58 protein-coding genes (1 of these 58 running past the window's edge) are annotated in these 56710 nt (G+C 53.1%); 40 read left to right on the top strand and 18 right to left on the bottom strand.

Features of this window, described 5'->3' with window-relative positions; all coding sequences use genetic code 11:
• Positions 1 to 40 precede the first annotated feature (40 nt).
• The 9 genes from ruvB to A6R74_RS02070 all read left to right on the top strand — a co-directional run bounded on the left by ruvB (position 41) and on the right by A6R74_RS02070 (position 7446).
• On the top strand, positions 41 to 1078 hold the full coding sequence (ruvB, locus tag A6R74_RS02110) for a Holliday junction branch migration DNA helicase RuvB (protein ID WP_064232821.1): 1038 nt from the start codon (positions 41 to 43) through the stop codon (positions 1076 to 1078).
• The gene (gene ybgC / locus A6R74_RS02105) at positions 1075 to 1488 is read left to right on the top strand and encodes a tol-pal system-associated acyl-CoA thioesterase (protein WP_082906555.1); all 414 of its coding nucleotides are present in this window, start codon (positions 1075 to 1077) and stop codon (positions 1486 to 1488) included. The genes ruvB and ybgC overlap by 4 nt, the downstream gene beginning before the upstream one ends.
• A gap of 58 nt (positions 1489 to 1546) precedes the next feature.
• Positions 1547 to 2242, top strand: coding sequence for a protein TolQ (tolQ, locus tag A6R74_RS02100; RefSeq protein ID WP_007114222.1), 696 nt, complete (start codon positions 1547 to 1549; stop codon positions 2240 to 2242).
• 12 nt (positions 2243 to 2254) lie between these two features.
• On the top strand, positions 2255 to 2692 hold the full coding sequence (gene tolR / locus A6R74_RS02095) for a protein TolR (RefSeq protein ID WP_064232820.1): 438 nt from the start codon (positions 2255 to 2257) through the stop codon (positions 2690 to 2692).
• A gap of 13 nt (positions 2693 to 2705) precedes the next feature.
• Entirely contained in the window at positions 2706 to 3890 is a 1185-nt protein-coding gene (tolA, locus tag A6R74_RS02090) for a cell envelope integrity protein TolA (protein ID WP_121499344.1), read from the top strand.
• Complete coding sequence (tolB, locus tag A6R74_RS02085) at positions 3890 to 5176, top strand: Tol-Pal system beta propeller repeat protein TolB (RefSeq protein ID WP_064232819.1); 1287 nt, start codon at positions 3890 to 3892, stop codon at positions 5174 to 5176. Before tolA ends, tolB begins: the two co-directional genes overlap by 1 nt.
• Positions 5177 to 5229: 53 nt before the next feature.
• The gene (pal, locus tag A6R74_RS02080; protein WP_064232818.1) at positions 5230 to 5775 is read left to right on the top strand and encodes a peptidoglycan-associated lipoprotein Pal; all 546 of its coding nucleotides are present in this window, start codon (positions 5230 to 5232) and stop codon (positions 5773 to 5775) included.
• A 79-nt stretch (positions 5776 to 5854) separates the two neighbouring features.
• Complete coding sequence (ybgF, locus tag A6R74_RS02075) at positions 5855 to 6649, top strand: tol-pal system protein YbgF (protein WP_064232817.1); 795 nt, start codon at positions 5855 to 5857, stop codon at positions 6647 to 6649.
• A gap of 35 nt (positions 6650 to 6684) precedes the next feature.
• A complete protein-coding gene (locus A6R74_RS02070) occupies positions 6685 to 7446 on the top strand; it encodes a YciK family oxidoreductase (protein WP_064232816.1) in 762 nt (253 codons plus the stop codon).
• Positions 7447 to 7473: 27 nt separating this feature from the next.
• Here A6R74_RS02070 and A6R74_RS02065 read toward each other — a convergent pair whose 3' ends face one another.
• Both A6R74_RS02065 and ubiG read right to left on the bottom strand, forming a co-directional pair.
• A complete protein-coding gene (locus A6R74_RS02065; RefSeq protein WP_064232815.1) occupies positions 7474 to 8142 on the bottom strand; it encodes an HAD-IA family hydrolase in 669 nt (222 codons plus the stop codon).
• Entirely contained in the window at positions 8143 to 8886 is a 744-nt protein-coding gene (gene ubiG, locus A6R74_RS02060; protein WP_064232814.1) for a bifunctional 2-polyprenyl-6-hydroxyphenol methylase/3-demethylubiquinol 3-O-methyltransferase UbiG, read from the bottom strand. It abuts the gene before it with no gap.
• A 171-nt stretch (positions 8887 to 9057) separates the two neighbouring features.
• On the opposite strand from ubiG, the gene galU reads away from it, so the two are divergent.
• The 7 genes from galU (at position 9058) to A6R74_RS02025 (ending at position 19358) form a co-directional block, all read left to right on the top strand.
• The gene (gene galU / locus A6R74_RS02055; RefSeq protein WP_064232813.1) at positions 9058 to 9948 is read left to right on the top strand and encodes a UTP--glucose-1-phosphate uridylyltransferase GalU; all 891 of its coding nucleotides are present in this window, start codon (positions 9058 to 9060) and stop codon (positions 9946 to 9948) included.
• A gap of 3 nt (positions 9949 to 9951) precedes the next feature.
• A complete protein-coding gene (locus tag A6R74_RS02050) occupies positions 9952 to 11244 on the top strand; it encodes a nucleotide sugar dehydrogenase (RefSeq protein ID WP_064232812.1) in 1293 nt (430 codons plus the stop codon).
• A 9-nt stretch (positions 11245 to 11253) separates the two neighbouring features.
• On the top strand, positions 11254 to 12087 hold the full coding sequence (locus A6R74_RS02045; protein WP_064232811.1) for a hypothetical protein: 834 nt from the start codon (positions 11254 to 11256) through the stop codon (positions 12085 to 12087).
• 104 nt (positions 12088 to 12191) lie between these two features.
• Complete coding sequence (tamA, locus tag A6R74_RS02040; protein ID WP_064232810.1) at positions 12192 to 14045, top strand: autotransporter assembly complex protein TamA; 1854 nt, start codon at positions 12192 to 12194, stop codon at positions 14043 to 14045.
• 9 nt (positions 14046 to 14054) lie between these two features.
• Positions 14055 to 18128: an autotransporter assembly complex protein TamB gene (gene tamB, locus A6R74_RS02035; protein ID WP_082906554.1), complete on the top strand. Its 4074-nt coding sequence runs from the start codon at positions 14055 to 14057 to the stop codon at positions 18126 to 18128.
• A gap of 11 nt (positions 18129 to 18139) precedes the next feature.
• Positions 18140 to 18784: a peptide-methionine (S)-S-oxide reductase MsrA gene (gene msrA / locus A6R74_RS02030; protein ID WP_064232809.1), complete on the top strand. Its 645-nt coding sequence runs from the start codon at positions 18140 to 18142 to the stop codon at positions 18782 to 18784.
• A gap of 46 nt (positions 18785 to 18830) precedes the next feature.
• Positions 18831 to 19358: a c-type cytochrome gene (locus A6R74_RS02025; protein WP_064232808.1), complete on the top strand. Its 528-nt coding sequence runs from the start codon at positions 18831 to 18833 to the stop codon at positions 19356 to 19358.
• Between the two features lie 81 nt (positions 19359 to 19439).
• Here the strand turns inward: A6R74_RS02025 and can are convergent, their stop codons facing one another.
• Positions 19440 to 20087 carry a carbonate dehydratase gene (gene can, locus A6R74_RS02020; protein ID WP_064232807.1) on the bottom strand — a complete coding sequence of 216 codons (648 nt, stop codon included), beginning with the start codon at positions 20085 to 20087 and terminating at the stop codon, positions 19440 to 19442.
• Positions 20088 to 20377: 290 nt separating this feature from the next.
• Between can and gorA the strand changes: the two genes are divergently transcribed.
• The 4 genes from gorA (at position 20378) to A6R74_RS02000 (ending at position 24411) form a co-directional block, all read left to right on the top strand.
• Positions 20378 to 21760: a glutathione-disulfide reductase gene (gorA, locus tag A6R74_RS02015; protein WP_064232806.1), complete on the top strand. Its 1383-nt coding sequence runs from the start codon at positions 20378 to 20380 to the stop codon at positions 21758 to 21760.
• Between the two features lie 196 nt (positions 21761 to 21956).
• The gene (gene ectA, locus A6R74_RS02010; protein ID WP_064232805.1) at positions 21957 to 22535 is read left to right on the top strand and encodes a diaminobutyrate acetyltransferase; all 579 of its coding nucleotides are present in this window, start codon (positions 21957 to 21959) and stop codon (positions 22533 to 22535) included.
• Between the two features lie 111 nt (positions 22536 to 22646).
• The gene (gene ectB, locus A6R74_RS02005; protein ID WP_064232804.1) at positions 22647 to 23915 is read left to right on the top strand and encodes a diaminobutyrate--2-oxoglutarate transaminase; all 1269 of its coding nucleotides are present in this window, start codon (positions 22647 to 22649) and stop codon (positions 23913 to 23915) included.
• Between the two features lie 106 nt (positions 23916 to 24021).
• Positions 24022 to 24411 carry an ectoine synthase gene (locus A6R74_RS02000; protein WP_007114243.1) on the top strand — a complete coding sequence of 130 codons (390 nt, stop codon included), beginning with the start codon at positions 24022 to 24024 and terminating at the stop codon, positions 24409 to 24411.
• A gap of 128 nt (positions 24412 to 24539) precedes the next feature.
• On the opposite strand, the gene A6R74_RS01995 is transcribed toward A6R74_RS02000, so the two are convergent.
• Positions 24540 to 25070 carry a DUF3833 domain-containing protein gene (locus A6R74_RS01995; RefSeq protein ID WP_064232803.1) on the bottom strand — a complete coding sequence of 177 codons (531 nt, stop codon included), beginning with the start codon at positions 25068 to 25070 and terminating at the stop codon, positions 24540 to 24542.
• Between the two features lie 253 nt (positions 25071 to 25323).
• On the opposite strand from A6R74_RS01995, the gene A6R74_RS01990 reads away from it, so the two are divergent.
• The 6 genes from A6R74_RS01990 (at position 25324) to yidD (ending at position 30096) form a co-directional block, all read left to right on the top strand.
• Positions 25324 to 26160, top strand: coding sequence for an ATP-dependent zinc protease family protein (locus A6R74_RS01990; RefSeq protein ID WP_064232802.1), 837 nt, complete (start codon positions 25324 to 25326; stop codon positions 26158 to 26160).
• Between the two features lie 38 nt (positions 26161 to 26198).
• Entirely contained in the window at positions 26199 to 27722 is a 1524-nt protein-coding gene (locus A6R74_RS01985) for an inactive transglutaminase family protein (protein ID WP_064232800.1), read from the top strand.
• A complete protein-coding gene (locus A6R74_RS01980; protein ID WP_064232798.1) occupies positions 27719 to 28690 on the top strand; it encodes an alpha-L-glutamate ligase-like protein in 972 nt (323 codons plus the stop codon). The genes A6R74_RS01985 and A6R74_RS01980 overlap by 4 nt, the downstream gene beginning before the upstream one ends.
• A gap of 84 nt (positions 28691 to 28774) precedes the next feature.
• Positions 28775 to 29221: a transcriptional repressor gene (locus A6R74_RS01975; protein WP_064232796.1), complete on the top strand. Its 447-nt coding sequence runs from the start codon at positions 28775 to 28777 to the stop codon at positions 29219 to 29221.
• A gap of 48 nt (positions 29222 to 29269) precedes the next feature.
• Positions 29270 to 29740 carry a phosphoribosyl-AMP cyclohydrolase gene (hisI, locus tag A6R74_RS01970; protein ID WP_064232794.1) on the top strand — a complete coding sequence of 157 codons (471 nt, stop codon included), beginning with the start codon at positions 29270 to 29272 and terminating at the stop codon, positions 29738 to 29740.
• A 71-nt stretch (positions 29741 to 29811) separates the two neighbouring features.
• Entirely contained in the window at positions 29812 to 30096 is a 285-nt protein-coding gene (gene yidD / locus A6R74_RS22125; protein ID WP_121499342.1) for a membrane protein insertion efficiency factor YidD, read from the top strand.
• Positions 30097 to 30120: 24 nt separating this feature from the next.
• Here yidD and A6R74_RS01965 read toward each other — a convergent pair whose 3' ends face one another.
• Together A6R74_RS01965 and A6R74_RS01960 are read right to left on the bottom strand one after the other, a co-directional pair.
• Entirely contained in the window at positions 30121 to 30537 is a 417-nt protein-coding gene (locus A6R74_RS01965) for a SufE family protein (protein ID WP_064232792.1), read from the bottom strand.
• Positions 30538 to 30600: 63 nt separating this feature from the next.
• Positions 30601 to 31767: a tyrosine-type recombinase/integrase gene (locus tag A6R74_RS01960; RefSeq protein WP_064232789.1), complete on the bottom strand. Its 1167-nt coding sequence runs from the start codon at positions 31765 to 31767 to the stop codon at positions 30601 to 30603.
• Between the two features lie 211 nt (positions 31768 to 31978).
• Between A6R74_RS01960 and A6R74_RS01955 the strand changes: the two genes are divergently transcribed.
• Positions 31979 to 33028, top strand: a complete 1050-nt coding sequence (locus A6R74_RS01955; RefSeq protein WP_064232787.1) for a DNA-binding protein — start codon at positions 31979 to 31981, stop codon at positions 33026 to 33028.
• Between the two features lie 121 nt (positions 33029 to 33149).
• Here A6R74_RS01955 and nfuA read toward each other — a convergent pair whose 3' ends face one another.
• Positions 33150 to 33773: a Fe-S biogenesis protein NfuA gene (gene nfuA / locus A6R74_RS01950; RefSeq protein WP_064232785.1), complete on the bottom strand. Its 624-nt coding sequence runs from the start codon at positions 33771 to 33773 to the stop codon at positions 33150 to 33152.
• A 293-nt stretch (positions 33774 to 34066) separates the two neighbouring features.
• Here nfuA and metH point away from each other — a divergent pair, with 293 nt between their 5' ends.
• The 4 genes from metH to A6R74_RS01930 all read left to right on the top strand — a co-directional run bounded on the left by metH (position 34067) and on the right by A6R74_RS01930 (position 41451).
• Entirely contained in the window at positions 34067 to 37762 is a 3696-nt protein-coding gene (gene metH, locus A6R74_RS01945; RefSeq protein WP_064232783.1) for a methionine synthase, read from the top strand.
• Between the two features lie 3 nt (positions 37763 to 37765).
• On the top strand, positions 37766 to 39106 hold the full coding sequence (locus A6R74_RS01940; RefSeq protein WP_064232780.1) for an MATE family efflux transporter: 1341 nt from the start codon (positions 37766 to 37768) through the stop codon (positions 39104 to 39106).
• Positions 39107 to 39242: 136 nt separating this feature from the next.
• Positions 39243 to 40895, top strand: coding sequence for a nitrite/sulfite reductase (locus A6R74_RS01935; protein WP_064232778.1), 1653 nt, complete (start codon positions 39243 to 39245; stop codon positions 40893 to 40895).
• The gene (locus A6R74_RS01930) at positions 40888 to 41451 is read left to right on the top strand and encodes a DUF934 domain-containing protein (RefSeq protein WP_064232776.1); all 564 of its coding nucleotides are present in this window, start codon (positions 40888 to 40890) and stop codon (positions 41449 to 41451) included. The genes A6R74_RS01935 and A6R74_RS01930 overlap by 8 nt, the downstream gene beginning before the upstream one ends.
• A gap of 80 nt (positions 41452 to 41531) precedes the next feature.
• On the opposite strand, the gene smrA is transcribed toward A6R74_RS01930, so the two are convergent.
• Complete coding sequence (gene smrA, locus A6R74_RS01925) at positions 41532 to 42122, bottom strand: DNA endonuclease SmrA (protein WP_064232774.1); 591 nt, start codon at positions 42120 to 42122, stop codon at positions 41532 to 41534.
• A gap of 177 nt (positions 42123 to 42299) precedes the next feature.
• Between smrA and A6R74_RS01920 the strand changes: the two genes are divergently transcribed.
• From A6R74_RS01920 to A6R74_RS01910, 3 genes are all read left to right on the top strand, one after another.
• Positions 42300 to 42779, top strand: coding sequence for a gamma-glutamylcyclotransferase family protein (locus A6R74_RS01920; RefSeq protein ID WP_306460300.1), 480 nt, complete (start codon positions 42300 to 42302; stop codon positions 42777 to 42779).
• Between the two features lie 70 nt (positions 42780 to 42849).
• A complete protein-coding gene (wrbA, locus tag A6R74_RS01915) occupies positions 42850 to 43476 on the top strand; it encodes an NAD(P)H:quinone oxidoreductase (RefSeq protein ID WP_064232772.1) in 627 nt (208 codons plus the stop codon).
• Entirely contained in the window at positions 43473 to 43862 is a 390-nt protein-coding gene (locus A6R74_RS01910; RefSeq protein WP_064232770.1) for a DUF2069 domain-containing protein, read from the top strand. Before wrbA ends, A6R74_RS01910 begins: the two co-directional genes overlap by 4 nt.
• Before the next feature lie 5 nt (positions 43863 to 43867).
• Here A6R74_RS01910 and A6R74_RS01905 read toward each other — a convergent pair whose 3' ends face one another.
• Positions 43868 to 44554, bottom strand: a complete 687-nt coding sequence (locus A6R74_RS01905; RefSeq protein WP_064232767.1) for a cytochrome b/b6 domain-containing protein — start codon at positions 44552 to 44554, stop codon at positions 43868 to 43870.
• A gap of 237 nt (positions 44555 to 44791) precedes the next feature.
• Between A6R74_RS01905 and pdxH the strand changes: the two genes are divergently transcribed.
• A complete protein-coding gene (gene pdxH, locus A6R74_RS01900) occupies positions 44792 to 45436 on the top strand; it encodes a pyridoxamine 5'-phosphate oxidase (protein WP_064232765.1) in 645 nt (214 codons plus the stop codon).
• A 97-nt stretch (positions 45437 to 45533) separates the two neighbouring features.
• On the opposite strand, the gene A6R74_RS01895 is transcribed toward pdxH, so the two are convergent.
• Positions 45534 to 48281 (bottom strand): bifunctional acetate--CoA ligase family protein/GNAT family N-acetyltransferase, encoded by a 2748-nt coding sequence (locus A6R74_RS01895; RefSeq protein ID WP_064232763.1) that lies wholly within the window; start codon positions 48279 to 48281, stop codon positions 45534 to 45536.
• Between the two features lie 104 nt (positions 48282 to 48385).
• Here A6R74_RS01895 and A6R74_RS01890 point away from each other — a divergent pair, with 104 nt between their 5' ends.
• Together A6R74_RS01890 and A6R74_RS01885 are read left to right on the top strand one after the other, a co-directional pair.
• Positions 48386 to 49327 (top strand): histone deacetylase family protein, encoded by a 942-nt coding sequence (locus A6R74_RS01890; RefSeq protein ID WP_035579335.1) that lies wholly within the window; start codon positions 48386 to 48388, stop codon positions 49325 to 49327.
• 115 nt (positions 49328 to 49442) lie between these two features.
• Positions 49443 to 50075: a helix-turn-helix domain-containing protein gene (locus A6R74_RS01885; protein WP_064232760.1), complete on the top strand. Its 633-nt coding sequence runs from the start codon at positions 49443 to 49445 to the stop codon at positions 50073 to 50075.
• A 12-nt stretch (positions 50076 to 50087) separates the two neighbouring features.
• On the opposite strand, the gene A6R74_RS01880 is transcribed toward A6R74_RS01885, so the two are convergent.
• The 5 genes from A6R74_RS01880 to A6R74_RS01860 form a co-directional block, all read right to left on the bottom strand.
• A complete protein-coding gene (locus A6R74_RS01880; RefSeq protein ID WP_064232758.1) occupies positions 50088 to 50438 on the bottom strand; it encodes a TusE/DsrC/DsvC family sulfur relay protein in 351 nt (116 codons plus the stop codon).
• Positions 50439 to 50440: 2 nt separating this feature from the next.
• Positions 50441 to 50731 carry a sulfurtransferase complex subunit TusB gene (tusB, locus tag A6R74_RS01875; RefSeq protein ID WP_064232756.1) on the bottom strand — a complete coding sequence of 97 codons (291 nt, stop codon included), beginning with the start codon at positions 50729 to 50731 and terminating at the stop codon, positions 50441 to 50443.
• A 12-nt stretch (positions 50732 to 50743) separates the two neighbouring features.
• Positions 50744 to 51109, bottom strand: coding sequence for a sulfurtransferase complex subunit TusC (gene tusC / locus A6R74_RS01870; RefSeq protein WP_064232754.1), 366 nt, complete (start codon positions 51107 to 51109; stop codon positions 50744 to 50746).
• A 10-nt stretch (positions 51110 to 51119) separates the two neighbouring features.
• Positions 51120 to 51509 (bottom strand): sulfurtransferase complex subunit TusD, encoded by a 390-nt coding sequence (tusD, locus tag A6R74_RS01865; RefSeq protein ID WP_064233168.1) that lies wholly within the window; start codon positions 51507 to 51509, stop codon positions 51120 to 51122.
• An 83-nt stretch (positions 51510 to 51592) separates the two neighbouring features.
• Positions 51593 to 52273, bottom strand: a complete 681-nt coding sequence (locus A6R74_RS01860; RefSeq protein WP_064232752.1) for a Bax inhibitor-1/YccA family protein — start codon at positions 52271 to 52273, stop codon at positions 51593 to 51595.
• A gap of 175 nt (positions 52274 to 52448) precedes the next feature.
• On the opposite strand from A6R74_RS01860, the gene A6R74_RS01855 reads away from it, so the two are divergent.
• Positions 52449 to 53207, top strand: a complete 759-nt coding sequence (locus A6R74_RS01855) for a dienelactone hydrolase family protein (protein WP_064232750.1) — start codon at positions 52449 to 52451, stop codon at positions 53205 to 53207.
• 114 nt (positions 53208 to 53321) lie between these two features.
• Here the strand turns inward: A6R74_RS01855 and A6R74_RS22710 are convergent, their stop codons facing one another.
• On the bottom strand, positions 53322 to 53483 hold the full coding sequence (locus tag A6R74_RS22710; RefSeq protein WP_165603345.1) for a hypothetical protein: 162 nt from the start codon (positions 53481 to 53483) through the stop codon (positions 53322 to 53324).
• A 149-nt stretch (positions 53484 to 53632) separates the two neighbouring features.
• Positions 53633 to 53815, bottom strand: a complete 183-nt coding sequence (locus A6R74_RS01850) for a hypothetical protein (protein ID WP_064232748.1) — start codon at positions 53813 to 53815, stop codon at positions 53633 to 53635.
• A gap of 134 nt (positions 53816 to 53949) precedes the next feature.
• Between A6R74_RS01850 and A6R74_RS22705 the strand changes: the two genes are divergently transcribed.
• Positions 53950 to 54120 carry a hypothetical protein gene (locus tag A6R74_RS22705; RefSeq protein WP_165603344.1) on the top strand — a complete coding sequence of 57 codons (171 nt, stop codon included), beginning with the start codon at positions 53950 to 53952 and terminating at the stop codon, positions 54118 to 54120.
• Between the two features lie 268 nt (positions 54121 to 54388).
• Positions 54389 to 55450 (top strand): potassium channel family protein, encoded by a 1062-nt coding sequence (locus tag A6R74_RS01845; protein ID WP_064232746.1) that lies wholly within the window; start codon positions 54389 to 54391, stop codon positions 55448 to 55450.
• 69 nt (positions 55451 to 55519) lie between these two features.
• Here A6R74_RS01845 and A6R74_RS01840 read toward each other — a convergent pair whose 3' ends face one another.
• A protein-coding gene (locus A6R74_RS01840) for an HAD-IC family P-type ATPase (RefSeq protein WP_240488141.1) crosses the window boundary here: on the bottom strand, positions 55520 to 56710 show its end. Its footprint extends 1620 nt past the window's final position; only the last 1191 of its 2811 coding nucleotides appear in the window; its start codon lies beyond the right edge, outside the window; it ends in the stop codon at positions 55520 to 55522.

Raw genomic sequence — 56710 nt, 5'->3', positions numbered from 1 at the left:
AGTGAACAGACCTTTTGAATCGCCATAAAGAAGAGCATCTATGTTAGAACACGATCGGCTGATCGCCGCTGAGCCTGAACAGGGAGAGGGGCGCATTGATTACGCGATTCGCCCCAAGCGGCTGGATGATTATATTGGCCAGCCGCGCGTGCGTGAACAGCTGGAAATCTTTATCGGTGCCGCCCGGCTGCGGGAAGAGAGTCTGGATCACACCCTGGTATTTGGCCCCCCAGGGTTAGGTAAAACGACCCTTGCGCATATTATTGCCACCGAGATGGGGGTCGGTATGAAGTCGACTTCCGGCCCGGTACTTGAACGTGCGGGGGATTTAGCCGCCATGCTGACCAACCTAGAGCCTGGCGACGTTCTCTTTATCGATGAAATTCATCGCCTGTCGCCGGTGGTAGAGGAAGTGCTCTATCCGGCTATGGAAGATTTTCAGCTCGATATTATGATAGGCGAAGGGCCGGCAGCACGTTCGATTAAGCTGGATCTTCCCCGCTTTACACTGGTAGGGGCCACCACGCGGGCAGGGCTATTGACCTCTCCATTGCGAGATCGATTTGGTATCGTTCAACGGCTCGAATTTTATAATCTTGAAGAGCTGACGGAAATTGTCTCGCGCTCGGCGCGCCTGTTAGGCGTTGAAACCAGCCACGATGGCGCCATTGAAGTGGCCAGACGTTCAAGGGGCACGCCGCGAATTGCCAACCGATTGCTACGCCGGGTGCGGGATTACGCTGAAATGAAAGGTAATGGCGTCGTCGATGTAGCCATGGCGGATGCGGCGCTCAATATGCTCAACGTGGATCACCACGGTTTGGATCACATGGATCGGCGGCTACTGCTGGCCATGATAGATAAGTTTGACGGTGGGCCAGTGGGTATTGACTCGCTCGCTGCTGCGATCAGTGAAGAGCGTGACACTATCGAAGATGTCATTGAGCCTTATCTTATTCAGCAGGGCTTGATAATGCGTACCCCTCGTGGCCGAGTGGTTACCCGCCAAGCATGGCTGCATTTTGAGCGTGTGCCTCACGAACAGGCAACCGATATGGAAGGAGAGCGCCGTCCGTGAGTCGTTACATCAACGAAGGCTACCGCCTGCCGCTGCGCGTTTATATGGAAGATACTGACGCAGGCGGGATTGTCTACTACGTTAACTACTTGAAGTTTATGGAGCGCGCACGCAGTGAATGGCTTCGCCAGTTGGGCCTGAATCAGCAAACGCTGCTAGACGAAGGTACGCAGCTAGTGGTATACCGCTTGGCCTGTCACTACGCGAAACCGGCTTGCCTAGACGACGCGTTGGAAATTAGTGTTCACGTTACTGACGTTGGACGCTGTCGGATGACATTTGAACAGCAGGTTTGGCGTGGTGAGGAACTCCTTTGCTCTGCCACAGTCGAGATAGCCTGCTTGAGTACCGAGCGTCTACGGCCTAAAGCATGGCCAGCGTCGCTTAATATTCTGACCCAGGCCTCTTAACCAAGAGGTCATTCACTGCGTCGGCAATCCCGACCCTAATAGATTGATGAGGGCACCTGTGAACGATAACACCATGTCCATTCCCCATTTAATAATGAATGCCAGTACGGTAGTGCAACTGGTAATGCTGCTACTGCTGGTGGGGTCGATCCTCTCTTGGGTAGTGATTTTCCAGCGCAGCATTGCGTTGGGCCGTGCCAAGAAAGAGTACAACCAATTTGAGGAGTCTTTTTGGTCTGGTGTCGACCTGAACGAACTATACCGTGAAATCCCAGCCGATGACCCGCGCCACGGCGCTGAACATATTTTTCAAGCTGGTTTCCGCGAATTTAACCGTTTGATGCCTAAGACTCGTGACCCGGATACCGTACTAGAGGGTGTACAGCGCAGCATGCGCGTAGCATGGTCTCGTGAAGAGGATCGCTTAACTCAGCACCTCGTGTTTCTTGCCACCGTTGCCTCTGCTAGCCCCTATATCGGCCTGTTCGGTACCGTGTGGGGCATCATGGGGTCTTTTCAGGCTTTATCATTAACCCAGCAAGCAACCTTGGCTACGGTGGCACCTTGGATTGCCGAAGCCCTGATTGCGACAGCTATGGGTCTATTTGCAGCGATTCCTGCGGTGATTTTCTATAACCGTCTGTCCAACTCGTCTTCTCGCCTGCTCGGCAAATACGAAGACTTTGCCGAAGAGTTCCACGCTATCCTGCACCGCAATTTGCAGGGCCGTGACGGCAAACCGAGCGCCAGCTAAGGGGAGAGAGTCATGCAAGGACCGTTCAATCGTAGTAGTACAAGTAAGCCGATGGCAGAAATTAACGTTGTTCCTTTCATCGACATTATGCTGGTACTGCTGGTGGTCTTTATGATCACCGCGCCGATGCTGACCCAAGGCGTACAAGTTGAGTTGCCGCAAGTCACCTCTCAGCCCATTGAGACACAGGAAGATAATGATCCCATCATTATCTCGGTTAATAGCGACGGTGGTTACTTCATCACGCTGGGGGAAGACTCCACGTCGGTCACGCTGGATGAAATGTCCACGAGAGTGACAACGATTCTTGAGCGACGTCCGGGCACGCCTGTCATGGTACGCGGTGACCGCAATGTGGCTTATGGGCAGATTGTCGTTTTAATGAGTACCCTACAAGGCGCCGGCGTTGCTAATGTGGGGCTGCTTTCTGAGCCGCCGCAAGATGGGTAAGGGCAAGGCGCACATGGCATTGAAACCCTCGCGCGATCCTCAGGATGTCGGCTATAAGTGGCCGACCGTTCTGGCGATAGGCGTGCACGTCGCGATTGTAGTGTTTAGCTTGATCAGCCTACCTAGTCGAGATGCAGAGCCTGATAGCTCTTCGATTGTGCAGGCGACGCTGGTAAGCACCGAAACGTTTACTGATCAGGCACAGCAAGCATTGGAAGAGCAGGCGGCGATGAATGCGCCCGCCGAAGCCCCTACCGAGCCGGAGGCACCGGAAGAGCCCTCAGCTAGTGAAGAACCGTCAGCTAGTGAACAGCAGACTGCTGCAGAGCAACAAGCGGCAGAAGAGGCAGCCCAGCAGGCGGCGGAAGCCGAGGCACAGGCATTAGAAGAAGCACGTGCAGCCGCGGAGGCTGAGGCACAGCGTCGTGCTGAAGAAGCGGCTGCCCAGGCTGAGCAACAGGCGGCTGAAGCGGCTGAACGTGAAGCCGAAGCGGAAGCGGCGGCGCAGCGCCAACGTGAAGTGGAAGAGGCGCAACGCCAACAGGAAGCCGCAGAGCAACAGCAACGCGAAGAGGCCGAAGCACAGCGCCAACGTGAAGCCGAAGAGCAGCAGCGCCGGGAGGCGGAAGAAGCTGAACGCCAGCGTGCAGCGGCAGAACAACAGCAGCGCGAAGAAGCTGAAGCTGCACGTCAGCGTGAAGCCGAAGAACAGCGCCTTCGTGAGCAAGAAGCGGCTCAGCGAGAGCGAGAGGCAGAAGCACAGCGCCAACGTGAAGCCGAAGAGCAGCAGCGTCGCGAAGCAGAAGCTGAGCGCCAACGCGAAGCCGCGGAAGCTGCAGAGGCGGCCATGCAACGCCAGTTGGCCGGTGAAGCCGAAGCCGCTGCTAATGCCCAGCAAGCTGAGCAGGCGGCCAATAGCTTTATTAATATTGTTCGTCGTGCTGTTGAGCAGGCGTGGGTGATTCCGCCCGGTGCAAGTGATGCGATGAGTGCTACGCTACAGGTACGGTTAGGACCATCAGGAGAAGTATTGGCAACGTCGATTGTGACATCAAGTGGCGATAGTGCTTTTGACCGGTCTGTGATGCAGGCTGTGGAACATGCTGCACCGTTTGGTGAATTGCGAGATTTGCCAGCCGATCAGCAGCGTAATTTACGTCAGTTTAATCTGCGATTTACCCCGGGAGATGTTCGCTGATGCAAAGCTTGAGCAAAGTGTGGTTGTTCTGTGTACTGCTGCTTGTCAGCAGTGTGGCAAGTGCTAACTTAACCATTGAGATCACGCGAGGCAGCGATCAAGCGCTGCCTATAGGGGTAGTGCCGTTCGCCGGTTCAGACGGCCTGCCCGAAGATGTCGCACAAATTGTTCAAGATGACCTTGAACGCAGTGGCTATTTTGCTCCCTTAGCGCGTAGTGCTATGTTTGAGCAACCGAGTCAAGCTGACGATGTGCAGTTCGGTACTTGGCGTTCGCTGGATGTGCGCTATCTAGTGGTCGGCAGGGCAGCACAAACTGACGGCGGCTTTGAACTACAGTTCGAACTGATGGATATCAGCGGCCAGCGCCGGATGATCGGTGAAACCGTTACAGTAAGGGGTAATGACCTGCGGGGTGCTGCTCACTATATTAGTGATCAAATCTTTGAAGAGATTACTGATATTCGTGGTGCTTTCTCAACTAAGATTGCCTATGTCACTGCACAGGGTATTGGTGACAATATGCAGTTTGGTCTTTACGTTGCCGACGCCGATGGTCGCCGTAGTGAGCAGGTGTTGACCTCTGATGAACCAATCATGTCGCCAACGTGGTCACCTGATGGTACTAAGATCGCCTATGTCTCCTTTGAGACTGAGCGTCCAGCGATCTATATTCAGGATGTGGCGACGGGTCAGCGCGTGCAAGCAACCTCGTTTGATGGCATTAATGGCGCGCCAGCATGGTCGCCAGATGGACGGCGTATCGCTATGTCGCTGTCTAAAGATGGCCAGCCGGAAATTTATATTATGGATGTTGCCAACCGTTCAGTAGAACGCATTACCAATAACAACAGCATTGATACGGAACCCGCTTGGGCGCCGGATGGACGCAGCCTGTTGTTTACTTCCGATCGTAGCGGCGGCCCCCAGTTATACCAATACACATTGGGGGGCGGAGAGGCTAAGCGTCTAACATTTACCGGTAATTACAACGCGCGCGGGCGCTATTCGCCTGATGGCGAGCAGATTTTCTTGATTCACCGCTCTAGCCGTGGATACCAAGTGGCAAGGCAAGATGTAAGCGGTGATCGCTTAGTGGTATTGAGTGAATCAACAAGAGATGAATCTCCTAGTGTTGCGCCGAACGGGACCATGGTAATCTTCGCTACCCAGCAGGGTAACAGTGGGGTGCTAAGTGCTGTTTCTGCCGATGGCCGTTCTTCATTCAGGCTGCCGTCAGCACAAGGCGATGTCCGTGATCCAGCTTGGTCACCCTTCTTAAATTGATCAACTCAATTGATTAATATCGAAATTTTAGTTTTCAGGCAAGGAGTCTGATTATGCAACTCAAACCGTTGGCTCGCTCATTAGCAGCAGCGCTATCTATCGTAGTAATCGCTGGCTGTTCCAGCACCGGCGGAACCCAAGACGGTGACTCGTACGGCAGCCAGGATGGCAGCACTACTGGTTCCAGCACCTCGGGTACAGGCACGGGTAGTCAGTATGGTTCAACTTCTGGTTCAGGTTCAGGTGCGGGCCAGCAAGCTGATTCGCGCATTCCAGAAGTGCGCACAATCTATTTCGATTACGATCGCGATACGATTAAGAGCGAGTACGAATCCGTTGTAATGGCTCATGCGCGCTACTTGCGTGCCAATCCAAGTGCCCAAGTGGTTCTTCACGGACATACAGATGAGCGCGGCACTCGTGAATACAACATGGCGCTAGGTGAGCGTCGTGCCGGTGCAGTAGAGCGATTCCTGAATATTCAGGGTGTCTCTTCTTCACAAATGAGTGTAGTTAGTTATGGCGAAGAGCGTCCGGCCGTTAATGGTCAAGGCGAGAGCGCCTACGCTCAGAACCGTCGTGTTGTGTTTAACTACTGAGCATTCACTATTTAGTGTTTAACCACTGATGAATCCGGCGTGCGGCTAACCGCACGCCGTTTACGTCTCCGGAGTCATCATGAATCACAGTCTCAAGCGTTACGTTGAGAGGCTGTGCGGTGCGGGAGCCATAGCGCTCCCGCTATCCGTATTGTCGCTAACGGCCACCGCTCAACAGCCGCTCGTTCAAGACCTTTCCAACTCTTCCAACAGCAGCTTCTATCAGCAGACGCAGCGACAGGAAGCGTCCAGCGGTAACCTGGTACTGTTTAACCAGGTACAGGAGCACCAGCAGGAAATCCAGCAACTACGTGGTCAGATAGAAGAGCTGCGTCACCAGCTGGAGCAGCTGCGTCGCCAATCTCAGCAGCAGTACCTCGATATTGAAGATCGCCTGATGAGCAGCGGCCCAACCCAGATTGAGCAGTCAACGCCCGCGGTAGAGCCAGAAGCCGCCGAGGAAGTTGTCAATGCTCCCTCTAGCCGCAATGTCAGCGAGGACGCACAAGCCGATTACCAAGCGGCCTTCGCACATGTGCAGGCGCGCCGATTTGACGAAGCCATTGCGGCCTTTGAAGCCTTTGTTACCGATCACCCTGATACTAGCCTAACGGCTAATGGTCACTACTGGCTGGGTGAATTATACGCTGCAGAAGGCGAGCTGGATCCCGCTGATCAGGCGTTTAGCCGGGTGATAGAGGAGTATAGCGGCAGCAGCAAAGTGCCGGATGCGATTTATAAGTTAGGCTTAGTAAAAGCGCGCAAAGGAGAAGCTGAGCGTAGCCGAGAGTTACTTGAACAAGTGCGTGACGACTACCCGCAAAGCAGTGCCGCAGGCCTTGCCAATGACTTTTTACGTCAGTCAGCAAGTTAATATTTTTTGATCTATTTTTGCTTCAGGGAATCAGCATGAGCTGCAAGATCGACTATCAACCAGCGCCCAACCTATTGGAAAATCGCATCGTGTTGGTAACCGGCGCAGGGGATGGAATTGGCCGTGCGGCAGCGCTGAGCTACGCCCAGCACGGAGCAACGGTGATCCTATTGGGGCGCACCATTGCCAAGCTAGAGCGCGTTTATGATGAAATCGAAGCGGCCGGGGGCCCCCAACCAGCGATTTTTCCGCTCAACTTTGAAGGCGCCACGCTAAAAGATTTTCATGATATGGCGGAAACGTTGGATAAAGAGTTTGGTCGCTTGGATGGATTGCTGCATAACGCGGGGTTGTTAGGCCGCATCACTCCCTTTGAGCAATATAATCCCGAGCTTTGGCAGCAGGTCATGCAGGTCAATATTAATGGGCCTATCTGGATGACTCAGGCGTTATTGCCTTTGCTGCAAGCGTCTGACGATGCGTCGGTTATTTTCACCTCATCCAGCGTTGGTCGCAAAGGTCGCGCCTATTGGGGTGCTTACTCAGTCTCTAAGTTTGCTACCGAAGGCTTTGTTGAGGTGCTTGCCGACGAGTTGGACAATCAGTCCAATATCCGGGTTAACTCGCTTAACCCAGGGGCGACACGTACCCAAATGCGGCGTACCGCATTTCCCGGTGAAGACCCTTTCATGTTACGCACCCCGGAAGACATTATGCCTACCTACTTATGGCTTATGGGGCCAGACAGTGCAGGCACCAACGGTCAAAAGCTTGATGCCCAACCGCCCCGGGTATAAACGCTGAGATGTCGATGTGCTCGGTAGCTAACGTTTAAACGCGTCGAGGGCATCGACGAGTGCTTCGCACTCTCCAAACCATAAATCAGCAGGCCACCGCTGGTAGTCATCTTCTTCGCTAATATAACCATAGCCCACTGCTACAGCAGTCATGCCTGCGGCTACGGCGGCCTCGATATCACGCGCATGGTCGCCGATATACCAGCACTTTTCAGGTTCAACACCTAGGCGACGAGCCGCTTCCCAAAGCGGCTCTGGCGCCGGTTTTTTAACGCTCAAATCATCCGCACACAGCAGGGCGCCGGGCTGAAGGGCCAGTGCATCCAATAGCGGTAAGGTATAGCGGCGTGGTTTATTGGTCACAATACCCCAGGGCCGTTGGTCGCTGTCCCACTCTTTAAGCCAAACATCAAGAGGTGAGAAAACCCGGCTGTGTACAGCGACCGCCTGCTCATAGGCATCGAGTAAAAACTGACGCGCTTGGGTATGTCCCTCTGCTGTGGCTTCTAACCCTAGTGCTAGTGTAACCAGCGCACTACCGCCATTAGAGACCTGACGCCTAATCACTGAAAAGGGGAGCGGGTCTAAGCCATGATGAACACGCAGCGCATTGGTTGCCTGGGCTAAATCTGGAGCAGTATCGATCAGGGTGCCATCTAGATCGAAGAGGATCGCTTGAGGCGCTTGCATCGGCATTTAATCGCTCACCTTGCGGCAGTACATCATGTAGTTAACCGAAACGTCATGGCTAACCAAGCGGTAGTGGCGGGTTACCGGGTTGTAGGTTAGACCTGTTTGCTCACGTACTTCTAAGCCACTGTTACGGGCCCAGGCGGCCATTTCTGAAGGGCGAATAAATTTAGCGTAGTTATGAGTACCCCGAGGGAGCAGTCTCAGCACATACTCGGCGCCTAAGATGGCAAAAGCGTAGGACTTGGCGGTGCGATTTAGTGTTGAGAAAAACACATACCCACCTGGGCGAACCAAGGCACTGCAGGCACGAATGACGGATGCCGGGTCAGGTACATGCTCAAGCATTTCCATACAGGTCACCGCATCGTAAAAGCCGGGCTTTTGAGCTGCCATGGCTTCTACACTGATGTGCTGATAATCAACCTCAATGCCGCGCTCTTCCGCGTGGAGCCTGGCTACCGCTAACGGCGCTTCACCAAGGTCAATGCCGGTGACTTTAGCCCCGCGGTTGGCCATTGATTCGCTCAAAATGCCGCCACCACAGCCCACATCCAACACTTTTTTCCCCGCCAGGCCCGCGCGCGCATCAATAAAATCGAGGCGCAAAGGGTTAATTTCATGGAGCGGTTTAAATTCTCCCTGCGGATCCCACCAGCGGCTAGCGAGCGCTTCAAATTTAGCGACTTCGGCTGCATCGACATTGCCTTGATAGTGGCCAGCAGTGCTATCCTGTGGTGTCGCTTGCATGTTGTGACTCCCATTGTCATTGAGCATTAAGCGAAAAATTGACGCTTAATCACTGGTTATTATCCATTTGTGCTCGTTATCGTCCATTGGCGAGGTGGCATCCATCCACGCCTTCAGTATTATGGACATTCTAACCACTCCTGTGTCGGAACGCATGAAAAGGACCTCTATATGATTCGCAAGGCCGTACTTCCTGTTGCTGGGTTTGGCACCCGCTGCTTGCCGGCTTCGAAGGCTATTCCCAAGGAGATGATTACGATTGTCGATAGGCCAGTCATTCAATATGTCGTTGAAGAAGCCATTGCCGCGGGTATTCGCGAGATTGTGCTGGTCACTAGTAGCAATAAAAGTGCTATAGAAAACCACTTCGATACCCACGCAGAATTGGAAGCCAGCCTGGAAGCGAAAGGTAAACACGAACTTTTGCAGATGTTGCGCAACTTAGTGCCTGACGACGTCAGTATTATCAGCATACGTCAGGGGGTACCGCTGGGGTTGGGCCATGCGGTGCTATGCGCCCGACCGATCATTGGCGACGATGAGCCTTTTGCAGTGCTGCTTCCGGATGTATTGGTCGATAACAGTACCAATTCTGCAACAGATTTAGCTGGCATGTTAGCGGCCTATGAACAACAGCAAACGGCGCAGCTGATGGTGGAAGAAGTTGCTTGGGAGCAAGTTGAAAAATATGGCATCGTAGCGCCAGCCGGTGATGTGCCCGCACCTAATCAATCGGTAGATTTAGCGGGTATGGTGGAAAAACCTAAGCGAGATGCGGCGCCCTCAAATCTAGCGGTAATAGGTCGTTATGCGCTGCCAGGGCATATTTTTCCTATTTTAGCCGCTACACAGCCCGGTGCTGGTGGTGAAATTCAGCTTACTGACGCGCTAGAAACGCTGCGCGAGCAATCGGGTGTCCAGGCATATCGTATGCAGGGCTCTACCTACGATTGCGGTCAGCCGCTGGGCTACCTAGAAGCCACGCTCGCCTACGCGCGTCGCCATCCTGAGTTCGGCGAGGGTTTCAAAGCCTTGCTATCACGTTACCACCAAGGAGAGTAACCCATGCGGGTGTTACTTTACGGTAGCGAATTAAGCGCAGCGACGGCAGCGGCTGCGCTAGCCTGGGTGGGCCATCAGGTGCAGTGGTTGCCTCATTCCGATGCTCCCTGGTCAGCTCTTTCTCAGGTAGATTGGCTACGTAGCGAACCTCAACTGATGGCCCATTTGGAGCAGGGCTTGGCGGAGGGAACTCTCCAGGTCATTGAACAGCTTAAAGATGCAGCCATACCTGAAGTGATCTGGCTGGCGTTATCGCCCGCACAGCGCAGTTCGGCCAGCGCTCTGGTTGAAAATCCGCTATTAGCTGATCAGCAGGGCATCGTACTTATCAATAACTCAACCTTTCCGGTCGGCGAGACTGAGCGGCTACATGCGTTGATGGGGCCGCAGCACACCAGCGTGGCACTTCCTGATACGTTGGAAGAGGGCCGTGCGTGGGACTCGTTTACTCGTCCAACTAGGCGGCTGCTAGGTTGTGATAATACGACAGGTGAGCAGGTGACCAGAGAGCTGCTACGCGCCTTTAATCGGCGTAGCGAGGTATTTCAGTGTATGCCGCGCCGCGCCGCAGAGCTCACCAAGCTGGCGATTAACGGCATGCTTGCTACGCGCATCAGTTATATGAATGAAATTGCGGGCTTGGCTGATACCCTGGGTGTGGATGTCGAACATGTTAGACAGGGCATGGGTGCTGACTCGCGCATTGGTTTTGAATACCTGTACCCCGGGTGTGGATTTGGCGGGCCTAACTTCTCGCGTGACTTGATGCGCTTGGCCGATGTCCAACTACAAAGTGGCCGTTATTCAGCGCTGCTTGAACAGGTGATGGATATTAACGAGCAGAAGAAAGAGACCCTGTTCCGCAAGCTGTGGGCTCACTTTGCTGGTGAGATAGCAGGTAAAACCGTAGCAATTTGGGGCGCTGCGTTTAAACCTGGTACTGCGCGTATTGATCATGCCCCGGTATTAACATTGCTGGAGGCACTTTGGGCGCAAGGGGTTAAGGTTCAGCTCCACGACCCAGCGGCGGTGCCCGCTCTCCACGCCTTGGTTGGCGAGCGTGACGACCTGCGTACCTATACTCATGACCCCTACCAAGCTTGTGAGGGCGCCGATGTGCTAATGCTGGTTACCGAATGGAAAACGTATTGGAACCCTGACTGGCACCGACTCGGCTCGCTATTAAACGCTAAACTCGTATTAGATGGGCGCAATATTTACGACCCTGAGTTTGTTGCCAGCTGTGGATTAATGTACCGAGGTATTGGCCGTCGTGCCGACCCGAAGACTCTTTGAGGAATTGTCATGCCAGACGCCACCGGATCCTCTCGTATTGTGCCCGATGTGGATCAAAGCTTGACAGCGCAACATCTACGCCACCGAAAGGGGCCGACGCTATGGCCGTTATGGCTATGTTTGCTACTGATCATCGCGCTATTGGGCACGGCGGCAGTTGGACTTTGGTACGAACGTGAACGACTTTTAGATGAGCTTCACCGGGTGAGTGGTGAAGTTTCCAATGTGCATGCCCGCTTGGATTCGGATGACACGGATGTACAAGATGCGATAACCTTTGTACAAGCTCGGATGTCGACTCTTTTCCAAGAGCAGGAGCAGCTCTCTATGTCGTTGGCCGATACCCGAGAAGAGTTGTACGGTTTGCTCACCATGAATGAGGACATGGTCTCCACTGATTCGGTCAACTCGCTGTTGCAGCAGCTGGCCCAGCTTAGGGAGCAGGCTGAGTTACGTGACCAACAGCTGATGGCGGTAAGGGAATCGCTTGATGCGCTGGAACAAACGGGAACGTCAGGTCGTCAAAATCTGGTTGAAGAAGTTGCTCACTTAGAGCAATTGAGTGAACAGCGCCTTTCAGCGCTGGATAGCCAGATAAATAGAGTCAGCAGTGCATGGGAGGAGCAGTTGGCAGCGCAAAAAGCCGCGATTGAGGCCCGCTTTGATGAGCTGGAAACATCCTTTGCAGAGTCTGTCGCAGATAGAGAAGCGCCAGTGGGGCAGGAAGCCCTAGAAACATTGGAACAAGAGTGGTCTCAACGCCTGAATTCGCTGGAAAGCGATGTGCGCCAAGTGCGTCAGGCACAGCTTGCCTTCAGTGCCCAGCTAGAGATGTTGCGCTAACGAATTGTGTCGAGTGTATGTATGCGACTGCTTAATCTTTGACATGCTAATGCGTTGAAATGTTTAGGTGATGAAGCCGCTGATTTAGGTTGGGATAAAAATGTATGGGAAGACAACGGCGATGGACATCAGCCACAGGACGCACGTTTTTTGCCGTGCTACCTCTGTTATGCATATCACATGGCGCATGGGCGTTAGAGGCGACTATCAAGGGCGTTTCCGATGAGGTTGAAGGCAATATCCAAGCCTATTTACAGAATATCGATGCAGCGCAATATACTGAAGTGCGTTTAGAAGGTGAAATTCGCCGACGCACCCAGGAAGCCATGCGTGTATATGGCTATTACGAGCCTGAAATAACCCTTGAACGCGCCACTGATAAGCGCGTATGGCTTGAGATCGCACCTGGCCCCCAGATTAAAGTTGAAATTCTGTCAATCAATGTGGAAGGCGATGCGAGCGAGGATCCTCCTTTTCAACAGGCCGTAGAAGGCTTTCCCTTGAAAGAGGGAGATGTCTTGCGGCACGCCCCTTGGGATAGGCTGAGTAGTCAATTTTCTGGACTGGCCATCGAACGTGGTTACTTTGACTGGGGGTTTACCGATAGGCGCATGGAAGTACGCCCATATCTTCAGAGCGCGCGCCTGTATATGGATTTTGACAGTGGGCCTCGCTACCAATTTGGCGAAACATCAATAACCGGTAGCCATATTGAGCTAGACCGGTTGCGTCGCATGCAGCCTTTTGAGCAGGGTGACCCTTATTTGGCGCAAACCTTAGCAGAATATAACCAATCGCTTGCGGAAACCGGCTGGTTTAGTTCTGTATCGGTGCGTCCGCGTCTTGAAACAGCTCAAGAATTAACCATCGCTCCTTCTGGTGGAGGTGACCCCTGGTGGAGTGAAGCTACTGCATCGCAACCCGAACGCCCACGTTTGAGCAGCGCAGCACTTGCCAGCGCGCTGCGTGTTAATAAGCGCGATGATACCCAGCTACCTATCGACATTAGTGTTGAACCTGCTGACCGTCATCAGTTCGAAGTAGGTCTTGGCTATGCCACCGATGTGGGGCCGCGACTGCGCTTTGGTTGGGAGCAGCCGTGGATAAACCGCTATGGCCATAGCCTTGATCATGATCTCTATTTATCTGCCCCGGAGCAGCGTTTTACTGGGATGTATAACGTGCCCCTCGAGAACCCCCTTCGCGATAGCTACCGACTTCAATATGGAATCCGGAATGTCGACGATAGCGATACTCAGTCACTAGAAGGCACCGTCGAGCTGGCTCGGCGATGGCAGTTCGATAACGACTGGGTTCAAACGCTCTATTTCCGCACAACCTATGAGGATTTCGAACAGGGTGGTGAAGCAGATCAGGTGTGGCTATTCTACCCAGGCATTCAGTGGTCACGCACGCGAACACGCCCTCAACGCTTCCCTTTATGGGGTGATCGCCAGCAGCTCTCTTTAGAGTACTCGGATACCGTCTGGGGATCAGATGCGAAATTTGCTCGCATTACCGGCGATACGGAGTGGATCCGTATGATTGGTAATGATAACCGCTTCTTGGCACGCATCAGTTTAGGGGCCATTGAAACCGATGACTTTGCCAAAATACCGCCATCGCTGCGCTTTTTTGCGGGCGGTGACCGCAGTGTACGCGGCTACTCCTATGAGAGCTTATCCCCCCGCAACGACGAGGGCAGACTGCGCGGCGGTCAACAAATGCTCACCTCAACCCTTGAGTATCAGCGCCGCGTGACGGGGAGTTGGTGGGGGGCCACTTTCGTGGATAACGGCGACGCCTTTGATAACTGGGGCCCCAATGATTTGAAAACCGGTGCCGGGGTCGGGGTTCGCTGGGTCTCGCCGGTGGGGCCGATTCGTTTTGACATTGCCCATCCCTTAGACCACGAAGACGATTGGCGTTTGCACTTTTCCATCGGCCCGGAATTCTAGGAGAGAGACTTGTCGCAGGTTGAACCAGCTACATCTGATAAACGCCGTATGTTGTCTCCCAAATATCGCGCTTGGCTTCTACTCTGGAGCCTTATACGTCTTATTATTGTGCTGCCCATTTGGCTATTCGGCATTGCGGCGTTAGTGGTTGGGATAGTGTTATCTCCTTGGGGCACTGGGATACTGCTCTCGCAGGGTGAGCAGCGTGATGTATTCTCCTACGCCCATCATGAAGGCGGCTTACTAGACCATTTTCAGCTCGAGGGTTTTCAACTGCAGCTGGGAGAAACCCGCATAAGCGTGGATGAGTTTGAACTCCAGTGGGCGAATGACTGTGTGCTTTCTGGGCGCTTATGTATCGACACACTGCGTGTGGTGGGCGCCGATGTTCGACTAGGTTCACCCAGCGAGCAGGCGCCACCTCCCGAGGAGGGGGCGCCGCTGGCTATTCGCTTTCCTTTTCCCATCGAACTGCGTTCGCTACTACTGGACGATGTCAGCCTGCGGTTAGCCGATGGTACCGAGGTAGCGTGGCAATCTTTAAGCTCGGCGGCCATTGCTGAAGGCAATCAAGTGCGCTTTTCGCCAACGCACCTGGAGCAGCCCCGCGTCTATTTACCCCCATCGCCGGGGATCCGGCTAACGCAGGGTATACAAACGCCGCTTGATGCCGCCTCCATTGATGCCGCTATATTGCTCAACCAGCCGCAACAAGAGGCAGTAGCGGCAGTTGAGCCGCTTGAAGAGCAGTTCGAAACACGCGAGCGCCTGGAATTACCCGAAATTACGCTCCCGGTCGATATTCAGCTACCTGAATTTACCCTCAACGATTTTCGGCTGGAAGGGGCTGCCGAGTACCGCGTGGAGCGATTGCGGCTTGGGCTACTAACCGAGGGCAATAACGTTGAGTTAACCGAGCTTTCCGTGGTTACCCCGGATGCTGAGGCTGAGTTAACGGCTAACGCAACCTTAAGCGGTAACTATCCACTCGATGCCCGCTTAGACGTAGCGTTGTTTTTGCCTGAGATTTATCCTCAACTTAGTGGCGAGACGTTAACGTTAACGCTGTCTGGCACACTGGATGCACTTGAAGCGCAGTTGGAGGCATCTGGTGCAGTCAATGCGTCACTAAGCGGTCAAGTCGACGCGCTAGCACCAACGCTACCGTTTCAACTACAGTTGCAAAGCGATCAAGTCCAGTGGCCGCTGCCTGCAAGCGAAACTGACAGCAGCGTTGAGCGTATAGATGACAGCAGCGAAGAAGAGACTACCCAAGGCGATGGCGATGTTGCCCCTGCCCCCTATATAGTTGATGACCTGAGTCTACAAATAACCGGAAACCTTAGCGATTATAGCGCGCAACTTGCTATGGCGGTTGAGGGCCCCAGCCTGCCGCGTACGCAAATTAACGTCGACGGAGAGGGTGATCTTGAGCAGTTTAGCTGGCAACCTCTCACCCTCGTGGTCGACGAAAGCTCCCTGCGCAGCGAAGGCAATATCAGTTGGGTAGCACCGCTACAGGTCAACACGACCATTCGTTTAGATCAGTTTAATCCGGCCCACTTCGTCGATCAGCTAGAGGGCGATTTAAACGGCGACATTGAGCTTAGGCTCCGCCAGCAAGGGGATCTGTGGGCCATTAGCGTGCCCAACTTAGCGATCGACGGTGAACTGCGCGACTACCCGTTAACTCTGCAAGCGGCCTTTGACGCTAACAGCAACCTGGAACTGGATATTGACGAACTGCTGTTCACCCAAGGTGATAATCGCTTACAAGCAGCGGGGCAAATCAGTGAACAGGCTATGTCGTTAAATGCTGATATTGCACTGCGTCAGCTGCAAACCCTCTCGCCAGACTTGGCGGGCACTATCGTGGGTACGCTAGAGGCGAGCGGCAGTTTTAACCAGCCCCAAGTACTCGCCAATTTACAGGGCGATGGCGTACGTTTTGGCGATAACCGCGTTGAGCGGTTAACGCTGGATGCCAATGTACAGGGCATCGATGACCCTACCCTCGACGTCCAACTGGTGTTACAAAACGTCAATGCTGGTGGGCAGTCGCTGGCAAACATTGAGGCCAACCTTGCAGGACGTCTCTCTGAGCATCAGCTTGAGTTGAGCGCCCAAGGCGCCAATAACAGTTCTCTCAGCCGTGCGCAGCTAGCCTTGAATGGCCGTTTTGACCAGCAAAGCCAGCTGTATCAAGCACGTGTAACACCGTTGGAGGTTGACTCTGAGGCGGGGGATATTCGCCTTGAAGCGCCTCTCGACCTGCGCTACAACCTGACTAATGGCGCGGCGCGCTTGTCGCCGTTCTGCCTGCGCCGTGAGCAGGGCGGGCTGGTCTGTTCAGAAGAGGAAATCATTGCCTCTGCGCAGCAAGGCAATGCTGTGCTTTCGGTGCGTGAAGTGCCAATGGAAATGCTGGAGCCTTTTTTGCCAGAAGAGTGGCAGTTAGAGGGAGATACAACGGCGGATGTTGTCGTCAACTGGCGTCAGGGCGGTGCCCAGTGGCAGGCAGATCTACGAATTCTCAGTGAATTGGCGATTACCGCCGTTAATGATTATGGCCAACCTGTCTCACTGCCTGAGATTAATTTAGATGCTCAGATTGAAGCCACCCAAGCCCAGGCAAATGCCAATGTATCGCTCTCGCTTGCCGAGGCGGGAGACCTCAACTTAGATCTGTCGGTTAACGACCCATTAGGGGCAGGCGCATTATCAGGAGAGCTGCGCGCAACCAATGTGTCGCTGCAACCCTATCGGCCCATGTTGGTGGGAATGGATCGATTGGAAGGCGGTCTTAGCGGCAGCGTGCAAATTTCCGGATCGACTGCTCAGCCTGATTTACAGGGTCAGCTTGGGCTACGGGGTATTGGCGTAAGTGGCCCGGATATTCCAGTCGATATTCAAGATGGTGAACTGGTGGTCTCTTTCGACGGCGAGCAGGGGGATATTGATGGCTATCTGGCCGCTGAGCGCGGGCGTTTAGATATTACCGGTGATGCCTATTGGCCAAGCGGCGATGATTGGCGTGTTGGTGTTGACCTGAATGCAGTACAAGCGCCTATCCTGGTCGTGCTGCCCCAGTTCGGTCGGCTTGAGGTAGCTCCTAATATCCGTATCCGAGTTACGCCGGAAAGGCTGCAAGTGAGGGGGGATGTCAATTTACCCTGGGCACGTCTTGAAATTGGCGATATGCCCTCGTCGGCCGTCACCCCGAGTGGCGACGAAATAATTATTACCGAGCGTGACGATCGCCAGGCGGAAATAGAGGCCCAACGTGCGGCAGCCAATGGGGATGGCCCCAGCGCTGCAGATGAACTTGCCGCTACTGGCATGGCTATTGATGTGCTGGTGACCTTAACGTTGGGACGCGATATGCAAATTTCAGCCTACGGTCTTGAGTCCGGATTAGGCGGTGCGCTGGAAATTCGCCAAAGCAGTGGGGCGTTGCAGCTGTTCGGCGATGTTAATTTAGTCGATGGTCGTTTCCAAGCATTCGGTCAAGACTTGGTTATTCGCCGCGGCGAACTGCTGTTTAGCGGGCCTCCGGGGCTACCTACGCTCGATTTCGAGGCCATTCGCAATCCTGACGTGACCGAAGATGATGTCATCGCGGGCTTACGGGTAACAGGCAGCGCCGAAGCACCGAATGTACTGATCTTTTCTGAACCGGCAATGGATGAATCCCGTGCGCTCTCTTACCTGTTACGGGGGCGCGCACCGGATGCCTCAGGTGGCGGTATGGATAGTGCACTGACAACCGCGCTGATAGGCATGTCATTAGGGCGAACCGGTGGCGCGGTGGGCTCCATTGGTGAGGCCTTCGGCATTGACGATTTAACCCTGGATACCGCCGGAGCCGGTGACGACAGCCAAGTCGCTGTCAGCGGCCAACTTACCGACGATCTCAGGATCAGTTACGGCGTGGGAATTTTCTCGCCGATTGCCGAACTAACACTACGTTACACCCTATGGCGTAACCTTTACGTACAGGCCGTATCGGGTACCAGCCAAGCGGTGGATTTGATCTACACCTTTACCCGTTCCGGTAATCCTGAAATCATTCAGCAGCAATAAGTGAGGGCGAAATGTCATTGTTTTCAAATACGTTTTCAAATACGAATTCAAGTGCTAGCCGTATGTTGCCGGGGCGCGATGCCCCGATACAGACAAGCGATGTCCACACCATTAACGGCCATTCGCTACACCCACCATTCCCAGAAGGACATGAGGAGATCGTGCTGGGTATGGGCTGCTTCTGGGGCGTTGAGCGTCTGTTTTGGCAGTTGCCCGGAGTCTTCGTCACTGCGGCAGGTTATGCCGGTGGCGAGACGCCTAACCCCACCTACGATGAGACATGCACGGGGCGTACTGGCCACACCGAAGTGGTGCGGGTAATTTATGACCCTAAGCAAGTCGATCTTGAAACGCTGTTGCAGGTCTTTTGGGAACAGCACGATCCAACCCAGGGAAATCGCCAGGGTAACGATATTGGCTCTCAGTACCGTTCTGCCATTTTTACCACCCACCAAGCGCAGCAAGCAGCAGCAGAGCAGAGCGCGGCTACCTATCAGCAGGCGCTCGACAAAGCGGGTAAGGGGGCGATCACCACTGAGATTAAACCGCTGGAAACGTTTTATTACGCAGAGGCTTATCATCAGCAGTACCTTGATAAAAATCCCAATGGCTACTGCGGCTTGAAAGGCACTGGCGTCACTTGCCCCATCGGTTGACAGCGTTTTTTTATTCTCAATTACAGAACCATCATAGGAAGCCACTATGCCGCAACGACATCGTTTGAAGAGGGCTTCCCCACACGCCGCGGTGGTCAGCGCCTTAGCGTTACTGCTGTGCACGCCACAGGCTTGGTCTGGAGAGGAGGTAAGTGTGTTAACTATGCCGCAGGCTGTTAGCGACACGCCCTTTGCAAGCGAACGCGAAGCCGTGATTTGGCGTCGCGAGGAGCTCAAAGATATTGAAAGCCTGGTGCGTCAGCTGCGCTTTGACCTGGTTAACAACCAGGATTTTGAAGCCGCCTCGCCGCGCTTACTTGAGCTGCAGGAGCGCGCCAGTGCCCAACGTTTACTGCCTGCGTTTATTGAAAGCACCCACGGCAGTGGATCCGAAGCGAAGGCCTCTATTTGGGAAGAGTGGGACGATTTCGCCGCCGGTTTTACCGACCTTGAGGATAAAATCACTCACTTGATTGACGTCGCCGAACAACAGAATCCCCGTGACACTGCACGCGCGCTTTCAGAGGTAGGCGCGAGCTGCAAGAGCTGTCATCGTGCCTACCGCTACGACTAGCGTAGCGGTAGGTCTTAGATAAGTTTTGGAGAATAGCTCTTGGAGAATAGCTACTTGAAAAGTAGACGCAGGGAAGGGCGCCTAGTCGCCTTGCTGGATGCGGTCAATGCGGTAAAGTGTTTCCACTTGTTCTAGGCCACTGACGGTGCAGTTCAGGTCTTTAACACGACCATCGCTTAATCCATAGACCCAGCCATGCACGGAGATCTGCTGACCACGCTGCCAAGCGCGCTGCAAAATCTTGGTGCGGCATAAACTATTCACCTGGGCTTTAACGTTGAGCTCGCACATGCGATCGATTTGATCCTCAAGCGGGAGATGATCCAGCGAGCTCCGGTGGTGGTTATACTGTTCGCGCACCGAATGTAGCCAGTAATCCACCACGCCGCATTCACCGCCCATCATAGCGGCCTTAATGCCCCCACAACCATAGTGACCGACAACCATGATATGGCTGACTTTAAGAACATCCACCGCAAACTGAACCACCGAGAGGGCATTCATATCGGTATGGTGAAGCAGGTTGGCGACGTTACGATGGACGAAAACCTCTCCAGGCGGGAGAGCGATAATTTGGTTCGCAGGCACTCGGCTGTCGGAGCAGCCAATCCATAAATAATCCGGGTTTTGCTGGTTCGAGAGGCGTTTAAAGTAGTCGGGGTCTTCTTCGCACATGCGCTCAGCCCAGGCGCGATTATTATCGAGTAGTGTGGCTATAGGGTCAGACATAGCGTCTCCAGTAAGGTTGAGGGGGCAAATGGCTGGTAGGTAAACGAAATATCAAACCCTACTCAGTATAAAATTAGTCACTGTCTAAGCTATGAGCTAGTACAAATATTCGCCAGTACAAAATAGCAGAGGAAGGTTTTAACCTCCCTAGGCGGTCAGGTCAACTGCCGCACTAAGGTGATGGGCATTACGACTATTGATTGATACAAATCCTAGCTATCTATACAAATCTTAACTATTTATACAAATCTTAACTATTTATACAAATTTTAACTCCCCAGGAGCAAAGCATGGCAGACGTTTCTGAATACGAATATGACCTTCTGGTGATCGGCGCAGGCTCTGGGGGTGTTCGCGCGGCGCGTATGGCTGCCGCCACCGGCGCCAAGGTGGCGATTGCCGAAGATCGCTACTTGGGAGGAACCTGCGTCAACGTTGGTTGTGTGCCCAAAAAGCTCTACTCCTACGCTGCTCATTTTCATGACAGCTTTGACGATGCTGCCGGTTTTGGTTGGCAGCTACCAGGCCCCGCCAGCTTTGATTGGGCCACGCTGCGGGATAATAAAATCAGCGAAATTAAACGCCTTAATGGCATTTATCAGCGCATGCTGGAAGGTGCTGGGGTTACGCTGTTCAACGCCCGCGCACGCTTGGCTGACGCTCATACGGTAACCTTAAGTGGCGAGCATGGCGATACATCGGTGACGGCGCAGAAAATTCTCCTTGCTACCGGTGGATGGCCTTGGGTGCCCGATTTTCCTGGCAATGAACACGCCTTGGATTCCAATCAGATATTTGATCTGGATACCTTCCCCAAGCGTTTTCTGGTCTTGGGCGGTGGCTATATTGCGGTGGAATTTTCCAGCATCTTTAATGGACTGGGCAGTGAGACGCATCTTATCTATCGCGGCGACATGTTTTTGAAAGGCTTTGATCAACAGGTTCGCGAGTTCACCTGTGCCGAAATGCAAAGAAAGGGCGTCAATATTCACTTCAACACCAACATTGAGCGTATTGAACCCAGCCAAGATGCCTACAACGTTCACCTTACCAGTGGCGATGTGCTTGAAGTCGATGTGGTGCTCGCAGCCACTGGGAGGAAAGCCAATGTGGGTGATTTAGGACTTGAAGCATTGGGGTTAAGCTTGGATGAGTCTGGCAAAATCCCTGTTAACGAGCGGTTTGAAACAGTGTTGCCTTCCGTGCTGGCGTTAGGCGATCTAATCGCTGGGCCTGAGCTCACGCCAGTGGCGTTGGCAGAGGCCATGCAGCTTGTTGATGTCCATTTTGCCGATACGCCTCCCAAGCCATTGGATTACACGACGATACCAACCGCCGTTTTTTGCCATCCCAATATTGGAACCGTAGGGCTCTCTGAACAGGCTGCGCGGGATAAATTTACCCATATACGTGTGTACAGCACCGATTTTCGTGCCATGAAACACACGCTGTCGGGTAGCCAAGAGCGTACGCTGATGAAACTGATTGTGGATGATGAAACTGACGTGGTGGTGGGAGCCCATATGGTTGGTGACGATGCGGGGGAAATCATTCAGGGCGTTGCCATTGCGGTAAGAGCAGGCCTTACCAAGCAGGACTTTGACCGCACCGTGGGCATTCACCCTACCGGTGCTGAGGAGTTTGTCACGCTGCGTACGCTCACTCGCCGGTAAGTGCATAAAAAGCGTGAGGTTGGTCTGTTATATTCTATAAGCGACAGTGGCGAAAAGGTTGCCATGAGCGGCGAATTCGCCCTGTTCGTTCATAACAAAATTTTATGGAAAGTGAGGCAGAGAATAATATGATTTTTGAATTGCTCATAAGCAACTGTTATAATGAACTTCAAATTCGCTACAGCGAAGCATAACTATGAGTACGCCGACACCACCATTTACCCCCTCTGCCGACCTTGCACGGCCGACAGTCGCTGATGCCGTTGTCGGTCATGCAGAGACGCCACTCTTTATTCGCAAACCTAATGCTGATGACGGCTGGGGGGTTTACGAGCTTATTAAAGCTTGCCCCCCGCTGGATGTGAATTCAGCCTATGCCTACCTGTTACTCGCCACCCAGTTTCGTGATACCTGTGCAGTTGCAACCAATGAAGAAGGTGAAGTCGTGGGTTTTGTGTCTGGTTATGTCAAGGACAATGCCCCCGACACCTACTTTTTATGGCAAGTGGCTGTTGGTGAAAAAGCCCGTGGCACTGGATTAGCACGCCGCTTAGTCGAGGCCATTATGTCGCGCCCCGAGCTTGATGATGTGCATCACCTTGAAACCACCATCACGCCTGACAATCTAGCCTCTTGGGGCTTGTTTCGCCGTTTGGCGGCGCGCTGGCATGCGCCGCTCAATAGTCGCGAATACTTCTCTACCGAACAGCTCGGAGGAGAGCATGATCCGGAAAACCTCGTGCGCATTGGCCCGTTTCAAACCGATCGCATCTAATACGTGTTTTTGCTAGGCACATGTGTTGGATTGACTGTTTTCCCGCTTATGTTGCTCTGGGCAAGTAACGTTTAACGCCTAAAGGCAAAATGATTAACCAAGGAGGTCGCAATGCAGACCCAGACGCTTGAACGCATGGAATCCAATGTACGTACTTATTCTCGTTCATTTCCGGTGGTGTTTACCAAGGCGCAAAATGCGCGCCTAACCGATGAGAATGGCCGTGAGTACATTGACTTCCTTGCCGGCGCGGGCACGCTTAACTACGGCCATAATAACCCGCATATGAAACAAGCGATGATCGACTACCTGTCAACTGATGGTGTCGTTCACGGTTTGGACATGTGGACTAATGCCAAACGTGATTATTTAGAAACGCTTGAAAAAATTATCTTCAAGCCACGTGGGCTCGACTACAAAGTACACCTACCTGGGCCAACCGGTACCAATGCGGTAGAAGCGGCTATTCGCTTAGCTCGAGTGGCTAAAGGTCGGCATAATATCGTCACCTTCACCAATGGTTTTCACGGTGTCACCATGGGGGCTTTGGCGACCACGGGTAATCGTAAATTCCGTGAAGCCACTGGCGGTATACCCACCCAAGGCGCAAGCTTTCTACCTTACGATGGCTACATGGGTGAGCACACCGATACCCTGGATTATTTTGAAAAGCTGCTTGGCGATAAATCTGGTGGTCTGGATATCCCAGCTGGTGTCATCATTGAAACCGTGCAAGGCGAGGGCGGTATTAACGTAGCTGGCCTGGAGTGGCTGAAGCGCCTTGAAGGTATCTGTCACGCCCACGATATTCTGCTGATTATTGACGATATCCAGGCAGGTTGTGGTCGCACAGGTAAATTCTTTAGCTTTGAGCATGCGGGTATTACGCCCGACATTATTACCAACTCGAAATCGCTCTCCGGGTTCGGCCTGCCATTTGCGCATGTGTTGATGCGCCCAGAGCTGGATAAATGGAAGCCAGGCCAATATAACGGCACTTTTCGTGGTTTTAGCTTGGCAATGGTGACCGCCACCGCAGCGTTGAAAAAATACTGGTCTAATGACACCTTTGAACGCGATGTTCAGCGTAAAGGGCGTATTGTAGAAGAACGTTTCCAGAAGTTAGCGGCGCTATTGACTGAGCACGGCATGCCAGCTACTGAGCGTGGCCGTGGCTTGATGCGTGGTATCGATGTCGAGTCAGGTGACATTGCCGATAAAATTACCAGCAAAGCGTTTGAGCACGGTCTGGTGATTGAAACCAGTGGCCAGGACGGTGAAGTGGTTAAGTGCCTGTGCCCGCTAACCATTAGCGATGAAGACTTGCTGGAAGGCTTGGATATTCTCGAAATGTGTGTCAAAGCTGTTGCTAGCGAGTAACTTGCCACTAGAATTAGGTGTTACGCTGAAACAGTAAGCTCACAGGTTTTTTAGTTAGGGATATAGCGGCTGGTAGTCGCCAGCCGCTTTGCAACGGAGTACTCCTATGATCGTTCGTAACATTGAAGAAGCGCGTAAAACAGAGCGTCTAGTGACTGCTGAAAATGGTAACTGGGACAGCACGCGCCTTGTGTTGGCCAATGACGGCGGGAACTTTTCTTTTCATATCACACGAATTTTCGAAGGCACTGAGACACATATTCATTACAAACATCACTATGAGTCTGTGTACTGCATCGAAGGCGAAGGCGAGGTGGAAACACTCGCGGATGGCAAGATTTGGCCTATCAAGCCGGGTGATATTTACATACTTGACCAGCACGATGAACATCTGTTGCGTGCCCACAAAACCATGCACTTAGCATGTGTATTTACACCGCCGATCACGGGCAACGAAGTTCACCAAGAAGATGGCTCTTACGCACCTTCTGAATAGCGACAGTGAGTAACAACGTGTTGCTGTCTCAAGAGTGGACGAGCAACAGAAAAAGCAGCCTGCGACAGTAGGCTGCTTTTTTGCTAAGTGTTTATATTTCTGTGATTAAATACTTTTTTAACAAGCACTTATGATTTTTCAAATACGAGCGTAATTTCACCCAGCGTAAAGCCAAATTTACGCATGGCGGTTCGATTGATCAAACGGCCATCCGGCTGAAGGTACATCCAGTCATCCATGGTAAATGAGATCATCCGACCATCAATTTCGATCTCTAGCGGATAGCGCATGTGGAAGGCATGACCATATTGGCGTGCCTCAACTTGACCTTCCACGTCGTCGGCGGTGCCAATCCAGCGATGTTCATCGATGCGCTCAAATGTCCAAACGCGGCGATCTGTTTCACCATCTGAAAAAACGAAAGATTCATCCAGCGTCAGGCTGCCATTTTCGTAGGTGCCTTGGATATCTACGGTAAAACGTCGCTGTACCTCGCCGGAGTAATCCTGCACCATGCCCCAGGCTCGGGTGGTGCCCGCAAAGTACTCTGCGATATCCAAACGAGGTTCAGTATCGGCGTAGTCCTCAATATCAACGCCAGCACAACCAGCCAGCAAGAAGAATAGTGTGAAAAAACTAATGCGCAGGGAGCGGGTCATAGGTGCATTTCCTATATTTGAATGGATTTAGGTACAGTTATGGTAGAGTATTTTTATAGCATAGAGCACCTAAGTGCCTGTGACTACTGGCACCTCTTGGGTTCGCTTAATATATATTATGTTAAATAGCGCATTTTGGTCGTCTGTAATAGGTGTCCGAAAACTAGATGTTCGAAAAGCCATGATGGCGTTGGACACTCGCCCCCCATCTCCTTATCATTCCCCAACCTATTGTCCAAGGATATCTCTCGTTATGCGCCCAGGTGTTTTGTGGCTTATAGCTGGCTTGTCGCTCTCGATCACAGGCTGTGCAGCAACCCAGCCGGAAACGAATCAACCGCCTCCTCTAAGCGAAGCCTCATTCAACTCTCGTATCCTGGAATTAGAGAGCCAGCTAACCCAGCAATGCGATACCCATTCGGAACTACAGGAACGCCAGCTTGATCACCAGCAGGCACTCACTGCTGATATGCGTGAAGTGGGCAGTTTGCTGCGCTACCTTCGCCAAGATGTGCAGCAGTTGGAAGCCCGAGGTGAAGAACCTGTCATCATTCGTGAAGAGTGTGAAATTGATCAGAGCTTGACCACCAAAACACTGCTAGGCCGCAGTGAATGGGTTGGGCTACCGAGTCTGGGTACCTATCTCAAGGCACGAGTCGATTCTGGTGCCAACACGTCGTCACTGTCTGCCGCAGAGATCACTCGTTTCGAACGTGATGGTGAAAACTGGGTGCGTTTCAAGTTGGCACTTAACGAAGATGACGTGGCCGTTGAGTCACAGCGTGATGAGTGGATTGAAGCACCCATTGTTCGTCGAGTGCGTATTGTTCAAGCTTCGGGGGAAGACTCGCGCCCGGTCATTTCGCTATTAATGACCTTAGGGCCAATTCGTGAAAATGTCGAATTCACGCTCAATGATCGCTCTCATCTAGATTATCCCGTGCTGCTTGGGCGGCGTTTTTTGATGGATATTGCGGTGATTGACGTGGCTGATACTTATTTGCATGACCGCCCTGAGTTTCCTGGCGGTGAGCCCGCCGACCAAGCTGCTGAAGATGAAGCAGTTGACGAAGATGATACTGAAGAATAACTGCTCTCCCCTGACGTTTTACGTAGAAAGGAATCTCCATGTCACGGTTAATGTTTTATATTATTGTCGGCTTTTTACTGGTCGCAGGTATTGCGACCAGCGTGCATCGCCATGTGCAGTTTGAAATCCCCTGGCTGCCCGGCGAACAACGCCAGGTGTGGGAAATTGAGGCTGGCATTAACTTCAATGCACAAGATGGCCCTGTACAGGTCGACTTGGCACTGCCCTCTCATCAGGCAGGCTATCGTGTACTGACTGAAAACACCGCATCGTCAGGCTATGGGCTTGCTTATCAGGCGGATGAATTAGGTCGTACTGCCAGCTGGACAATTCGTCAAGCGGTGGGCAGTCAAACGCTCTACTACTCTGTGCAAATGTTAGTATCGGAAGATGCTCGCTCACCGATACAGACTCCCCCCGGCGTATCCATTACTACGCCTTGGGAAAGTCCCTACGACACGGCGGCCAGCCAACTGATTGAACAGGCCTGGGCACGCAGCGCCAACAATGCCACTTTCGCTCGCGAGCTAATTCGCGACATTAATGGTGAGCGTCAGGAGGAAAACGCGCGGCTTTTGCTCACACAAGAAAATCCGGCGGCACTGGTGGTGCGGCTACTTAACCAGGCGGGCGTTCAGGCCCGTGAGGTGAGCGGCCTGCTGTTGGAAGATGGTCGTCGTCGCCAAACGCTCAGCAGTTGGATTCAGGTGTTTGACGAGCCAGGCGAAGAGTGGACTATTTTTCACCCACTAACGGGCGAGCAAGGTAAGCCGGACAATTTACTGCTTTGGGAAACCGGTGGTAGAGCCGTATTGGAGGTTCAAGGCGGCACAAATTCTCGGGTTACGTTCTCAATGATGACCCACGACCAGCCGGCCTCGGCGGCGGTGCGCAACCACTACTCTGAAGACACGCTGCTGAATTTCTCTATTCACAGCCTGCCACTGGAAGAGCAAGCACTTTTCCAGACTATCTTGCTGATTCCCATTGGCGCGTTAATGGTAGTGTTTTTACGTGTATTGGTGGGCATTAAAACGTCCGGTACCTTTATGCCGGTGTTGATCGCTCTCGCCTTCATACAAACCACCCTGCCTACAGGTTTGATTGGCTTCCTGCTTATCGTTGCCGTGGGGCTGGTTATTCGTAACTACCTCTCTTACTTAAATCTATTACTGGTGGCCAGGGTCTCGGCGGTGATCATTACGGTGATTGCGATTATCTCGATCTTCACCGTGTTGGCCTACCGCATGGGGCTCAGTGCGGGCTTAACGATTACTTTCTTCCCGATGATTATCCTGGCTTGGACGATCGAGCGGATGTCGATTTTATGGGAAGAGGAAGGCCCTAAGCAGGTGTTAATCCAAGGTGGTGGTAGTTTAATTACGGCTATTCTTGCTTACCTGGCGATGAATAACCCTTGGGTGCGTCACATCACGTTCAACTTTCTGGGAGTGCAGTTGATATTGATGGCGCTGATTTTGCTGCTGGGCAATTACACCGGTTACCGCTTACTGGAGCTACGCCGCTTCAAGCCAATCACTGATGATGAGAAACCCTCATGAGCTGGCTGAACAACTGGACGTGGCCCACACGTTTGCGGGATAAAGGCATTATTGGTATGAATCGGCGCAATATTCGCTATATTGGCCGATACAACAAGCGCCGCCTTTACCCTCTGGTCGATGACAAGCTTAAAACCAAACTATTGGCCCAGCAGTATGGGATTACTAGCCCCGAACTGATTGGTACCGTGACCACTCAGTTTGGCGTTAAGCATATTGGTGAAATGCTCACCGGCCACGCAGGTTTTGTTATCAAGCCTGCCAAAGGGAGCGGCGGTAAAGGTATTTTGGTGGTTGAAAAAGTCGAAGATAATGCCTTTATCAAGCCAAGTGGTGCCAAGCTCTCGCTTACCGATGTTGAGCGGCATGTGTCGAATATTTTGTCTGGACTCTACTCCCTAGGCGGCTCGCCTGACGTGGCGGTGATCGAAACGCTGATTAATTTCGATGAAAGCCTGATGGATTACACCTATGAAGGGGTTCCTGATATTAGGGTAATCGTTTTTAAAGGTTACCCCGTTATGGCCATGATGCGCCTTTCCACCGCGGCGTCCGACGGCAAAGCTAACCTGCACCAAGGTGCGGTAGGAGTAGGCCTAAATATAGCCACCGGGGCTGCCCTACGCGCGGTTCAGTTTGATCGGCCCTGCTTTAGCCACCCGGATACCGGCCATGATCTGGCAAGTTTAGTCGTCCCCCAGTGGGAAACGCTGCTCAATTTGGCGGCGGGCTGTTATGAAATGACCGGGCTTGGCTACCTGGGTACTGATATGGTGCTGGATCGTAAGCATGGCCCAATGCTACTTGAGCTGAACGCGCGTCCTGGCTTGGCCATTCAAATGACCAATGGCGAAGGTTTGCGCCGCCGCCTGGATCTCATTGAGCGTCAGCCTGATGGCGTGCCAGCCAAACAGCGTGTGGCTTTTGCCCAGCACCATTTTGCGCGGCAAAGTGAACTTGGTAGATAGTGGAGCGGGTAGAAAGCCCTGACACTACTTCCACCGGCGCGTAGACTACTACCGAGTAGGCTAATAACGTTCAACGAGTTGCCCATGACCCAAGCAAGTACACTACTACAGCAAGCGGAGTCTCAGTGCCATATCCGCGGCGTGCGTTTCACTCCTATTCGCCGCCGAGTGCTTGAGATGATTGCTGAAAATGGCGGTGGGCTAAAAGCCTACGATCTTCTAGATAAGCTCTCTACTGAGCACGCGGCTGCCCGCCCCCCTACTGTATACCGGGCGCTAGAGTTCTTAATTGATCAAGGGTTGGTGCATCGGATTGAGTCGCAAAACTCTTATGTGGCTTGTGCATGCCCAGAACATGTCCACGGTTTTCAGCTGCTTATTTGCCGTCAATGCGGGTATGTTGAAGAGCTGCATCTGGACGAAATCAGCGACCAACTGGCAGCACTGGCCAATCGACAAGGCTTTAATGTAGAGCGCCAAACTATTGAGCTACAAGGGCTTTGCCAAGATTGTCGATTGAGCAAAGGATGAACCTGTTAATCTCAAACAGCTAATTTTTGTAGAGACAGCGAGTAAATTATGTCCCGTTTTGATCAAGTCGCGCCGGAGGCGTTGTTTAAGCAACTAGAGCGTGCCACTCCCGAAGATAGCCTGCCTGCTGTTTCAACCTTGCTAGCGGCTGTGCGCTTTAATGCCGATGGTTTGATTCCTGCTATTGCCCAGCAGCACGACTCCAAAGAAGTGTTGATGATGGCGTGGATGAACCGCGAGGCACTTGAAGAGACCTTAGCCACTCAGCGTGTTTGCTACTATTCACGCTCGCGGGGAACATTGTGGCGCAAGGGAGAGACGTCGGGGCAGCAGCAGCAGCTTATCTCCGCGGCGCTAGATTGCGATGGCGATACGCTACTGTTGCACGTCGAGCAAACCGGGCCTGCCTGTCACACTGGGCGGCGCAGCTGTTTCTATATTGCCGTGGACAAAGAGCAGGCGTCGATCACCAGTACGCCGCTGATTGATCCTGACGATCTGTACGGCAAAAAAGCCTAGTTTTCGCTATGCCACACTCAGCCAAGTCGCGAATCATATCAGCTCTGCGCTCAGGCCCGCGGTGGCTATTAATGAAAGTGATGATTGGCTGCGTAAGGGTCTATCAATACACGCTCAGTCCGCTGCTGGGCCCTCGCTGCCGTTTCTGGCCCAGCTGTTCGTCTTACACGATTGAGGCGATTCAGGTGCATGGACCATTAAAAGGCGGCTGGATGGCAGTCAAACGGATCATTAAGTGCCACCCGGGCAGCTCAGGGGGTATGGATCCAGTGCCCGGTGGACGCAGCGAGCAGCTTTGCCGCGAGGATGATGAAAAGGCGTCGTCACCCTCTTGTTGTGATCATCACCCTCGCTAGCCCGTGTTGCTACTTCTGGTTTTACTACTTCTGCTGCGCTACCGCGTAGATCTTCTCCAACATGGCATGCAGGCCGTTGCTACGCGTAGGCGACAAGTGCTTGTCTAACCCTAAATCAGTCATAAAGTGCGGTTCGGTAGCACGGATTTCAGCGGCTGTGCGTTCGCTATAAATACGCAGCAATACGGCAATCAGGCCGGATACGATCGCTGCATCGGAGGTTGCTTTAAAAACCAGCTTATCGCCCTCCTCCTCATGGCGCATCCACACGTTTGACTGACAGCCCTGAATTTTAAACTCCTCGATCTTCCAACCTTCGGGAAAGTCAGGCAACTGCTTACCCATATCGATAATGTACTGATAACGATCCATCCAGTTATCAAATATCTCGAAATCTTCGATCAGCTCTTGCTGGGCCTGCTCGGCGCCGGAAGTGCTCATGCTATTTCCTTCTCTATTGGTGGCGACTGATATTTTGAGTCATAGGGATACTCATTGGTGCCATTATAACGGCTCGAAGGAGTCTTGAGGGAGGTTGTGTCCTGAAACAGTCAATCGGTGGCGCTGCTGCTCGCGATGCCACTCATTATCTTCGGTATGCAGATAGAGAGAGGTGGTATCAAGGCGCGCGTGTCGGGCACTTTCGGCCAGATGGCGCAAGCTAATGCCCGATTGAGCCTGATGGGTGATTGATGTGTGCCGTAACCAGTGCGGTGTGGCCTGGTTAAGTGCGGCAATATGTTCAGGTGCGCCGCCATTATCTTCAAGTGCTTGCGCCGCCTGCTGAAATGTAGTCCGAATAAGCCGATAAAGCTGGTTATGCCCCAGGCCACGCTGGCCATCCAGGGCGCGAAGCAAGGGTGCCTCTGAGTCCAGCTCGCTGGGAATGTCAGGCAGCCCCAGCGCTTGGCGCCACTGCTGCAGGCACTTCAGCATATCCTCGGGCAGCGGAATGCGTGCCATCTTGCTGCCCTTGCCCACCACATGCCACCACCAGCGCCCTTCGCTGCGCTGGAAATCGCCCATACGCGCATCCGCCATCTCGCTAATACGTGGCGCAAGCAGATAGGCAAAGCCAAAGATAAAGCGCCGCCGGGCATGTTCAAAATGAGCGCGATCGCTCTCCCCAGCCTCTAACGGCCTATTCAACCACGCCCACAGCCATGCCCATAGATCGCCCTCAAGATAGCGCTCAATTCGCGGCGTTTGATTATTCAGGCGGCGGGATTTATCGCGCATTAAGCGGAACGGATTGTGGTTAACCCACCCCGCTTCTACCAGCCACACGAACAGGCCTTGCAGTATCACCAGGCTTTGACGCCGGCTGGCGGGCGATAACACACCACGAAATGGCCGCCACGCCGGGTGCGCTCGGGGCTTGGAGGGCCCAACCCACTGCTCGCTAGGCTGTGGATCAGCAAGAAAGGCTTCAAAGCGACGCAACGTTTCGCGATTTATATCGGCCAACGCAAGCCCTTGGCTAGCTAGCCATAGAAGCAGTCGCTCCGCTTCTCGACGGTACGCTTTCCAGGTTTGTGGGCTATCCACGTACTCTTCCAGCCATGCGGATACTGCCTGAGCATCGTTTTGAGCACTAATACGTCCGCCATTGGCCGTCTCATTTAGCGTCAATAGTTGGCTAGTGGATGTAGTAATAACTTCGTTCGCCATGCCCGTCGCTACTCTCTTTTAAAGGTCTTTTATATCCAATGAGCGGAAGTGTGCCTCTGTAGCCGTATAAATTCAAGATAAGACGGGTAATCTTGAATTTATGTCTATTATCATAAATAAAATTACGTATTACATAATACGTAATTATTGCCTTTTGCACGACAAATCTCGACAATGGTGGTTACAGAAGCTCTCAAGGAAGGATCGTTTCATGGCCCGCAACGGCATTCAGTACAGCGATGTTCAACAAGCGATAGACGCCCTGCTGGCTCGCGGCGACACACCCAGCGTGCAGCGCATTCGCGATGTACTGGGCACCGGTAGCTTCACCACGATTAGTGACCACTTTCGCCAGTGGCGCAGCGAGCGAGAGCAAAATCGCGATGTGCCACCCCCCAAGGGAGTGCCGGAAGTCGTGGTGACCATGGCCAGCGAGCTATGGCGCGAGGCCCAGGAAGTGGCGAACCAAATGCTGCTCCACTATCGCGAGGATGCTAACCGCCAAGTGGCAGATGCCCAGCAGCTCGCTGAAGACGCAAAGCGGCAAGCGGATAACGCCGAACAGCGTGAAAGCGCCCTCGCCGAGCATTTACGCCACCTTGAGCAGCGTATGGAAGCGTTAAACCGGGAGTTAGCCGCGAGTCAAACCAGCGAGCACCACTGGCGCACGCTTGCCGAGACATCACACAGTGAAGTCAATCAGCTAAAACAGGCAAAAAAGCAATTAGAAAGTCAGGCAGAGGCGCAGCGTAATGCGCAGAGCCACGCCCTCAGTGAGCAGCAAGCCGCATGGGAACAGCGGCTGGCACAAGAAGAGCAGCGTCATGAGGCAGCGGAAGGCAGGTTGATGTCGATGCTGGATAGCGCTCAACAGGCGCGCGCCCAGGAAGAGAAGAGTTACCAAAAACGCCAGCAACAGTCTGAGCAGCGAATGGAGGCGTTCGCTCAGGACCTAAAGACAAAGCAGCAGGCATTGCATCAGTTGCAGCTGGATGCCAGCGAACGCGAGCAGCGGCTTAGCGAGCGGGCGCAGCAAGTCATATCGCTTGAAGAGCAGGTAAAAACGCTCACCCTGCAGCTAGATGAGTCCAAAGCGTCGCTCAAAAGCCAGACTCAGCAGCATGCCGAGCGGGAAGCCGCTCTACAGCAAGCGTGGCAAGAGAAGCTGTGGAGTCGTATGGAGGCGCTGCAAACACAGCTAACGGCACTTCCCGATGCGCTTTCAAATCAAACTGCCAAGGGTAATGAACCAGAACAATGATTAAAGCTGCGCCCTTAAAAGACTGACTTTAAAACGGAGAACTTAAAACGGAGAACTTAAAGTAGAGGATATAAAAAAGCCCAGCTGTTGAAGGCTGGGCTTTTGGCGCGATACCGTTAGTTTAACGATAGTAGGCGTTGGTCGTATCGGTATGGTCGGTGACGTCGCGAATGCCGGCAAGCTCCGGAATGCGCTCCATCAGCGTTTTCTCAACGCCATCCTTCAGCGTTAAATCAACTGCGGCGCAACCCTGGCAGCCGCCGCCGAAGGCTAAGATGGCGTACTGCTCCTCGGTGAGTTCAACCAGCTTGATCTCACCGCCGTGGGCCGCCAGCCCGGGGTTGATCTCGCTGTAAAGCACGTAATTGATTCGGTCTTCCAGCGGGCTGTCGGCATTCACCTTAGGCATCTTGGCGTTAGGTGCTTTGATGGTCAGTTGACCACCCATGCGGTCGGCATTGAAATCCACCACCGCCTCTTCCAAAAACGCTAAGCTGTTTTTATCGAGAAAAACATTGATTTTCTCGAGTTCCAACGTGACGTCGGTCGGCTCTTCTTCACCTGGGCGGCAATAAGCCAAGCAGGTTTCCGCGTAGGGCGTGCCGGGCTGGGTAATAAAAATGCGCACAGCAATACCTTCAACGTTCTGCTTTTCCAGCAGTTCTGCCAAGTATTCTTGCGCACTATCTGTAATATCAATACCTTGGGTATCAACACTGGTTTCTTTTTCGCTAGTCGTGGTCATGAGGGCTGTCTTCCTCCCGTGGTAGTGGCGGCGCCACTTCACATGTCATTTGCGTCTATGGTAAGCAAAACCGTGCGCTGACACAATCCCGACTGTTTTAGTCGACTATTTTAAGTGTCACTTTTCAACAGCATCGGTTAATTGTCTTTTCTTATCTAACGTATAGCGCTGCCCAGGGGCGCCTTTTGCACTCTCATTTGCTATAATTGCGCGCCTCTAAACGACAGATGCTACTTTTCCGACGATAACAACATCCCTTTTGACGACTGTGACGCTGGAGAACTCCCCCTGCCATGGCTGATAGTGCTTTGATCGCAACCCTCACCCAACGCCTTGCCGAACGCATCCTGATTCTGGACGGCGGCATGGGTACCATGCTGCAGAACGCCCAGTTGAGCGAGGAAGATTTTCGCGGCGAGCGGTTCAGCGATTGGCCCTCAGATCTCAAAGGCAATAATGATCTGCTCGCACTCACCTGCCCCGATGTGGTCACGCGGATTCACCGAGACTACCTGGAAGCCGGTGCGGACATCATTGAGACCAACACTTTTAACAGCACCCAGCTGTCACAGTCTGATTACGGTATGGAAGCGCTGGTGGTTGAACTCAACCGCGAATCAGCGCGTCTCGCCCGTGAAGTGTGCGATGCCGTTGCCGCCGAAACCGGCGTGCCCCGTTATGTCGCCGGTGTGTTAGGCCCAACCTCGCGCACCGCTTCACTATCGCCAGATGTAAATGATCCTGCCAAGCGTAACGTCACCTTTGATGAGCTGCGCGAGAACTACTACGAAGCCGCGGAAGCGCTGATTGCAGGTGGTGCCGATCTGATCATGATCGAAACCATTTTCGATACGCTTAACGCCAAGGCCGCGATCTATGCCCTTGAAGAGCTATTCGATGATCGCGGTGAGCGCCTGCCGGTAATGATCTCCGGTACGATTACAGATGCCTCGGGCCGTACGCTTTCCGGACAAACCACGGAAGCGTTTTGGAACTCAGTGCGCCACGCTCAGCCGCTTTCAGTAGGTTTGAACTGCGCGCTGGGCGCCGAAGAGCTACGCCCCTATCTGGAAGAGCTCTCTACCAAGGCCGACACCTTTGTTTCCGCTCACCCCAATGCGGGTCTTCCCAACGAGTTTGGTGAATACGACCAAACGCCGGAAGAGATGTCGGAGATCGTTAGCGAGTTTGCCGCCAGTGGCTTAGTCAATATTATCGGCGGCTGCTGCGGCTCGACGCCCGAGCATATTCGCGCTATTGCTGATTCTGTTCGCGATATGGCGCCGCGGGTTATTCCGGAGCGCAGCCGCGCCTGTCGCCTATCCGGCCTAGAACCGTTCAATATCGAAGCTGACTCGTTGTTCGTCAACGTTGGTGAACGTACCAACGTCACCGGCTCGGCACGTTTTAAGCGCTTGATAGTAGAAGAAGACTTCACCACCGCCTTGGAAGTCGCCCTTGAGCAGGTGGAAAGCGGCGCTCAGGTCATCGATATTAATATGGACGAGGGCATGCTCGAGTCTAAGGAAGCCATGGAGCGCTTTCTAAACTTGATCGCCGGTGAGCCGGATATTGCCCGCGTGCCGATTATGATCGACTCCTCCAAGTGGGAGATCATCGAAGCGGGCCTCAAGTGCGTCCAGGGCAAGGCGGTGGTGAACTCCATTTCGCTGAAAGAAGGCGAAGCCGCCTTCCGTGAACAGGCGACCAAGTGCCGCCGATTTGGCGCTGCCATCGTGGTGATGGCCTTTGATGAAGAGGGCCAGGCGGATACCTTTGCGCGCAAAACCGAAATTTGTCAGCGCGCCTATCGCCTGCTGGTGGATGAGATCGGCTTCCCCGCCGAAGACATCATCTTCGACCCCAATATCTTTGCTATTGCCACGGGTATTGAGGAGCACAATAACTACGCGGTCGACTTTATCGAAGCGACCCAGTGGATTCGCGAGAACCTGCCTCACGCGATGATCTCCGGTGGTGTGTCTAACGTCTCTTTCTCGTTCCGCGGTAACAACCCGGTGCGCGAAGCGATTCACTCGGCGTTTCTCTATCATGCTATCCGCGCAGGCCTCTCCATGGGCATTGTCAACGCGGGCCAGCTGGCTGTTTACGATGATCTTCCTGCTGAGCTGCGCGAAGCGGTTGAGGACGTGGTGCTTAACCGGCGCAGCGACGGCACCGAGCGACTGCTGGATATTGCCGATAAGTACAAAGGTGACGGCAGTGGCGCGGCCAAGAAAGAAGACCTGGAGTGGCGCAGCTGGCCGGTGAACAAGCGTATTGAACACGCGCTGGTAAAAGGCATCACCGTTTATATCGAGGATGACACCGAGCAGGCCCGGGCCGAAGCCGAACGCCCGATTGAGGTCATCGAAGGCCCGCTGATGGACGGCATGAACGTGGTCGGCGATTTGTTTGGCGACGGCAAGATGTTTCTGCCCCAGGTGGTTAAGTCCGCGCGGGTGATGAAACAGGCCGTGGCTTACTTGATTCCCTACATCGAGGCCGAGAAGAGCGAAGAGACCAAGGCCAAAGGCAAGATCGTCATGGCCACGGTCAAAGGCGATGTTCACGATATCGGTAAAAACATCGTCGGCGTGGTCTTGCAGTGTAATAACTACGAAGTCATTGACCTTGGCGTGATGGTGCCTGCAGATAAAATCCTCCAGGCGGCCAAAGAGCACAACGCCGATATTATTGGTCTCTCCGGCCTAATCACCCCGTCGCTGGATGAAATGGTGCACGTGGCAAAAGAGATGCAGCGGCGCGGTATGGATCTGCCGCTATTAATTGGTGGTGCAACCACCTCGAAAGCGCATACCGCGGTGAAGATCGAGCCGCAGTATGAGCACCCGGTGATTTATGTCACCGACGCCTCTCGCGCCGTGGGCGTAGCGGGTAAATTGCTCACGCCTGCTTTAAAAACGCCTTACATTGCAGAGATTCGCGAAGAGTACGAAAAGGTACGCGAGCGCAACGCCAAGCGCCGCCCCAAGGCGGCGGATCTGGACTACACCCAGGCGCGTAAGCGGCGCTTCCGTACCGACTGGAATAACCATACCCCCGCCCAGCCCAACATGCTTGGACTAAAGACCTTCGATGACTACGATCTAGAAGAACTGATCGAGCGCATCGACTGGACGCCGTTCTTTATGAGCTGGCAGTTAGCGGGCAAGTATCCCAAAATCCTCGATGATAACGTCGTCGGTGAAGCAGCCCGTAACCTGTTTGAAGATGCCAAGGTAATGCTGCGCAAACTGGTTGAAGAGAAACGCGTTCAGGCCCGCGGTGTTATCGGCTTATGGCCCGCCAATAGCGTTGATGACGACGTGATTGAGGTCTATGCGGATGAGTCGCGCAGCGAAGTCGTCGAGCGTCTGCATCATATTCGCCAGCAAACCACCAAAGGTCGCGACGGTATCTGCTACAGCCTGGCAGACTTTATTGCCCCCAAAGAGAGTGGCAAAGCCGATTGGATTGGTGGGTTTGCGGTCACTACCGGTCACGGCGTCGATAAGCTCTCCAAAGCTTATGAGGCCGCTGGCGATGACTACAATGCGATTATGGTGCAGGCATTGACGGATCGCCTTGCGGAAGCCTTCGCCGAGCGCATGCACGAACGCGTGCGCAAGGAGTTCTGGGGCTATGTGCCGGAAGAAACCCTGGACAACGACGCCTTGATCGCCGAGAAATACCAGGGTATCCGCCCTGCCCCTGGCTACCCCGCCTGCCCGGATCACACCGAGAAAGCCACGCTATTCCGGTTGCTCGATGCCACCGAAAATACCGGTCTGGCGCTGACCGAAAACTTCGCCATGTGGCCCGCAGCGGCGGTTTCCGGCTGGTACTTTGCCCATCCGCAGTCGAAATACTTCTCTACCGGCAAGATCACCCGGGATCAGGTCGAGGCCATCGCCGCACGTAAGCAGATGCCCCTTGAGGAAATGGAGCGCTGGCTCTCGCCGGTACTCTCCTACGACCCGAGCTGATTAATGCTGTCAGTTGGCCGTCACGGCAAGGTTATGCGTCTTGCCTTACCGATCATGCTGGGCATGCTCTCCCAGAGTATGCTCAACTTGATCGATGCCGCACTGGTAGGGCATTTAGGCGAGGTAGCCCTTGCTGGCGTGGGAGTGGGCGGTTACGCCATGTTTATGCTCAGCGCTGTCGTGTTTGGACTCTCCTCCAGCGTGCAGTCACAAACTGCACATCGTGTCGGTGCTGCCCACATAGAGATCGCCCAACCGCTTAACTCGGGGCTGGTGATTGGGCTTGTGTTTGGCCTGCCGCTGTCCGTCTGGGCTTGGTGGCAAGCACCGCTGCTGATTGGCTTGATTAGCCAGGCCGATGATGTGCAAAACGTCGCCGTTGACTATTTCCGTTGGCGGGTGGTGTCACTGATGGCCATTGCGCTAACGCTCTGCTTTCGTGGCTACTGGAACGGTCGCCAGCAAACGCATCTCTATTTGCGTATCATCGTGACGGTTCACTTGATTAATGTTGTGGTCAGTGCTGGGTTGATTTATGGATTTGCCGGGCTACCCAAAATGGGGGCGAGCGGTGCGGGTGTTGGCACAACACTATCGCTGTTTATTGGTTTGATTGTTTGGTGTTGGGTGAGCATAAAAAGCCCCTTTACCCACCATTTTTTGACACGCATGCCTTGTTTAGCCACCCTGCGTACGACCTTGGTACTTGCCGCTCCTCACTCTTTGCAGCAGTTTTTATTTGCAACGGGATATGCGGTACTCATTTGGTTACTTAGCCAGCTAGGCACGGCCAGTGTCGCGGTTGGCCATGTGTTGATTAATCTTTCACTGCTGCTAATTTTGCCGGGAGTGGGTATTGGCGTTGCGGCGATGAGCTTAGTGGGTGAGGCATTAGGCCGAGATGCTCAGCACGAAGCCCACCGCTGGGGTCTGGATGCGCTGCGGGTTGCATGGCTACTGCTACTTGTGCTGGCGCTGCCAATGTTAGTGATACCCGAACAGGTACTTGGGATATTTTTCAGCAGTAGCGAGCTAGTCGCGCTGGGTAAACTTCCGCTGCAGCTAACCGGCGTGATGATTGTGCTGGATGCCGCCGCCCTGGTGCTTGCCCAGGCGTTAATGGGCGCAGGCGCCCAGCGCACGGTTATGATGCTCACCCTGGGGATGCAGTGGCTGCTTTTTTTACCCCTGGCCTGGTGGGTGGGGATTGGCTTAGAACAGGGTTTATTAGGTATTTGGCTTATGCAACTGCTTTATCGATTGATAAACTCAGCCGGATTTTTATGGGTATGGCAGCGCCGCCGCTGGCTGGCCCCGCTTTCTAACTCGTTGAGTGGCCCATGATACGTGTTCTAAATAGCTTTTAGAGATAAAAAGATAATTATATATTCTTTTGTAGAATATGACGCCCGCGTTAAGGTGACACTATATTAACGTCCGTCTCAACGTGACCATTTCGCTTTTAGCAGGATCGTGCCCCATGTACCGTTATGATATTCACGACCAAACCCTGGTTGATGAGCGTGTCGCTCAGTTCCGTGACCAAATGGAACGCTACCGCGCCGGGCGTTTGGGAGAAGAAGAGTTCCGTCCGTTACGGTTGCAAAACGGCCTCTATATTCAACGCCATGCGCCCATGCTGCGCATTGCGATTCCTTACGGCATGCTGGCAGGCAGCCAGTTGCGTGCCTTGGCTGAGATCACTCGCCGTTACGACCGCGGCTACGGCCACTTTACTACGCGGCAAAATTTACAGTTGAACTGGCCTGCCCTTGAAGACGTGCCCGATATTCTGGCCGATCTCGCCAAGGTGCAGATGCATGCCATTCAAACCAGTGGTAACTGCATTCGTAACACCACCAGCGACCAGTTTGCCGGCATCGCCAACGATGAAGTGGAAGACCCACGTCCCTGGTGTGAGTTAATCCGCCAGTGGTCAACCTTGCACCCGGAATTCGCCTATCTGCCCCGCAAGTTCAAAATCGCGGTCAGCGGTGCGGCCCAAGACCGTGCCGCGATCCAGGTTCACGATATTGGCCTGCGTTTTTGGTACAACGCCGACGGCGAGCTGCGTATAAAAGTATTGGCCGGTGGCGGCCTGGGCCGTACCCCGATGATTGCGGACGTGGTTCGTGAAGATCTGCCCTGGCAGCATTTGTTGACCTACCTGGAAGCCTGCGTACGGGTTTACAACCAGTTTGGTCGCCGGGATAACAAGTTCAAGGCGCGGATTAAAATTCTGGTCAAAGCGCTGGGTATTGAAGAGTTCCGTCGTCGGGTGGATGAAGAGTGGGCGCACCTGAAAGACGGCCCGCAGACGCTTAACCAAGCAGCGGTTGATGCGGCTAAAGTTCACTTCCCCGAGCCTGATCGTCGCCCGGTGGCAGCAAACGCTAACGAAGAATTTGACCGCCTGCGTGCAGAAAATCGCAGCTTTGCACGATTTGTCACTAATAACGTAACCGATCATAAGGTGGCTGGGTATAAAGCTGTGACGCTATCGCTGAAGCGCCGCGAGCACGCGCCTGGGGATGTCACCGCCGATCAGATGGAAGCTGTGGCTGATTTAGCTGATCGCTACAGCTTTGGTGAAGTGCGCGTCACCCACGAGCAGAACCTGGTGCTTTCTGACGTTCCGGTCGACGAGCTGGAAGCACTTTGGCAAGAGCTTGACGCGCTGGGTATGGCGAACCCCACCGTGGGCACGCTCAATGATATTATCTGCTGCCCTGGCGGCGACTACTGCAGCCTGGCCAATGCGGTATCGATTCCCATCGCACAGGCACTGCAGGAACGCTTTGAAGATCTTGATTTCTTGTATGACCTCGGCCCTCTGGATCTGAATATCTCCGGTTGCATGAACGCCTGTGGCCACCACCACGTTGGCCATATCGGCATCCTGGGCGTGGATAAAAAAGGCGAAGAGTTCTATCAGATATCGATTGGGGGCAACTCCACCGACGATGCCTCGCTGGGTAAGATTTTAGGCCCGTCCTTTTTCCGCTCAGACGTGCCGGACGTAGTGGAAAAAGTATTGGAAGTCTATGTGTCACAGCGCCATGAGGACGAACGCTTCTTGGATACTTACCGCCGTATTGGCCTAAAACCCTTTAAGGAGCGTGTCTATGCCTAATAAAACCGGGCCTAATAAAACAGCTGAGACGCAAACTGAAGCGGCTGAGCAAACACCGGTTCATGTGGATCACCTGATTGCCAACGGCGAGCTGGCGGCGGAGAACGCTTGGTGTGTCTCCTATGATGAAGACACGCTACCCGAGCAACGCCCGGCGTTTGTGCCTTTGTCACTATGGCAAGCGAATCAAGATGATGATGAGCTGGCACCGCTACTTACCAGCGATACCGAGCTGACGGCAGAATTAGCCAAGCAGCTGGGTAGTTCTGCGGCGGTCGCCATTGATTTCCCCGCCTTCACTGATGGCCGTGGCTACTCCATCGCTCGCCTGCTTCGCGAGCGTCACGACTACCGTGGTGAAGTGCGCGCCGTAGGCGACGTCTTGGTTGATCAGTTGGATTACATGCGCCGCTGTGGTTTCAATGCGATGGCGCTGCGTGATGACCAGCATCCAGACGATGCCCTGCGCGCGCTGAGTTTTATCAGCGTTCGCTACCAGCCTGATGTGGAAGAGCGTCAGGCTCTGTTTGAACGTCGTTTAGGCACTAGGGATTAAACGCACATTCCATCTATCAAGTAATGTCAAAGGGCAGCGTCAGCTGCCCTTTCTAATTGTGGACAGCTTTATTGTTAAACCTACCCCCGCCGCTTTTGCTGGCGCTCACGGTTATTAGCTTTAGCACGGTCACTTTTGCGTAGCATCACCCAGATCGCCCCCAACCCTCCTTCCGATGGTTGAGCGGATACGTATGCCTGCACTTCCTCAAACTGACTGAGCCACTTGGCAAGGTACGAGCGCAGTACGTTGGCGGGGCTATCAATCTCACGCCCACGGCCATGTACGATCATAACGGAGCGTAAATCGAGGGCGTAGGCTTCTTGAATAAACGCAAACAGCATGCGGCGACACTCACTTAATGGGCGCCTGAGCAAGTGGAGCTGCGACTGAACGCTATAGCCACCGTGCTTTAATTTATCGACCACACCTTGTTGAATGCCTTCGCGACGATACTCCATAGGATCAAAGGGAGGGAGTAAATCGACAAAGTCGTCGGATAGAAAGTTGCGCGCGCCCCTCTCTTCTTCTGCCCATTCTCGCCGGGCCAACTGCGATTCAGAGGGGCTTTTGCGGTTAGCACCTGGGTCGGCACGGTTGCTCGGGGGCAGTGGCTTAACATCGCCTACGAGCGCACGAAAATCCGTATGATCACGAAGTGGCTGATTCATTGCAGGCTCCTCCGTTAAGGTCTGCTGGCTATCCTAGCAAATCCAAGTACTTTGCTTAAGAAGATTCAACGAGTCGATGACATAAACTTGTCACCGTCTATTTGACACGCCAAGCTAAGCTTTCGTTTTTTATATCCCTTGTTAACTTTCTTACCGTTCATTGTGAGGCGCCCTGGTTTGATTAATACGGTGTGGTTAAAACGCGTTTTGATGCTAAGCGGTGTGGGGTTGCTCAGCCTCGTCGGATGGCTCTGGTTAACCATGCTCAGCCCTTGGTTTTATGACCGCCCTGACGACCTCCCTGCTATCGAGCAGCGCCCCCATCAGGTGTTTGTTTACGGCACGTTACGTTATGCGCCTGTCCGCTTGGTTGTTATGGGTAGCTTTGGTGCCCCAGAGGAAGCCGTACTTGAGGGCTACAGGCGCAACGGGCTTGACCTTTCTCCCCAGCCTGGAAGTCGTGTGAAAGGCTTAGTATTACATGTGAACGCCGAACAGCTGGCTCGCCTTGATCGCTACGAGCGGCTTGGCGTTCGCTACCAGCGGGTGACGATAGAACTCGCAGATGGTACACGCGCTTGGGTCTACCAGCGTCTGCCAGAGCGACAAAAAGCGTTGCTACCGCACGCGGACTTGCCGATAGCTCTGGTACCATAGGTAGCTCGCTGTGCTCTGTTACCAAGCCCTATTGCCCAGCCAGCTTTTATGAACCCATTCAGGAATAGTGATGAGTGAGATGACACCGTACGTTCTGGTTCTCTACTACTCGCGCTCAGGCGCGACCGCTACGATGGCGCAGCAGATCGCGGCTGGTGTAGAAAGCGTGCCCGGCATTCAGGCGCGTTTGCGCACGGTAGCCCCGGTATCGACGACTTGCGAAGCCGTTGACCCAGAAATTCCTGCCGAAGGCGCGGTCTACGCTGATCTGGACGACCTGCGCAACTGCAGCGCGCTGGCGCTGGGCAGCCCCACCCGGTTTGGCAATATGGCAGCGCCGCTTAAATATTTTATCGATTCCACTAGCAGCCTGTGGATGAACGGCGCCTTGATCGACAAACCTGCCAGCGCTTTTACGTCTACTTCAAGCCTTCACGGTGGGCAGGAGAGCACCCTACTCACCATGCTGGTGCCACTGCTGCATCATGGCATGGTCTACGCCGGCGTTCCTTACAGCGAAACCACCTTGTTGGAAACTAAAACAGGCGGCACGCCCTATGGAACAAGCCACTTGGCTGGGACGCGGAGTGACCGCTCGGTCGATGAGCACGAGCGTGCGCTGTGCGTTGCCCAGGGAAAACGTTTGGCGCGACTCGCCTTGGCACTGCACGCTATGCGCCAGGAGGCATCATTATGAGGCAGTGGTTGGAAGATGTAGAAGCACGTTATGGGCTTGATAAACTGACCCTCAGAAGCCGCCAGGTGGTTCTCGCCAGCTTTGCCTTGCTGCTGCTACTGGTTGTTTATCGTGGTTTTGTACTCCAAGATGACGAATTTAATTGGCGCCCTGTAGTCGCTTTTGTGCTCCCCCTGGTGCTGTTTTTACCCTCAATCATCGGCCAACGCGCGCGTGGTCATGCCTGGCTCGCCTTTGTCAGCCTGCTCTACTTCACACAAGGCGTGATGTTAATAACCCTGCCTGGGCAAGGTCTGCGCGGAATTCTAGAAGCGGTGGTTGCGCTGGTGCTGTTTGCTGGCTGTATGGGCTACGCGCGCTTTCGCAGTCGACAACTGCGTAAGTAAATAGATTAGAACCACAGCCATAGGACGACGCCAGCAGCGATAAATAAGCTGCCAATGGCACGTATACGCAGCGTGGCAACATTAAACGGTTCGTTACGCTTGTCGACAGGCTGCTGGCGAAAGCGCTTGGTACCTACCAGCATCGCTGTTACCAGCGTTTCACCTAGCAGCCGATGTAAGATCAAGCCAGCCAGATGCAGCCCGATTAGGATGATAAGTAGATCGCTATTGAGCTGATGCAGGGTTCTAAGCTGGCCGCCTACCTCATTGCCAAATACGCCATAAAGCGGCGCCTGAAAAAAGATATCGTCACTTAAAAACAGGCCGCTCACTGCTTGAAAACTAAGTGAAAGCAGCATCAGTAGCACCATCCATCCGCCTAGCGGATTGTGGCTGGCATAAGCGCTGGGCTGGCGTTTTAGCAGCGATTGGGAATAAGCAACTGTTTCAACGGGTGAATATAAAAACGTTTTGAATCTCGCATAAACGCTGCCCAGCACGCCCCACAGCCAACGAAAGACGAGCAGGCCTATTACCAAGTAGCCCGCTTGGGCATGTACTTCAATCGGAAATAGAAAAGGTGCACCGTTGGTCTTGGTGGTATATAAGGAGATCAACACCGCCGCCACTAACCCCCAGTGAAATAGGCGCACCCACACATCCCATACCTCAATCGCTACCTTATCGCGCATGACTTATCCTCTATTAGCAGTGATGAGCTTTCAATGGGTGAGCCTAGAATGACGGGATAGCTTCGCATTAATTGAGCCTGACTCATAGAATGTGAGACAGTTAGCCGCCATCGTTAGTCAGAAGATTGGTTAAAATAACAGCTTTGCGTCAACGCGTTTAACATCCATTGATGTCGGTCACTTGAGCTTTAAAGGCAGAGCAGCGAACATGGATGAAACTACAGGGAGAAGCATTCGATGACACGTAACATAGCCGACATTAGGCGTGATTATGAAGGCGGCAGGCTAGAAGAGTCCCAAACACCCGACGATCCATTCGTGTTATTCGATGAGTGGTTCACCCTTGCGTTAGAAAAAGAGGGTAAAGATGGCAACGCCATGACGCTAGCCACCGTTGATAGCCAAGGCCGCCCACATGCCCGAGTGGTGCTGCTAAAGGGATTTGATGAGCGCGGCATGGTTTTTTTCACTAATTATCATAGCCATAAGGGTAGCGAGTTGAGCAATGTGCCCTTCGCTGCCATGACGTTCTGGTGGCCTTCGCTCTCCCGTCAAGTGCGCATTGAAGGCCCTGTTGAGCAGGTATCAGCAGATGAGTCTGATGAGTACTTTGCCAGCCGCCCCCGTGGCAGCCAATTAGGTGCCTGGATTGCGACCCAAAGCGTCGTAATTCCTGACCGTAATTGGATCGAAGAGCGTCAGAAACGCTTTGAACAAGCCTACGATGGTCAAGACATCCCCCGCCCGATTCACTGGGGGGGCTATCGTGTTACTCCGGAAATGATCGAGTTTTGGCAGGGCCAGCCTAGCCGCCTACACGACCGGCTGCGCTTTGAACGCCGAGATGGTGGTGCATGGAGCCGTTTCCGCATGGCGCCATAGCGTCAGAAAGAAGCTGACGAACTAAGGCCTGTGATTAAATCCGCGGGCCTTATAGTTTTTTAAATATAGTTTTTTAAAGTTACTAAAACTAAAGGGCCTAGTCCGGCATACTCTCAAGCCGGTGCCGCTGCCACTCACTTTCGGGTTCGTTGAGGCGTAAAACAGCATCAATCACCTGTTCTTCCATGTTGTAGCGGCATTTAAAGCCTAAGTGCTTCATCAGCGCCCGCATCGGGTGATTATCAACCATAATTTTGCCGATCATCTCCAGCGTGCCAATATTGGTGCAATAATCGATCATTTTCTTCATCAGCAGGCTGCCAATACCCAGCCCTTGTAGGTCATCACGAATAATAACCGAGAATTCGGTGCGAATATTATCTGGATCGTTCCATACCCGCACCACGCCAAGCATCTCTTTGCTGCCATCGTCGCCTAAATACTCGGCAATAAACGCCATCTGACGGTCGTAATTGATATGCGATAGGATCGATAGATCACGCTGGGTCAGGTTGGATTTATTGTGAAAATAGCGGAAACGAATACTTTCTTCCGAGAGCTGACGATGGAAGGTGGTAATCAAATGGGCATCTTCGGCACGAATAGGCCTGACCTCGACCTGCCAGCCGTTTTTCAACGTGACCCACTCACGCAACTCCTCAGGATACGGCATGATCGCAAAGCGCGACGGTGTGCCAAGATCCATAGCAAAATCGACAGCGACCATTCCGTCACGATTAAGCAGCAGTGGATTCACCTCTAAACCCCGCAGATCGCTTAAATCGGAGGCCATTTGTGATAGCTTGACCAGCATTTGGCACAGGTGCTGAATATCACGCTCTGGGTCAGCGGAGTGTTCGCGAATTAATGACGCGGCGTGGGTTCTCCCCACTACATCAGCGGCTAGGCTCATGTTGAGTGGCGGTAGTGCTACTTGGCGGTCAGCCAGCACATTGACCTTATAGCCGCCAATACCAAACACGATAAGCGGCCCAAAAACCGGGTCACGAGTAATGCCAGCGCAAATCTGCATGGAGTGTTTACCGCGCTGCATGGGCTGCAAGCAGTACTCACGGATCGCGTACTCGGGAAATTTCTCAGCGACTTTTTCACCAAGCTGACGAACACCTTCTGCCACCTGTTCAGGCGTGTCCAAATCCTGTAGCAACCCTGCCGAAATCTTATGCGGGTGCTTACGGTAGCGATAAGGGCGACAATTGCCTTCATGCACTACCTTAAGCGCCTTAGTGCCAGGAATCTCCGCAGAGCGAGTAAGCGCTTCATCTGCATTGGCCAAATACACGCTGGGTGCTGTGGGAATACCATAGGCCTCAAGCACTTGGGCGGTTTCAGAGTGGGTTAAAGTTTGTCTGCCCTGCTCTTTTGCCTGCTTAATCAGCGTACGGCACTGGGCGCGTATTTCTGGACTGGTGGAAAACGGCAGGCTGGGTGGGATTTCTTGTAAAAGCGCTTGAACACGCTGATAGATCACCATATGCATAAATGCCTTAACGGCTTTTTCTGGTGAAATATAGGTCGGAATACCGGCTAAATTACAGATATGGCGGGCATTAAGCGCCTCTTTTAAGCCCATCCAACTGGTGAGCAGGTTACGGCGAAACTTCTTGCGGTTATCAATAAGCGCCTGGGCAGTTATCAATGATGGCGCCATCCGAGTGGGGGCGTGTACCACCAGCACCGCATCCACGTTGGCATCGGCGGCGACAATCTCCAGCGCTTGGACAAACCGCTCGGGCGAGGCGTTGCCGCCTAGATCCACCGGGTTCTCCCCCGGCTTGCTCATGTCAACTTCGCTACGGTGAAGTGCTGCCTGGGTTTCGGCGCTAAATTCGGCCAGCTTACCGCCCGCACTGATCAGCTTATCGATGGCCAGCATGGCGGGCCCCAAACCGTTAGAAACGATCGCCAGACGATCCCCCTTCAGGGGCTTCATTCGGGATAGCGTTTCCAATGCATCAAGCAGCTCATCTGAGTCGTCGACGCGGACGACCCCTGCCCTGGCAAACGCTGCATCAAACACCACATCGCGATTGGCAATCCCCGGCGTGGGTGCCATACCGGATATATCTGACTCGGGGGTGCGGCCGCTTTTTATCGCCAACACAAGGCGATTACGGGACGCATCGCGTACCGCGGTCATAAAGTGTTGAGCGTCGCTGATGCGTTCCAAGTGCAGCATAATGGCTTGAGCAGGTGAGAACTGGTTAACGTAATCAATTAGATCCGGTAGCAACACGTCCACACTGTCGCCAACGGTAATCAGATGGGAAAAGCCCACATCACGCCCGGCGGCCCAGTCGATCATCGCGTTGGCGAGCATACCGGATTGCCCCAGGTAGGCGACGCGTCCCGCTTTCACCGGCTGACTGGCGTAAGAGGCATTCAGCTTTTTGCCCGGTACAATCAGACCCATGCACTCTGGGCCCAGCACACGAATACCCGATACCCTTGCCGCACTGAGCATTCGCTCCCGAATGGAGCCCTTATTGCCTTTATCACGGTCCAGATAAGCACCGCCAGAGAGCACCAAAGCCGCTTTGACACCGTACTGCCCAAGTTTTTTAATCAGGCTAGGCACGCCTTCAATAGGCGAGCAAACCACGGCTAAGTCGGGTACTTCGGGTAGATCGCTTACGCGGCTATAGCACGGCACGCCAAAGACCTGGGAGTAGCCTTTAAGATTGACTGCCCAGAGTGGCCCTTTAAAGCCGCCTTCTTGAATGTTTCTCAGCACTAAACCGCCCAACGAAGCGGGCTTTTCAGAGGCGCCAAACACCGCTAGTGTGCGAGGTTCGAAAAAATGGTGTAAAAAGCGCGTGCTCACAATGCGTCTCCCCTGAAAATGAATCGCGGCTGTACGACTTATTGACACTGTCGCCCAGGGCCTGAAGGCGATTAAGGTGGCATCAATAATAATGGAGCGTTGGAATGATTACCGCCTACCTTACCCACCCAGACTGCTCATTGCATCATATGGGGCCAGAGCATCCTGAAAGCCCTCAGCGTCTGGAGGCTATCCGCGCTCGCCTATCGCTTGCCGGGTTATTACAGCAAACCATGCAGGCGGATGCCAAGGAAGCCGACGAAGAGGCTCTTGCCAGAGTACACCCCTTGCGCCATCTGCGCTCGCTAGATAAGTGTTTGCCCACCGAAGGCATCGTTACGCTAGATAGCGATACCATGATGAACCCTGACAGTCTGCAAGCTGCGCGGGTTGCTGCGGGAGCCGTTATTCGTGGGGTAGATCAGGTATTTAAGCGTCAGGCGGATAACGTCTTTTGTGCGGTTAGGCCGCCAGGCCACCATGCCGAGGCCAGCGATGCGATGGGATTCTGCTTTTATAATAATATCGCCGTGGGCGCCGCCCATGCGCGAGCCAAATACGGCGCCAAGCGTATCGCTATACTGGATTTCGATGTGCACCAGTGCAATGGCACCATCGATATCTTTAAAAACGACCCTGAGATACTCATCTGTACCAGCTTCCAGTATCCGTTTTATCCGTGGCGTTATCTGCGCAGCGAGTGGCAAAACGTTGTCAACACACCGTTGGAAGTGGGCACCGATGGCCCGGAGTTTCGGCGCATTATTGAGAACCACTGGCTACCTGCCCTGCACGCCTTTAAACCCGACTTGGTGATGCTATCCGCCGGTTTCGACGCCCATCGGGATGACCCCATGGGGGACATATGTTTAGAGGATGAGGACTTCTACTGGATTACCCATCTAGCCATGGAGATCGCCACATTGTATGCCGATAATCGCATTGTTTCGGTGCTTGAAGGCGGCTATAACCCCAAGTCGCTGGCAAGTGGCGTAGAAGCGCATCTAAAAGCGCTTCTGGGCCTCCCTTTTGCTGAAGTGCCTTGAATTCACTTGCCTCTAGCAGCGATTCTTAGCCACTTCTTGGCTGTGATATCATATTGGCTTATCACGCGCGCCTATAGACACGCACCGTTAGACAACGCAGCCAATGTGACGACCTATGACCGCTACAACTGAAGAGCATGCCGCGCTGCGTATCGCATCGGGAAGCAAACCCTTTGTTGAACCGTTGCGTTTAGGCGAGCGGCTGAAGCAAATTCGCCTCGCTAATCAGTGGACGTTGGAAGAGGTTAGCCAGCGCACCGGGCTTGCTCGCTCAACGCTCTCTAAAATTGAGAACGACCAAGTCTCCCCCACTTTTAGCGTGGTGCAAAAACTCATCACCGGGCTCAACATCGACCTGCCTCAATTGCTCACGCCCCCTAAACGGGAGCGTTACACCATGGGACGGCGTGATCTGACCCGGAAAGGCAAAGGGCAACTGCACCCCACGCCCACTTACGAGCACGAATTATTGGGCCATCAGCTCGCCCAAAAGCGCATGATCCCCTTCAAAACTATCGTACGAGCGCGAAGCTTTGACGAGTATCACCAGTGGGTACGCCACGATGGCGAAGAGTTTTTAATGGTGCTGCATGGCGATATTATGCTCTACACCGAATTTTACGCCCCACTAGTGCTGGCCGAGGGTGACAGCATCTATTTTGATAGTGACATGGGCCATGCCCTGGTATCTACCAGCCCAGAGGACGCTGTTGTGTTGTCGGTCTGTACTCGCGGTGATGTAGCTTAGAACTCAGCTTAGCTATAAGCAGTTAGTTGGCTTTGGCAAACCGGCCAAGCGGGCAATTCGCTTTGCTGGGCTGCCGGGGAAGAGCTGCATCAGGTAAATCGAGCGCCCTTTCTCTTCACCCAGCGCATTTTTGGTTGCTTTCACAAGCGGCCTCATCGCCGGAGCCATTTCGTAACGCTGATAAAATGCCCGCACTACTTCGATGACTTCCCAGTGCTCAGCGGTAAGCGTTAAGCCCTCTTCTTCAGCCATTAAACTCGCTACCGATTTATCCCATTCCGCTTGATTAACTAAATAACCTTCAGGATCTAGCGGATACTTATTTTGCAAATCAAGATAACGGTATATTTTTGTCTTTGACATACTTAGTACCAGGTGACTGCCTTTTCATACTGTTCGGTAAGTGCCACAAAGCCATTCATCTCAAGCGTGGGCAACCCGTTGACTTCGGCAATACTGGCCAGTCCGCGGGCAATAAGGTCTTCTGATAATAGAAATATACGCGCATGACACTGCTGCCATGCTGTCCACGAAGGATCAAGGGCAGCTATAACCGCTGCTTCGATTAACATCACGGCATCTCGATCCCCTACCGCCTGCTGCATTTGGGTAGCTGCATTGCTATCAGGCGCTTTGGTGAGAATGTGTAGGATCATAATGCACTCACCTTAAAAATTAAGTATTTTGGCGTGTTGCTGAAATAACCCAGGTATTTGCTGATCCGCTATCAAGGTGGCGTTCTCTACCAGCGAATCGGCGGATATTTGCAAGCTCTGCAGCGCCCCTTCAGAAACCCAAAGCTTGTCGATATCGTACATTTCCAGCATATCAATAGTAGGCAGCGTGGCTTTTTGGCCTGGCCCGCCACTGCCCTGCTCTTTCAGCAGAGCCATTACACCCTGCCCCATAAATAGCAAATGCACGGGCTGACCAAAGGCCCCCGCGACCAATGCGGCATCTAACCCTTCACGTAACCAGTTTGAGCTGTGGGGCGCATGGCGGATTATCACTAATAGCGCATCAGGTGTCGGCATTTGCTCTCCTTTAAGCAAAGGTAATTAAGCGATCAGCGCGTTGCTGGAGCTCAAGCAATTGACCTAGCCCGGTCAACTCAAAGGGAGGCGCTATATTAAAGGCTTGCTTGCCATGCCGATGCGCTTCCGACTCACTCATTAATCCGCGCCGCAACGCGGCAGCAATACAGACATCTAACTGAACCGCATGCTGTTGATTCAGTTCAATCCAGGCCTCTCTAAGATTAAGTTCATCCTGGGGGGGAGCCATCAGCAATGAGGCATTATGAACGCCATCGTGATAGAAAAAAACACCCGCAATCTGATGCCCGCGTGCTAGAACGGCATGGGCAAAACGCAATGCAGAGTGAGGCGCGGGGCTGCTATACGGTGCGCCCATTACTAATAAGCCGTACTGCATCATCATTGTACCTGGTTACGGTTACCCTAAAAAAAACAGGCCCTAGCAATAGGGCCTGTCATATCATCTATCGCTTACTTAGATCAGTCGTTGCTCATAATACCCAAAATCGACAACAAGCTAACAAACAGGTTGTAGATGGATACGTAGAGAGTCACTGTGGCGAGAATATAGTTTACTTCGCCAGCGCGGTGCACAATTTCACTGGTTTGATACAAAATCACCGCCGAAGAAAACAGCACGAAGCCAGCAGAAACCATCAGTGAAAGTGCTGGGATGTTGAAGAAGAACCCAGCCAGAATAGCTAGAACCAACACAATGAAACCGGCCATAATGAAGTTGCTCAAAAAGCCAAAGTCTTTCTTGGTGGTCAAGGCGACCGCTGAAAGGCCAACGAATGTCAGACCTGTCATGGCCAGCGCGTTCATAATCAAGGCGCCGCCGTTAGGCAAGGCCAGGTAGGCGGAGAGAAGCGGCCCAAGCGTAAAGCCCATAAAGCCGGTAAAGGCGAAAGTTGAAAACAGGCCAGCCGCAGAGTTCGCTGTTTTGTGAACCAGGAACATTAAGCCATAAGCACCAATCAAGAACACGAAGATGTTCATTTGCTGGATGCCCATGGCAACAGCAGCGCCCGCGGTGACTGCTGAGAACAGCAGTGTCATTGCCAGTAGCGCGTAGGTGTTACGCAACACCTTGTTAGTGCTGACACTATTAGCAACGCCGCTCGACTGAGGATGTGCCGTACGTAAATCGTTGTAAGCCATGTATTCATGCTCCCTAAATGGTATTTCCAACAACTGACAAGAATGCCGTCACCGAGTTCCAGACGCAAGGCTTTGTCTAATTTACAAAGCCATTCTCTTAAATGGTTATTCAACGTTGAAACAGTTCAACAATCATTGTCTATGCTTGTTGAACACTTCTTTGGACACCAGAACGATGAAAAAAATTCTACTGCCTGCCAGCACCTTAACACTTTTAACCCTGGCACTGCCTATCATGGCTTTCTCCCCCGCTGGAGAAGATATTTCCTACAAACTAAATGAAGAAAATTTTCAGGGCTACTTTGTTTCTGCGCAAGACAACGCTAAAGGCAGTGTGCTGATCGTTCATGACTGGGATGGGTTGGATGATTATGAGCGCCAGCGCGCCGATATGCTGGCCGAAGAAGGCTACGACGTGTTCGCCGTAGATCTTTATGGTGAAGGCAACCGCCCCCAGGCAGTTGACGATAAGCGTGCTGCTACCAATCGACTTTATCAAGATAGAGAGCGAATGCGCGCCCTCACGTTGGGTGGTTTAGCCCAAGCACGAGAGCAAGGCGCCGCCGAGCAAACAGTGATTATGGGCTACTGCTTTGGCGGCGCGGTGGCGTTAGAGATCGCCCGCTCCGGCGAAGCCGACAACATAGCCGCTTATACAAGCTTTCACGGTGGACTAACAACGCCCGACGGCCAGGCATATTCAAGTGAAACTGCGCCTATTTTTATCGCCCATGGCGGCGCTGATAGCGCTGTGAGCTTAGAGGATGTTGCTACTCTGGCGGAGGAGCTAGAGACCGCTGGTGTGACTTATGAAGTAGGTATCTATTCCGGTGCACCCCACGCCTTCAGCGTGTTCGGTAGTGATGCTTATCACGAGCGCGCCGACCAACGCTCTTGGGAGGCCTTCAACGTCTGGTTGGATGAAATGCTTTAAAATGCTTTAAAACGAAATCGTTAGCGGCGCTGGACGCCGCTAACGACTCAGATGCAGAGCTGTTCGGTAACCCACCCTTTACGAAAACCGAGTGGGGTTAATTAAAACTTAATTTTAGGCTTCTTCTTCGTCTTTTTCATTTTTATGCGGGGTAACAGTGGTCACCGCCGTTTGTCGCGCATCGTGAGGAGAGTTGTAAAGACGAGCATCAATCACATGCAGTACCGCCAATTGCACAAATAAAACCGCAAAACAGACAATCAAACCTTTCAACATGGCGGCATATCCAGAAATAGAGGGGGCTAGCAATCGAATCTTAGCTGATCACTAGCCAAACACAATCTATTTTATGTGCCTGAACATCCCCGTTTAAAAGCGCTGAATCGCAGGTATAGCTGCGACTCAACAGACAAGATCAACAATGGCTAATCCTTAACGGACACTTTGCGCAGATCCTCAATCGTCACTCCCTCTGGTAAGTCTGACTCCTCCGCGGGCAGCCATACAGGTGAGAAATCGCTATCTTCTCGACCATCTTCATGCCGATGGCCTGGAATACGGTAAACAATCTGACTGTGGTGGTGATCCCATGCAAATACACGATCCATATGCTTATCCTAGAAAAAGAAAATTGAAGCTATGACATTAGCGTTTAACACGATGTTCCGACACCTATCATCGACACGAACGATACCAATGAGGTTAAATGCCGGAAGGATTATGTGCTGACAAGGAGTTACCAATGAAAGCCCTCATCGCCCTTTGCCTATTTACCTTTGTACTCGCGGGCTGTAGTTCCGGCCCTACCTCATCAAGAACTGCTGACTGCCGCCAACTAGCAGAAGAGGCTGGCGACACCATGGTCTATGGCGACTGCATACGCGGCACACAAGTGAACAAGGCAGGGTTTTAATACCGCTTTATTGTCACGTTAATTTGCTGGGTTAATGCCAAGTGGTTGCTTGAAAGAACATCATGACGGTAAGGCCTACAGGAGGCCTTATGCTCACTTCAAGAAAAGCAAGCTAGTTTTGGATACGCAAGGCCTCTGCCTACTGGCATGGTAGAAATAGTGTTAACAGTCAGAAAAGGAAATCAAATCACTATTTAACATTAGCACAAAATCAACCATCCCCATGCCGTGAAAGCTAGGCTGCACACCACCACCGCAAGAGACCGTTATGCCCGTTATTCAGCAACTGCTGCGCGTTCTTAAAGCGTCTACGCTACAAATTTCGTGGACATTTCTTCTCCTTATTGTACTCGCACACATGGGCACCACCTGGGTGCTTTTTGCACTGGCCGGCGAAGCAGTGGCTGATTCAGCTACCGATTGGGTTTATTTTTATGTGGTCGTCTCCAGCACCGTAGGTTTCGGTGATTTCAGTCCGACCACAGCCGCTGGCAAGTGGATCGCCACGCTCTATCTCATCCCCGGCGGCATTTCGCTGTTTGCTGCCTTGATCGGTAAAGCCACTGTCACCCTCTCTAATTTTTGGAGACTACAAATGCAAGGAAAAGGCGATTTTAGCCATCTATCCGGCCACACCCTGGTCATTGGCTGGCACGGTGAAACCACAGAGCGCATTTTGGACATTCTCCAAGCCGACAAAAGCTTGCCTGATGAAATAGTGCTCTGCGTTACCAAAGAGATGAGCAACCCACGTCCGGCGGATTTGAAATTTATTAAAGGAGAGAGTTTCTCCAATGCCGAGCTTCTCAAGCGGGCCGGGGTTGAGAGCGCCAGCCGCATCATCATTTACGACACGAGTGATGACCGAGTTGCCACTGTCGCGCTGAGTGCCTACAGCCTTAAAGCCAAAAACGCCCATATCGTCGCCCACTGCGCTAATCCCGACACCGCAGCCATGTTGCGACGCACCTTGCCAGGCATCGAATGCACCCAAGCACTAGCGCTGGAAATGTTGGTACGCTCAGCGTCTGATGCGGGTATTTCACGGGTCGTCAATGAACTACTTGCGGTTGATCGTGGCGCTACCCAGTACCAAACCAGATTAAGCCAGCCGCCTGCCGGTGCCACCTTTGGTGACCTATTTATGCAAGCGAAAAAAATCCGTAACGCGACCGTACTAGGACTCGCTAATAGCAGTGATGAAAGCGACGGTAATATGCTTAACCCTACTACTGACCGCCCGTTGCAGGATGGTGACATTGTCTACTACATGGCCAATACGCGGCTTTCACAGCAACAGCTGAGTGAGTTGCTCACCGCGGAAAGTTAAAAACGTGGGTTTAGCTTTTTTCATGAGCTAAGAGGGTTTGCCCATTTAGAATGGCATGCCCTTGCGTGCTCACTGGCCCAGCCAACCTGCCCTTCGCATAAACGCCTTCTCAACTTCCAGCACCATCAGCATGGCGATACCGATACTAATAATTAACATCCCATCCGCAATCCCTAGCGGCCGAGTATCGAATAAGCCATGCATAGCCGGCAGATACGTGAAGATAAGCTGAGCAATAAAGACCACGATGACTGCTGTTAGCACAGCTGGGGTTCCCAGCACGCCTCGCCAGTTAAAAGAAGTCATGTGCAGATAACGCACATTGAAAAGATAGAACACTTGCATTACCACAATAGTGTTAACCACCAAGGTACGGCTCATTGCTAACTCGTCCCCGCGGCCCATTGAGTAGAAAAAAATGCCAAGTGCTGCAATTAGAAACAGGAAAGACACCAACACGATGCGCCAGACCAGAAAGGGCGTTAGCAAGCCCTGCCCCGCGGGACGTGGCCGACGCTGCATAACATTGGGTTCAGCCTCTTCAAAGGCAAGCGACAGGCCTAGGGTGACCGCCGTAATAAGGTTGATCCACAGGATCTGAACGGCTGACATCGGCATAGCGAAATTGAACAGAATCGCGGCAATGACCGCTAATACTTGGCCCCCATTGGTCGGTAACGTCCAAGCCGTCACCTTACGAATATTGTCGTAGACCACTCGACCTTCATTCACGGCGGCCACAATAGAAGCGAAATTATCATTCAGCAGAACCATCTGCGACGCCTCTTTTGCCGCATCAGTGCCTTTGAGACCCATACCAACCCCGACATTTGCCTGTTTCAATGACGGCGCATCATTAACCCCATCGCCGGTCATCGCTACAATGGCGCCGGTCGATTGCAGCGCTTGAACAATACGCAGTTTATGCTCGGGGTTAGTTCGTGCAAAAACACTGATCTTGGCAACAATCCCGGGCAGATCGCTATCAGCAATGTTATCAAGCTCACGCCCTGTAAGTACTTGTAGGTCATGATCAAACCCTAACTGACGAGCGATAGCCGCTGCCGTCGCGGCGTGATCGCCAGTAATCATCTTCACCATAATGCCGGCGGAGTGGCACTCTTTAATAGCCGCCACTGCCTCTTCCCGAGGCGGATCGATAAAGCCTGTTAAGCCAACAAAAACTAACTGATCATCAAGGTCAGCAAACGCCAGCTTGTTAGTGCCGGGCGGAACCCGCTTAGTCGCGAAGCCGAGCAC

It is taken from the genome of Halomonas sp. ALS9, from assembly GCF_001651035.1.
Lineage (GTDB): Bacteria > Pseudomonadota > Gammaproteobacteria > Pseudomonadales > Halomonadaceae > Vreelandella.
The sequence above is the reverse complement of the archived record's forward strand: the minus strand, read 5'-3'. Positions and strand labels throughout refer to the sequence as shown.

Coding starts and splice junctions, on each gene's coding strand:
- pal (WP_064232818.1), top strand. CDS start 5,230: ATGCAACTCAAACCGTTGGCTCGCTCATTAGCAGCAGCGCTATCTATC.
- hisI (WP_064232794.1), top strand. CDS start 29,270: ATGTCCCGTTTTGATCAAGTCGCGCCGGAGGCGTTGTTTAAGCAACTA.
- A6R74_RS01995 (WP_064232803.1), bottom strand. CDS start 25,070: ATGACCCGCTCCCTGCGCATTAGTTTTTTCACACTATTCTTCTTGCTG.
- can (WP_064232807.1), bottom strand. CDS start 20,087: ATGTCTGACCCTATAGCCACACTACTCGATAATAATCGCGCCTGGGCT.
- yidD (WP_121499342.1), top strand. CDS start 29,812: ATGAAAGTGATGATTGGCTGCGTAAGGGTCTATCAATACACGCTCAGT.
- A6R74_RS01910 (WP_064232770.1), top strand. CDS start 43,473: ATGAGGCAGTGGTTGGAAGATGTAGAAGCACGTTATGGGCTTGATAAA.
- A6R74_RS01985 (WP_064232800.1), top strand. CDS start 26,199: ATGTCACGGTTAATGTTTTATATTATTGTCGGCTTTTTACTGGTCGCA.
- A6R74_RS02045 (WP_064232811.1), top strand. CDS start 11,254: ATGCCAGACGCCACCGGATCCTCTCGTATTGTGCCCGATGTGGATCAA.
- A6R74_RS22710 (WP_165603345.1), bottom strand. CDS start 53,483: ATGTTGAAAGGTTTGATTGTCTGTTTTGCGGTTTTATTTGTGCAATTG.
- A6R74_RS01860 (WP_064232752.1), bottom strand. CDS start 52,273: ATGGCTTACAACGATTTACGTACGGCACATCCTCAGTCGAGCGGCGTT.
- tolR (WP_064232820.1), top strand. CDS start 2,255: ATGCAAGGACCGTTCAATCGTAGTAGTACAAGTAAGCCGATGGCAGAA.
- ybgF (WP_064232817.1), top strand. CDS start 5,855: ATGAATCACAGTCTCAAGCGTTACGTTGAGAGGCTGTGCGGTGCGGGA.
- tolB (WP_064232819.1), top strand. CDS start 3,890: ATGCAAAGCTTGAGCAAAGTGTGGTTGTTCTGTGTACTGCTGCTTGTC.
- A6R74_RS01850 (WP_064232748.1), bottom strand. CDS start 53,815: ATGGATCGTGTATTTGCATGGGATCACCACCACAGTCAGATTGTTTAC.
- A6R74_RS01965 (WP_064232792.1), bottom strand. CDS start 30,537: ATGAGCACTTCCGGCGCCGAGCAGGCCCAGCAAGAGCTGATCGAAGAT.
- A6R74_RS01960 (WP_064232789.1), bottom strand. CDS start 31,767: ATGGCGAACGAAGTTATTACTACATCCACTAGCCAACTATTGACGCTA.
- ectA (WP_064232805.1), top strand. CDS start 21,957: ATGAGTACGCCGACACCACCATTTACCCCCTCTGCCGACCTTGCACGG.
- A6R74_RS02025 (WP_064232808.1), top strand. CDS start 18,831: ATGCCGCAACGACATCGTTTGAAGAGGGCTTCCCCACACGCCGCGGTG.
- A6R74_RS01885 (WP_064232760.1), top strand. CDS start 49,443: ATGACCGCTACAACTGAAGAGCATGCCGCGCTGCGTATCGCATCGGGA.
- A6R74_RS01930 (WP_064232776.1), top strand. CDS start 40,888: ATGCCTAATAAAACCGGGCCTAATAAAACAGCTGAGACGCAAACTGAA.
- A6R74_RS02050 (WP_064232812.1), top strand. CDS start 9,952: ATGCGGGTGTTACTTTACGGTAGCGAATTAAGCGCAGCGACGGCAGCG.
- ectB (WP_064232804.1), top strand. CDS start 22,647: ATGCAGACCCAGACGCTTGAACGCATGGAATCCAATGTACGTACTTAT.
- ubiG (WP_064232814.1), bottom strand. CDS start 8,886: ATGCAAGCGACACCACAGGATAGCACTGCTGGCCACTATCAAGGCAAT.
- A6R74_RS02070 (WP_064232816.1), top strand. CDS start 6,685: ATGAGCTGCAAGATCGACTATCAACCAGCGCCCAACCTATTGGAAAAT.
- tusD (WP_064233168.1), bottom strand. CDS start 51,509: ATGCAGTACGGCTTATTAGTAATGGGCGCACCGTATAGCAGCCCCGCG.
- A6R74_RS01980 (WP_064232798.1), top strand. CDS start 27,719: ATGAGCTGGCTGAACAACTGGACGTGGCCCACACGTTTGCGGGATAAA.
- A6R74_RS01890 (WP_035579335.1), top strand. CDS start 48,386: ATGATTACCGCCTACCTTACCCACCCAGACTGCTCATTGCATCATATG.
- gorA (WP_064232806.1), top strand. CDS start 20,378: ATGGCAGACGTTTCTGAATACGAATATGACCTTCTGGTGATCGGCGCA.
- A6R74_RS01905 (WP_064232767.1), bottom strand. CDS start 44,554: ATGCGCGATAAGGTAGCGATTGAGGTATGGGATGTGTGGGTGCGCCTA.
- A6R74_RS01855 (WP_064232750.1), top strand. CDS start 52,449: ATGAAAAAAATTCTACTGCCTGCCAGCACCTTAACACTTTTAACCCTG.
- tolA (WP_121499344.1), top strand. CDS start 2,706: ATGGCATTGAAACCCTCGCGCGATCCTCAGGATGTCGGCTATAAGTGG.
- ruvB (WP_064232821.1), top strand. CDS start 41: ATGTTAGAACACGATCGGCTGATCGCCGCTGAGCCTGAACAGGGAGAG.
- A6R74_RS01940 (WP_064232780.1), top strand. CDS start 37,766: ATGCTGTCAGTTGGCCGTCACGGCAAGGTTATGCGTCTTGCCTTACCG.
- A6R74_RS01955 (WP_064232787.1), top strand. CDS start 31,979: ATGGCCCGCAACGGCATTCAGTACAGCGATGTTCAACAAGCGATAGAC.
- smrA (WP_064232774.1), bottom strand. CDS start 42,122: ATGAATCAGCCACTTCGTGATCATACGGATTTTCGTGCGCTCGTAGGC.
- A6R74_RS01990 (WP_064232802.1), top strand. CDS start 25,324: ATGCGCCCAGGTGTTTTGTGGCTTATAGCTGGCTTGTCGCTCTCGATC.
- A6R74_RS01935 (WP_064232778.1), top strand. CDS start 39,243: ATGTACCGTTATGATATTCACGACCAAACCCTGGTTGATGAGCGTGTC.
- A6R74_RS01975 (WP_064232796.1), top strand. CDS start 28,775: ATGACCCAAGCAAGTACACTACTACAGCAAGCGGAGTCTCAGTGCCAT.
- galU (WP_064232813.1), top strand. CDS start 9,058: ATGATTCGCAAGGCCGTACTTCCTGTTGCTGGGTTTGGCACCCGCTGC.
- A6R74_RS02065 (WP_064232815.1), bottom strand. CDS start 8,142: ATGCCGATGCAAGCGCCTCAAGCGATCCTCTTCGATCTAGATGGCACC.
- A6R74_RS22705 (WP_165603344.1), top strand. CDS start 53,950: ATGAAAGCCCTCATCGCCCTTTGCCTATTTACCTTTGTACTCGCGGGC.
- nfuA (WP_064232785.1), bottom strand. CDS start 33,773: ATGACCACGACTAGCGAAAAAGAAACCAGTGTTGATACCCAAGGTATT.
- metH (WP_064232783.1), top strand. CDS start 34,067: ATGGCTGATAGTGCTTTGATCGCAACCCTCACCCAACGCCTTGCCGAA.
- tusB (WP_064232756.1), bottom strand. CDS start 50,731: ATGATCCTACACATTCTCACCAAAGCGCCTGATAGCAATGCAGCTACC.
- wrbA (WP_064232772.1), top strand. CDS start 42,850: ATGAGTGAGATGACACCGTACGTTCTGGTTCTCTACTACTCGCGCTCA.
- A6R74_RS01880 (WP_064232758.1), bottom strand. CDS start 50,438: ATGTCAAAGACAAAAATATACCGTTATCTTGATTTGCAAAATAAGTAT.
- A6R74_RS02000 (WP_007114243.1), top strand. CDS start 24,022: ATGATCGTTCGTAACATTGAAGAAGCGCGTAAAACAGAGCGTCTAGTG.
- msrA (WP_064232809.1), top strand. CDS start 18,140: ATGTCATTGTTTTCAAATACGTTTTCAAATACGAATTCAAGTGCTAGC.
- tusC (WP_064232754.1), bottom strand. CDS start 51,109: ATGCCGACACCTGATGCGCTATTAGTGATAATCCGCCATGCGCCCCAC.
- pdxH (WP_064232765.1), top strand. CDS start 44,792: ATGACACGTAACATAGCCGACATTAGGCGTGATTATGAAGGCGGCAGG.
- tamA (WP_064232810.1), top strand. CDS start 12,192: ATGGGAAGACAACGGCGATGGACATCAGCCACAGGACGCACGTTTTTT.
- A6R74_RS01845 (WP_064232746.1), top strand. CDS start 54,389: ATGCCCGTTATTCAGCAACTGCTGCGCGTTCTTAAAGCGTCTACGCTA.